This is a genomic window from Brevundimonas huaxiensis (assembly GCF_014218725.1).
Classification (GTDB): Bacteria; Pseudomonadota; Alphaproteobacteria; order Caulobacterales; family Caulobacteraceae; genus Brevundimonas; species Brevundimonas huaxiensis.
The window spans coordinates 1-56,774 of record NZ_JABBJE010000007.1; the positions used below are offsets into that span (position 1 = coordinate 1).

53 protein-coding genes and 1 pseudogene (1 of these 54 running past the window's edge) are annotated in these 56,774 nt (G+C 65.8%); 30 read left to right on the forward strand and 24 right to left on the reverse strand.

Going from position 1 to position 56,774, the window contains the following annotated elements; genetic code table 11:
• Positions 1-105: 105 nt before the first annotated feature.
• Entirely contained in the window at positions 106-708 is a 603-nt protein-coding gene (locus tag HF680_RS12635; RefSeq protein ID WP_205196269.1) for a hypothetical protein, read from the reverse strand.
• 64 nt (positions 709-772) lie between these two features.
• On the opposite strand from HF680_RS12635, the gene HF680_RS12640 reads away from it, so the two are divergent.
• Positions 773-1,099, forward strand: a complete 327-nt coding sequence (locus tag HF680_RS12640; RefSeq protein WP_185225305.1) for a helix-turn-helix domain-containing protein — start codon at positions 773-775, stop codon at positions 1,097-1,099.
• 602 nt (positions 1,100-1,701) lie between these two features.
• On the opposite strand, the gene HF680_RS12645 is transcribed toward HF680_RS12640, so the two are convergent.
• Positions 1,702-3,360, reverse strand: a complete 1,659-nt coding sequence (locus HF680_RS12645) for a type I restriction endonuclease subunit R (RefSeq protein ID WP_205196270.1) — start codon at positions 3,358-3,360, stop codon at positions 1,702-1,704.
• 623 nt (positions 3,361-3,983) lie between these two features.
• The gene (locus tag HF680_RS12650) at positions 3,984-4,607 is read right to left on the reverse strand and encodes a TetR/AcrR family transcriptional regulator (protein ID WP_185225306.1); all 624 of its coding nucleotides are present in this window, start codon (positions 4,605-4,607) and stop codon (positions 3,984-3,986) included.
• A gap of 155 nt (positions 4,608-4,762) precedes the next feature.
• On the opposite strand from HF680_RS12650, the gene HF680_RS12655 reads away from it, so the two are divergent.
• From HF680_RS12655 to HF680_RS12665, 3 genes are read left to right on the forward strand one after another with little or no spacing between them, the layout of a single operon-like run.
• Positions 4,763-5,851 carry a catalase family protein gene (locus tag HF680_RS12655; protein ID WP_205196271.1) on the forward strand — a complete coding sequence of 363 codons (1,089 nt, stop codon included), beginning with the start codon at positions 4,763-4,765 and terminating at the stop codon, positions 5,849-5,851.
• A gap of 40 nt (positions 5,852-5,891) precedes the next feature.
• On the forward strand, positions 5,892-6,503 hold the full coding sequence (locus HF680_RS12660; RefSeq protein ID WP_185225307.1) for a hypothetical protein: 612 nt from the start codon (positions 5,892-5,894) through the stop codon (positions 6,501-6,503).
• Between the two features lie 3 nt (positions 6,504-6,506).
• Positions 6,507-7,880, forward strand: a complete 1,374-nt coding sequence (locus HF680_RS12665; protein WP_185225308.1) for a Dyp-type peroxidase — start codon at positions 6,507-6,509, stop codon at positions 7,878-7,880.
• A gap of 217 nt (positions 7,881-8,097) precedes the next feature.
• Here HF680_RS12665 and HF680_RS12670 read toward each other — a convergent pair whose 3' ends face one another.
• Positions 8,098-8,262: a type 2 periplasmic-binding domain-containing protein gene (locus HF680_RS12670; protein ID WP_205196272.1), complete on the reverse strand. Its 165-nt coding sequence runs from the start codon at positions 8,260-8,262 to the stop codon at positions 8,098-8,100.
• Between the two features lie 137 nt (positions 8,263-8,399).
• Here HF680_RS12670 and HF680_RS16060 point away from each other — a divergent pair.
• Positions 8,400-8,759: pseudogene (locus HF680_RS16060) on the forward strand (IS21 family transposase); the annotation flags it as partial.
• 1,416 nt (positions 8,760-10,175) lie between these two features.
• Here HF680_RS16060 and HF680_RS12675 read toward each other — a convergent pair.
• On the reverse strand, positions 10,176-10,457 hold the full coding sequence (locus HF680_RS12675) for an NrsF family protein (RefSeq protein WP_045809608.1): 282 nt from the start codon (positions 10,455-10,457) through the stop codon (positions 10,176-10,178).
• Between the two features lie 64 nt (positions 10,458-10,521).
• Here HF680_RS12675 and HF680_RS12680 point away from each other — a divergent pair, with 64 nt between their 5' ends.
• Positions 10,522-12,297 carry an SLC13 family permease gene (locus HF680_RS12680; RefSeq protein ID WP_045809607.1) on the forward strand — a complete coding sequence of 592 codons (1,776 nt, stop codon included), beginning with the start codon at positions 10,522-10,524 and terminating at the stop codon, positions 12,295-12,297.
• Positions 12,298-12,383: 86 nt separating this feature from the next.
• Here HF680_RS12680 and HF680_RS12685 read toward each other — a convergent pair whose 3' ends face one another.
• The gene (locus HF680_RS12685; protein WP_045809606.1) at positions 12,384-12,896 is read right to left on the reverse strand and encodes a MarR family winged helix-turn-helix transcriptional regulator; all 513 of its coding nucleotides are present in this window, start codon (positions 12,894-12,896) and stop codon (positions 12,384-12,386) included.
• Between the two features lie 65 nt (positions 12,897-12,961).
• Between HF680_RS12685 and HF680_RS12690 the strand changes: the two genes are divergently transcribed.
• From HF680_RS12690 to HF680_RS12705, 4 genes are all read left to right on the forward strand, one after another.
• Positions 12,962-14,737 (forward strand): N-acetylglutaminylglutamine amidotransferase, encoded by a 1,776-nt coding sequence (locus tag HF680_RS12690; protein WP_045809605.1) that lies wholly within the window; start codon positions 12,962-12,964, stop codon positions 14,735-14,737.
• Positions 14,727-16,496 (forward strand): N-acetylglutaminylglutamine synthetase, encoded by a 1,770-nt coding sequence (gene ngg, locus HF680_RS12695; RefSeq protein WP_185225309.1) that lies wholly within the window; start codon positions 14,727-14,729, stop codon positions 16,494-16,496. The genes HF680_RS12690 and ngg overlap by 11 nt, the downstream gene beginning before the upstream one ends.
• Positions 16,497-16,506: 10 nt before the next feature.
• Positions 16,507-17,631, forward strand: a complete 1,125-nt coding sequence (locus HF680_RS12700) for an osmoprotectant NAGGN system M42 family peptidase (protein WP_185225310.1) — start codon at positions 16,507-16,509, stop codon at positions 17,629-17,631.
• Between the two features lie 271 nt (positions 17,632-17,902).
• Positions 17,903-18,580, forward strand: coding sequence for a hypothetical protein (locus HF680_RS12705; RefSeq protein ID WP_185225311.1), 678 nt, complete (start codon positions 17,903-17,905; stop codon positions 18,578-18,580).
• A gap of 62 nt (positions 18,581-18,642) precedes the next feature.
• Here HF680_RS12705 and HF680_RS12710 read toward each other — a convergent pair whose 3' ends face one another.
• Positions 18,643-21,942 (reverse strand): S8 family serine peptidase, encoded by a 3,300-nt coding sequence (locus HF680_RS12710; protein ID WP_045809601.1) that lies wholly within the window; start codon positions 21,940-21,942, stop codon positions 18,643-18,645.
• A 207-nt stretch (positions 21,943-22,149) separates the two neighbouring features.
• On the reverse strand, positions 22,150-22,647 hold the full coding sequence (locus HF680_RS12715) for a hypothetical protein (RefSeq protein WP_185225312.1): 498 nt from the start codon (positions 22,645-22,647) through the stop codon (positions 22,150-22,152).
• A 143-nt stretch (positions 22,648-22,790) separates the two neighbouring features.
• Between HF680_RS12715 and HF680_RS12720 the strand changes: the two genes are divergently transcribed.
• The 5 genes from HF680_RS12720 (at position 22,791) to HF680_RS12740 (ending at position 28,198) form a co-directional block, all read left to right on the forward strand.
• Positions 22,791-23,288 carry a GAF domain-containing protein gene (locus tag HF680_RS12720; protein ID WP_055753342.1) on the forward strand — a complete coding sequence of 166 codons (498 nt, stop codon included), beginning with the start codon at positions 22,791-22,793 and terminating at the stop codon, positions 23,286-23,288.
• A gap of 60 nt (positions 23,289-23,348) precedes the next feature.
• A complete protein-coding gene (locus tag HF680_RS12725) occupies positions 23,349-24,026 on the forward strand; it encodes an SDR family NAD(P)-dependent oxidoreductase (RefSeq protein ID WP_185225313.1) in 678 nt (225 codons plus the stop codon).
• Complete coding sequence (locus HF680_RS12730; RefSeq protein ID WP_185225314.1) at positions 24,026-24,862, forward strand: HpcH/HpaI aldolase/citrate lyase family protein; 837 nt, start codon at positions 24,026-24,028, stop codon at positions 24,860-24,862. Before HF680_RS12725 ends, HF680_RS12730 begins: the two co-directional genes overlap by 1 nt.
• Before the next feature lie 52 nt (positions 24,863-24,914).
• Positions 24,915-26,969, forward strand: a complete 2,055-nt coding sequence (locus HF680_RS12735) for a capsular polysaccharide biosynthesis protein (RefSeq protein ID WP_205196273.1) — start codon at positions 24,915-24,917, stop codon at positions 26,967-26,969.
• Positions 26,970-27,043: 74 nt separating this feature from the next.
• A complete protein-coding gene (locus HF680_RS12740; protein ID WP_185225315.1) occupies positions 27,044-28,198 on the forward strand; it encodes a beta-ketoacyl-ACP synthase III in 1,155 nt (384 codons plus the stop codon).
• A gap of 4 nt (positions 28,199-28,202) precedes the next feature.
• Here HF680_RS12740 and HF680_RS12745 read toward each other — a convergent pair whose 3' ends face one another.
• Entirely contained in the window at positions 28,203-28,664 is a 462-nt protein-coding gene (locus HF680_RS12745) for a DoxX family protein (RefSeq protein WP_185225316.1), read from the reverse strand.
• A 41-nt stretch (positions 28,665-28,705) separates the two neighbouring features.
• Positions 28,706-29,911, reverse strand: coding sequence for a M48 family metallopeptidase (locus tag HF680_RS12750; RefSeq protein WP_185225317.1), 1,206 nt, complete (start codon positions 29,909-29,911; stop codon positions 28,706-28,708).
• A gap of 145 nt (positions 29,912-30,056) precedes the next feature.
• On the opposite strand from HF680_RS12750, the gene HF680_RS12755 reads away from it, so the two are divergent.
• Positions 30,057-30,317 carry a hypothetical protein gene (locus HF680_RS12755; RefSeq protein ID WP_105625219.1) on the forward strand — a complete coding sequence of 87 codons (261 nt, stop codon included), beginning with the start codon at positions 30,057-30,059 and terminating at the stop codon, positions 30,315-30,317.
• 72 nt (positions 30,318-30,389) lie between these two features.
• Here HF680_RS12755 and HF680_RS12760 read toward each other — a convergent pair whose 3' ends face one another.
• Both HF680_RS12760 and ppdK read right to left on the reverse strand, forming a co-directional pair.
• Positions 30,390-30,917: a porin family protein gene (locus HF680_RS12760; protein ID WP_039244441.1), complete on the reverse strand. Its 528-nt coding sequence runs from the start codon at positions 30,915-30,917 to the stop codon at positions 30,390-30,392.
• A 232-nt stretch (positions 30,918-31,149) separates the two neighbouring features.
• Positions 31,150-33,831 carry a pyruvate, phosphate dikinase gene (ppdK, locus tag HF680_RS12765; protein ID WP_185225318.1) on the reverse strand — a complete coding sequence of 894 codons (2,682 nt, stop codon included), beginning with the start codon at positions 33,829-33,831 and terminating at the stop codon, positions 31,150-31,152.
• A 196-nt stretch (positions 33,832-34,027) separates the two neighbouring features.
• On the opposite strand from ppdK, the gene HF680_RS12770 reads away from it, so the two are divergent.
• Positions 34,028-34,381, forward strand: coding sequence for an endonuclease domain-containing protein (locus HF680_RS12770; RefSeq protein WP_276568693.1), 354 nt, complete (start codon positions 34,028-34,030; stop codon positions 34,379-34,381).
• Between the two features lie 157 nt (positions 34,382-34,538).
• On the opposite strand, the gene glyS is transcribed toward HF680_RS12770, so the two are convergent.
• From glyS to HF680_RS12800, 6 genes are all read right to left on the reverse strand, one after another.
• Positions 34,539-36,608: a glycine--tRNA ligase subunit beta gene (gene glyS / locus HF680_RS12775; protein ID WP_185225319.1), complete on the reverse strand. Its 2,070-nt coding sequence runs from the start codon at positions 36,606-36,608 to the stop codon at positions 34,539-34,541.
• Entirely contained in the window at positions 36,608-37,501 is an 894-nt protein-coding gene (locus HF680_RS12780) for a glycine--tRNA ligase subunit alpha (protein WP_039244438.1), read from the reverse strand. Before HF680_RS12780 ends, glyS begins: the two co-directional genes overlap by 1 nt.
• 99 nt (positions 37,502-37,600) lie before the next feature.
• Positions 37,601-38,494, reverse strand: coding sequence for a fasciclin domain-containing protein (locus tag HF680_RS12785; RefSeq protein WP_185225321.1), 894 nt, complete (start codon positions 38,492-38,494; stop codon positions 37,601-37,603).
• 203 nt (positions 38,495-38,697) lie between these two features.
• On the reverse strand, positions 38,698-39,576 hold the full coding sequence (locus HF680_RS12790) for a 4-(cytidine 5'-diphospho)-2-C-methyl-D-erythritol kinase (RefSeq protein WP_185225322.1): 879 nt from the start codon (positions 39,574-39,576) through the stop codon (positions 38,698-38,700).
• A 3-nt stretch (positions 39,577-39,579) separates the two neighbouring features.
• Positions 39,580-41,457 carry a tetratricopeptide repeat protein gene (locus HF680_RS12795; protein ID WP_185225323.1) on the reverse strand — a complete coding sequence of 626 codons (1,878 nt, stop codon included), beginning with the start codon at positions 41,455-41,457 and terminating at the stop codon, positions 39,580-39,582.
• 64 nt (positions 41,458-41,521) lie between these two features.
• Positions 41,522-43,177: an electron transfer flavoprotein-ubiquinone oxidoreductase gene (locus tag HF680_RS12800; protein WP_185225413.1), complete on the reverse strand. Its 1,656-nt coding sequence runs from the start codon at positions 43,175-43,177 to the stop codon at positions 41,522-41,524.
• A 195-nt stretch (positions 43,178-43,372) separates the two neighbouring features.
• Here HF680_RS12800 and HF680_RS12805 point away from each other — a divergent pair, with 195 nt between their 5' ends.
• Complete coding sequence (locus tag HF680_RS12805) at positions 43,373-44,185, forward strand: uracil-DNA glycosylase (protein WP_185225324.1); 813 nt, start codon at positions 43,373-43,375, stop codon at positions 44,183-44,185.
• An 84-nt stretch (positions 44,186-44,269) separates the two neighbouring features.
• Positions 44,270-45,955, forward strand: coding sequence for a lytic transglycosylase domain-containing protein (locus HF680_RS12810; protein WP_185225325.1), 1,686 nt, complete (start codon positions 44,270-44,272; stop codon positions 45,953-45,955).
• A 4-nt stretch (positions 45,956-45,959) separates the two neighbouring features.
• Here the strand turns inward: HF680_RS12810 and HF680_RS15800 are convergent, their stop codons facing one another.
• Genes HF680_RS15800 through HF680_RS12820 form a run of 3 tightly spaced genes read right to left on the reverse strand, consistent with a single transcriptional unit; the run spans position 45,960 to position 47,138 of the window.
• Complete coding sequence (locus HF680_RS15800; protein ID WP_205196275.1) at positions 45,960-46,097, reverse strand: hypothetical protein; 138 nt, start codon at positions 46,095-46,097, stop codon at positions 45,960-45,962.
• Positions 46,098-46,126: 29 nt separating this feature from the next.
• Positions 46,127-46,795 carry a glutathione S-transferase family protein gene (locus tag HF680_RS12815; RefSeq protein WP_185225326.1) on the reverse strand — a complete coding sequence of 223 codons (669 nt, stop codon included), beginning with the start codon at positions 46,793-46,795 and terminating at the stop codon, positions 46,127-46,129.
• A 22-nt stretch (positions 46,796-46,817) separates the two neighbouring features.
• Positions 46,818-47,138 carry a DMT family transporter gene (locus tag HF680_RS12820; RefSeq protein ID WP_185225327.1) on the reverse strand — a complete coding sequence of 107 codons (321 nt, stop codon included), beginning with the start codon at positions 47,136-47,138 and terminating at the stop codon, positions 46,818-46,820.
• A 162-nt stretch (positions 47,139-47,300) separates the two neighbouring features.
• On the opposite strand from HF680_RS12820, the gene purB reads away from it, so the two are divergent.
• The 5 genes from purB to HF680_RS12845 all read left to right on the forward strand — a co-directional run bounded on the left by purB (position 47,301) and on the right by HF680_RS12845 (position 50,946).
• Complete coding sequence (gene purB / locus HF680_RS12825) at positions 47,301-48,602, forward strand: adenylosuccinate lyase (RefSeq protein ID WP_185225328.1); 1,302 nt, start codon at positions 47,301-47,303, stop codon at positions 48,600-48,602.
• The gene (locus HF680_RS12830; protein WP_185225329.1) at positions 48,599-48,934 is read left to right on the forward strand and encodes a hypothetical protein; all 336 of its coding nucleotides are present in this window, start codon (positions 48,599-48,601) and stop codon (positions 48,932-48,934) included. Before purB ends, HF680_RS12830 begins: the two co-directional genes overlap by 4 nt.
• Positions 48,931-49,659 (forward strand): 2OG-Fe(II) oxygenase, encoded by a 729-nt coding sequence (locus HF680_RS12835; protein ID WP_235968974.1) that lies wholly within the window; start codon positions 48,931-48,933, stop codon positions 49,657-49,659. Before HF680_RS12830 ends, HF680_RS12835 begins: the two co-directional genes overlap by 4 nt.
• Positions 49,656-50,165, forward strand: a complete 510-nt coding sequence (locus tag HF680_RS12840; RefSeq protein ID WP_185225330.1) for a DNA-deoxyinosine glycosylase — start codon at positions 49,656-49,658, stop codon at positions 50,163-50,165. Before HF680_RS12835 ends, HF680_RS12840 begins: the two co-directional genes overlap by 4 nt.
• 148 nt (positions 50,166-50,313) lie before the next feature.
• On the forward strand, positions 50,314-50,946 hold the full coding sequence (locus HF680_RS12845; RefSeq protein ID WP_185225331.1) for a fasciclin domain-containing protein: 633 nt from the start codon (positions 50,314-50,316) through the stop codon (positions 50,944-50,946).
• A gap of 184 nt (positions 50,947-51,130) precedes the next feature.
• Here the strand turns inward: HF680_RS12845 and HF680_RS12850 are convergent, their stop codons facing one another.
• Positions 51,131-51,454, reverse strand: a complete 324-nt coding sequence (locus HF680_RS12850; protein WP_039244540.1) for a DUF1476 domain-containing protein — start codon at positions 51,452-51,454, stop codon at positions 51,131-51,133.
• A 289-nt stretch (positions 51,455-51,743) separates the two neighbouring features.
• Here HF680_RS12850 and purC point away from each other — a divergent pair, with 289 nt between their 5' ends.
• The 5 genes from purC to purQ all read left to right on the forward strand — a co-directional run bounded on the left by purC (position 51,744) and on the right by purQ (position 55,287).
• Positions 51,744-52,502, forward strand: coding sequence for a phosphoribosylaminoimidazolesuccinocarboxamide synthase (purC, locus tag HF680_RS12855; RefSeq protein WP_039244425.1), 759 nt, complete (start codon positions 51,744-51,746; stop codon positions 52,500-52,502).
• On the forward strand, positions 52,502-52,753 hold the full coding sequence (gene purS / locus HF680_RS12860) for a phosphoribosylformylglycinamidine synthase subunit PurS (protein ID WP_185225332.1): 252 nt from the start codon (positions 52,502-52,504) through the stop codon (positions 52,751-52,753). Before purC ends, purS begins: the two co-directional genes overlap by 1 nt.
• A 95-nt stretch (positions 52,754-52,848) precedes the next feature.
• A complete protein-coding gene (locus HF680_RS12865) occupies positions 52,849-53,328 on the forward strand; it encodes a YbhB/YbcL family Raf kinase inhibitor-like protein (RefSeq protein WP_185225333.1) in 480 nt (159 codons plus the stop codon).
• A 60-nt stretch (positions 53,329-53,388) separates the two neighbouring features.
• Positions 53,389-54,591, forward strand: a complete 1,203-nt coding sequence (locus HF680_RS12870) for an MFS transporter (RefSeq protein WP_185225334.1) — start codon at positions 53,389-53,391, stop codon at positions 54,589-54,591.
• 33 nt (positions 54,592-54,624) lie between these two features.
• Positions 54,625-55,287: a phosphoribosylformylglycinamidine synthase subunit PurQ gene (gene purQ / locus HF680_RS12875; RefSeq protein WP_039244422.1), complete on the forward strand. Its 663-nt coding sequence runs from the start codon at positions 54,625-54,627 to the stop codon at positions 55,285-55,287.
• On the opposite strand, the gene HF680_RS12880 is transcribed toward purQ, so the two are convergent.
• Both HF680_RS12880 and HF680_RS12885 read right to left on the reverse strand, forming a co-directional pair.
• The gene (locus HF680_RS12880; protein WP_045809857.1) at positions 55,288-55,512 is read right to left on the reverse strand and encodes a hypothetical protein; all 225 of its coding nucleotides are present in this window, start codon (positions 55,510-55,512) and stop codon (positions 55,288-55,290) included.
• A 56-nt stretch (positions 55,513-55,568) separates the two neighbouring features.
• A complete protein-coding gene (locus HF680_RS12885) occupies positions 55,569-55,988 on the reverse strand; it encodes a hypothetical protein (RefSeq protein WP_205196276.1) in 420 nt (139 codons plus the stop codon).
• Between the two features lie 75 nt (positions 55,989-56,063).
• Here HF680_RS12885 and HF680_RS12890 point away from each other — a divergent pair, with 75 nt between their 5' ends.
• Positions 56,064-56,774 carry the 5' portion of a hypothetical protein gene (locus HF680_RS12890; protein WP_185225335.1) on the forward strand. The gene runs 87 nt beyond the window's last position, so the window shows 711 of its 798 coding nt (coding positions 1-711); its start codon is at positions 56,064-56,066; the stop codon falls past the right edge of the window.

Here is a 56,774-nt window from a genome sequence, read left to right on the forward strand (position 1 = left end):
CTGCTCTTCCGTGAATCTCGCTCGTTTCATTCCGTCCGTCCTTTCAAGGGCCGGACTCTAGCTCCGCGTGGAGGAAATTCTCAGGGGCACGTCAATCCGTCCCAACTAACTCTCGGTTCCCGCCAAAGGCCCCTGGCGAGGCCAATCCGCCTTTTGGAAGGCCTTATCCAAGAACCCCGCGACCTTGGACCATTCCTCCCCTGTACGTCCGGGCATTTCAGCCTTGGCCCGCACCTCGGCCAGCAGGAGTTCCCGATCGAGATATTCAGCCAGGCGAGCGTAGTCCTTGCGCCGTTCTGCGACAGAGGCGACGGCGCGTTGGATCAGACCTTCGACATCGAGCGCGCCCTTCAGGCGGTTCGCCTTATCGGAGATCACCCGCGTATTTCCACGAACATAGCCAAGGTTAGGACGGATGCGGTCCAGGGACGGCGAAAAGGGCGAGCGGCTCTCGCCGATGACGATCGGCACGCCCAATGCCGGGCAGACCGTGGGGACGATGACGTCGCTGACAGTCAAATTGAAGGGAAGACCACGACGGGCGGCGCGTTGACGTGCGCGGCTATGGAGCGCGACGGCCGGCCGCAAACGACGCTGGGCCTTCAAGTAGGTGCGCATATAGGCCGCGTTGCACGAAGTGCAGGTCGACCGCTGAAGCCGATCGCCATGGATGATGCAGATGGCGTTGGGAGGATCGTAAATGGACATGTAAGACTCCTTCATCAGAATGAGTCCACAAGCTCAAACTTGGTCTTAAGAGTCAAATTGAATCATGAGCACGCTCCGTATCAAGCCGGATAGCCACCCGACCGGAGCGCAACTCCGAGCCGCGCGCGGACTGGTGAACATGTCCGTCCTGGACCTGGCGGAGCGCACCGGACTGGCGCCGAACACGATCAAACGGGCCGAGAGCGACAATGGACCTGCGCCGGTCAACGCAGCGAACGCCAAGCTGATGGTGGCAACGCTTCAAGCCCTGGGCGTCATCTTCATCCCAGCCCAGGACGACATGGGCTCCGGCGTGCGGTTAGCGTCGCCCGAGCAGCCTGCCTTGGCGCGTAGGCGGGCGGGTCGGAAGGTCCGAACCGCGCCCCCCTAAAAGGAGTCACGATACCCATCCATGGCGCTCAAACCCGTTCGCAGCCTGGATTCTGGAGTCACGATAGGTGTGAACGATGACTCACCGCCTGTTTTGTCGAGTCATGATTGCCCGGCTGTCATGACAGGGCGGCGCGCTGTCCGCAATCCATGGACACAGGACAGGTGTGCCGGAATGATACGCATTGTGGCGAGATTTACAGCGTCAGCGCAAAATCGCTGGAGTCATGATTGCCGGACGGGCGGTTTCGGGCGGGTATTGAAATCGTTGAGGATTTTTCCAGATCAGGGCGATTTTGGAGTCATGATTGCCGTTGTGCGCTGCAACATAATACTGGATTTTGGGTCGGTCGTTGGGGCTGAAACGGAGTCACGATTGCCGAAGCCATTGTAGTTGCTGAGGATTTTTGGGCGTCGATCGGTGTGAGTCACGTTAGCCACCAACGATGACTCTAATCGCCTCATGAGGGGCCGGCTGGGGCTGGGAGGTTCACCCCCAGCCGGCCCCTCCGCGCGCGCATGGACCGCAGGTTCGCCGGCGGCGAGGCTGGAGGGATTACAATGCCCCTTGGTCGGGGGTTGCCGAGCAGTTTGGGGGGGCGTTCAAGCCGCTTCTCGCAGGAGGGTTTCCGCCTGCGCCAGCACCGTCTGAACCGCTAGGTCCGACAGGTCCGGCGGGTAGCCGAACTCGCGAAGGATGCGTTTCACCAACCGGCGCATATTGGCCCGCGCGCTCTCGCGGTGGTGCCAATCGACGGTGACGTTGCTGCGCAGATCGGTGACGAGGCGCGCCGCGATGATCCGGAGTTGCTCACTCCCCAGCACCTCGACCGCCCGCTCGTGTTCGGCAAGGGCGTCGTAGAAGGCCAGTTCCTCTGGCGACAGGCCACTGTCCTCGCCGCGTGCGTGAGCGGCTTTGAGGTCCTTGGCTAGGCCGATCAACTCCTGGATCATCTCCAGCGCCGAGATCGCTCCGGCGTGATAGCGGGCCACGGCGTCCTCAAGCCGCTGCGAGAAGGCTCGGCTCTCGACAACGTTGGTCCGTTCGTGGCCCTTAATTTCGCCGGCCAACAGCTTCTTGAGCGCCTCCAGAGCCAGGTTCTTCTTCTCCATCCCCGCCACTTCCAGCAGGAACTCGTCCGACAGGATGGAGATGTCGGGCGACTGCATTCCGGCCGCCTGGAGGATGTCGACGATCTCGGCGGACGCGACAGCGCGGTCGATCAACTGCTGGACCGCAAGCTGTTTGTCCGCCGCGCTCAGTTTGCCGGTCGTCGTGCTCTTGACCATGCAGGCGCGGATCGCCTGGAAGAAGCCGATCTCGTCCTTGATTTCGCGCGCGGGGTCGCTCGCCGCCGCCAGGGCGTAGGCCTTGCCCAACTCCAACACGAGATCCTGAAAGCGCCGATGGGCGCGCTTCTTGTCCTCCGGCGTCTTAGCCTTGGCGGCTTCCGCCTCACCCCACTTCAGGGCCCAGTCATAGGCGCCAGCGAGGCACTTCAGACGCTCTTGCGGGGACGCCGAAATGCCAGAATGGTAGTCGAAGCCATGGAAGATTTCGCGGATGATCTCATATCGCTCCAGAAGCGCGGCGACGGCCGCATCCTCGTCGATCCCGGTCTTGTCCCGATCCGATTGGGTGTATTGGCCCAGCGCCGCCTTCAGGTTCTGGGCGATGCCGATGTAGTCCACCACAAGGCCGCCGGGCTTGTCGCGGAACACCCGGTTCACCCGCGCGATGGCCTGCATCAGGCCGTGTCCACGCATCGGCTTGTCGATATACATCGTCGTCATGCAGGGGGCGTCGAAGCCGGTGAGCCACATGTCCCGGACGAGGACCAGCTTCAGGGGGTCGTTCGGATCGCGCGCACGCTTCGCGAGATCGTCGCGGCGCTTCTTGCTTCCGATGTGCTTCTGCCAGCCTATCGGATCGGAGGCCGCCCCGGTTATGACGATCTTGATCGCGCCTTCGGCATCGCTGTCCGAGTGCCAGGTCGGCCTCAGGGCGATGATCTCGTCATACAGATCGACACAGATGCGCCGGCTCATGCACACGGCCATCGCCTTGCCCGCCATCGCCTCGGTGCGCGCCTCCAGGTGTTGCACGAGGTCGGCGGCGATCTGCTTCAGGCGGACGCGTGAGCCGACCAACGCCTCGATGGTGGACCATTTGGCCTTGGCCTTTTCGGCCTCGGTCAGGGTTTCGTCCTCGACCAGCGCCTCGATCTCGGCATCGATCTTTGGCTTCTCGTCCTCGTCCAAATCGATGCGCGCCAGCCGGCTCGCTGACCCCCGTTTCGTGCGCGATCGCTGACCATTCGCTCGTCACCACCTGCTCCACCTCGTCCACCACGGCGGCGGCCTAATCAGGGGCAGCAGGAACCGCCCGCTTTCGCTGAGCAGGTTCGCGGCATTGGCGAAGCGGCCCTGGTCGCCGCAGGCCATGGCCAGGTCGCGTCGGTCTTCGCTGACTGACGGGGTGGGAGAGAGCTCACAGGCCGGTGACTGGAGCCAGTCCGGAGGTGCGATGGCGGCATGGTTGCGGAAGTGGCCTGCTCCATGCGCGCCATGTTCCAGCGGTCGTCGGATCGATCGAAAGTGGCTAACCACACGACGCCGTCGTGCTCGACCAGGCCGGGTCCGCCCATGGAGGTGCCCAGCAGCAGTTCCTCGACCGTCTCCGCGTCCTTGAGGCATGGTAGGCGATCAGGGCGTCGGGCAGCGCCTGAAGCTTCTCAAGGTCCCACGTCTTGTTGAAATCGGGGATGGGCGAGAGCGCGCGACGCCCAGACCGAAAGCGAGGGCTCCCGCGCGGTCCTCGGGCGAATGCAGCAGCTATCCGTGCTCATCGCAGCCGATGCGTCGACGATCTGACACGATCCCGCTCATGAATACGCCTGCTCCTCATGCGACGAACCCAGTCCTGCCATGGCGCGGAAGAAGCCGACGAGCATCTCGGCGCGCGGCATGGCGCCTTCGACATCGCCCTGCACCGCCAGTCCCATCCAGAGCGCGTAAAGACCGATACCGGTCTGCATCGGCGGCAAGGTCGGACGAAGTGCGAAGCGTTGCGTCAGATCGGCGACGAGCTCACCGAACATCCGATAGCAGGCCGCCTTGCCCTCCCGGTGCCGCTCGGCGAAAGCCGGATCGCGCCGGGCGTGGAGCTGCAATTCGATCGAGAGCAGTGACCATTGTGCCTCGTCGGCCAACTTCGCGAGCCGCGCGGCCAGCACCTGCAGCGTCGCCTCGATATCGTCGCCGGAGCAGTGCGCGACCAGGTCGCGAAGCAGCGTGACCTCGTCCTGGATATGGCTTTGCAGGATCTCGACCAGCAGATCATCCTTGCTGGCGAAGTTCGAGTAGAAGGCGCCCTGCGAATGCCCTGCGGCGCTGCAGATGTTGCGAATCGACATCGCAGCGACCCCCTCCTCGATAATCGAGGAATGCGCGGCCGCGATCAGCCGGTCCCGCGTCTGGCGCTGCGTGTCCTTGCGCGTAAGCGGCATGGGTTCATTCTCCAACCAACGGGTGAGACGTGCGAAACCTTTTCGGAGGTTCCGCATTTTCAGTGAAACCAGATATCAACTGATATCCGAAATCAACGGCGATTTCGTCCCGAAATCGTTCCTGGGCAACGAAATCTCACTGTGAAGGAGCGCTCTTGGCTCAAACTTACATTGACTATTCCCCGGACGTGGAGGTTCTCGGCGAGGACGAAGAGCGGCTGACCGCCGAGATCCTCGAAATCATGGCCACCACCAACCGGCGGGCCTTCGAGCGGCATCGCCACGCCGTGCGCGACGCCCATGCCAAAAGCCATGGGTTCCTGAAGGGCGAACTGATCGTTCACGAACTGCCCTCGCATCTGAGCCAGGGCTTGTTCGCCCGACCCGCCAACTATCCGGTGGTGATCCGCCTCTCTTCGGCGCCGGGCGACATCCACTCCGATACCATTCCCGCGCCGCGTGGCATGGCGATCAAGGTGATCGGTGTCGATGGCGAGCGGCTTCTCCCCGAAGACCAGGGCCACAACCAGGATTTCCTGCTCGTCAACATCCCGACCTTGAGCTTCGGCACGATCGGTAAATATCGCCAGCTCATCAGCCTTCTGGAGAAGAATGCCGATAACCCGGCCTTTCTCCAGCGAGCGATGGCTGGGGTCGCGCGCGGCGTGGAGGCGGCAGTCGAAGCGGTCGGCGTCGAACCCGGCGCCACGCTGCGCGGGCTCGCTCGCGACAATAACCATCTGCTGGGCGAAACCTATCATTCGATGGCGGCGATCCGCTTCGGCGACCATATCGCCAAGATCAGTGCCGCGCCGTTCTCCGACAACGTCCGTGCACTGACCGGCAAGGATGTCGGCGCGGTTGAGGATTCCACCATGCGCGATCTGGTGGTTGAACATTTCCGCGAGCAAGGCGCAGAGTATCAGCTCCGTGCTCAGCTCTGTGCCGATCTCGACAGGATGCCGGTCGAGGACGCCGCCGTGCTCTGGCCGGAAGACCTTTCGCCGCACCAGCCGATCGCGACCCTGCGCATCCCGCCACAGGAGGCCTATTCGCCGGCGCGGCGCGTCTACGGCGATGATGTGCTGTCGTTCAATCCCTGGCACGGTATCCGCGATCATCAGCCACTCGGCTCGATCATGCGCGTGCGCATCGCCGCCTATGAACGATCCACCCGCTACCGCCACGAAATGAACGCGCAACCGCGCGTCGAGCCGGCGAGCATCGACGTCATTCCGGACTGACGATCCGATCGTCACACGCAATCACGAAAGGAGGCCAGCCATGGCCGAGACCGAAGAAACCCCGCAGATCGATGATACCCGCTTGCAGGCCATCCGCCGCCGCATCGAGGAAGTGGTTGGCGATGCGCCACAGCTCGCCAAGCTCGCCCTCGAGCAGATGGTGACGAAGCATAATCCCGACCTCAAGGGCACAGCAGGCTCGGCCGGTCGCGTCGGCGCGCAGTCCGGCAATGTCTCCGAGCTCACCGCCATCGCCAACCTCAAGCCCGGCGGCGCGGATCGGCTGAAACGCATATTCGGGCTGGTGAACGGCAATTTCGACGGGGCGCAGAAGGTCGGCACGCTGCACAACATGCGGTTCGTGTTCTTCGACAACGACACCCGCATCCTGTTCGCCACCGCCTATGACGGCGACTGGGACACCTATATCAACGACTTCGCCACCAAGATCCCCGATCTGATGGACCTGATCTTCGCCTCAGTCGAGGGCTGGCCGGGCATCGCCAGCCCCGAGGTCAAGGACTTCATCGCCGAGCATCAGATCACCGCCGCCGGCTGGTTCGTCGCCAATCCGCAGGTCACCGTCGTCGATGTGCGCCGGCTCCAACGGCTCGAACATGCCGTCAACGAATTCCTGGACAAGGTGGGCTGAGCCATGGCGATCCTTCAGAAACTAAAAGAACACTTCTCGCGGGGTAGCGTCACGCTCGACCTGCAGGACATCCAGGCGCTGATCCTCAGAAGCCGGCCGGAACCCTATGTCGGCGTTCACGCCATGCTCCATTTCGACGAGGCCGCGGGAGCCCGCAATCTTCTCGGCCGGCTGGCACCGCATATCGCTTCGGCCGAAAATTGGAGCGAGGATCTCGATTTCTGGATCGGCGCTGCGCTCAGCTTCGAGGGTCTGAAGGCGCTCGGCGTTCCCGACGCCCAGCTCAAGACCTTTCCGCTCCCGTTCCAGCAGGGCATGGCCGCACGCGCGGAGCAGCTTCGCGACTTCGGACCCAACGCGCCGGAAAACTGGGAAGACGCGTTCAAGCCGGGCAACTGCCATCTCGCGCTGACCATCTACGCGGTCGACGATGATGCGCTCGACAAGGCGCTGGCGACGGCGCGCACCGAACTCGACCGGAGCAGCGGCGTCACCTTGCTCGGCGAGCATCGCTTCGGCGCGCCGGACGGCGCGAAAAACCCGTTCGGTTTCCGGGATTCGATCTCCCAGCCCGCAGTGGAGGGCAGCGGCGTTGATCCGCTGCCAGGCGAGGAGCGGCCGATCAAGGCCGGCGAATTCATCCTCGGCTATGAGAGCGAGAACGGCCAGCCGCTCGGCATGCCCGAGCCTGCGGTTCTCGGAAGGAACGGCACCTTCGTCGTAATGCGCAAGTATAACAGCCGGGTCGGTTGCTTCAACGCCTTCCTCAAGGCACATGGCGACACGCCGGAGGAACGCGAGCGCCTTGCCGCCAAGATGTTCGGGCGCTGGCGCTCCGGCGCACCCTTGACGCTGGCGCACGATCACGACGATCCCGACCTCGGCGCCGATCCGCAGCGCAACAACGACTTCACCTTCAAGGACGATCCCAAAGGCCGCGTCGTGCCGCTCGGCTGCCATATGCGACGGCTCAATCCCCGCGATTCCGAGTTGACGCTGCTCACCGACGTCAACATCCACCGCATCATTCGCCGTTCCTCGACCTTCGGGCCGGTTTATTCCGAGGATGTGGGGCCTGAGGACGATGCCAACGGCGATCGCGGCCTGTTCTTCATCTTCATCAGCGCGCGTGCCTACGACACGATCGAGTTCATTCAGCAGGAGTGGATCAACCGAGGCAATTTCGTCGACCTTGGCGAAGAGCGCGATCCGATCGTTGGCTTGCATGAGGATGATGGCCGGTTCACGATCCCGCAGGCGCCGGCGCGCAAGCGCATCGACGGTGTGCAGACTTTCAATGTCATGAAGGGCGGCGAATATCTGTTCATGCCAAGCCTGTCCGCGCTCAAATGGCTGGCGGCCGGGAGCTGGGGTTAGGAACCCGCCGGTCAGTCGTTGGCCTTTGTGAAGATGAACGTGCAATTCATCAGGATCGCTGCGCTCGGCCTCACCATGATCTTTACCAGTCGCGTCTGGCCCGATCGGTAATCCTGACGTCTGCAAAAACTGCCTCTAACGCATGATCGGCGAGGACGCTTCGGTCATCCGGACCGCTTGAGCGCAGGCGTTTCGGATCCCGGGTGGCTTTTGCTCTTCATAAGAGCTTGTCCTTCAGCAGCGTCTCAAGCCAATCGGCAAATACCTGCAGCCGGTGTGAAAGGTGCTGGCGGTGGGGATAGAGTAACGTCATAGGCATCAGCTCGGCTCGATGGCCGGGCATCACCTCGACCAATTCTCCCGCCTCAAGATGCTGTTTCACGTCATAGGCTGGGATCTGGATTGTGCAGCGGCGTGGAAGAAGGACCCCCTTAGCGGGGTGATAGGCGCCTAAAGGGGACCCCTCATTCCGATGGTTTAGGCACGGCGGCTTGGTACAACCGGGCGGTCGAGATCGGGATGTTGGTGGTGGAGACAGTGGTGCGGCTTCGCCGTGAGTATGCGGCGGGCAAGCCGATCAAGGCGATCTGTCGGGATTCGAGACTGTCGCGGAAGGTCGTGCGCAAGGCGATCCGGGCGGAGGAAGGCGCGTTCAGCTATCAGCGGACGACGCAGCCGTTTCCGAAGATCGGGCCGGTGCGTGATCGGCTTGTGCAACTTCTGACGGAGAACGAGGCGCGGCCCCGGCGGGACCGTTTGCGACTGACGCGGGTCTGGGACCTGTTGGTCCAGGAAGGCTACGACGGCTCCTATGACTCGGTCCGTCGTTACGCGGCCCGCTGGCGCGAGGAGACCAAGACGGCGCCCGGCGATGGCGGGACTGACCGCATCCGGCTTGAACTTCAGGACGAGCGGCGCGCCTTCGTTGTTGACGCCCCGAAATCCCTCGATTTCGAGCTGTTCGAGAAACCAGCCCTATCTGCGCGGGAACAGGCTTCAGCGGCGCTGCGGGTGGTTCGTCTTGGACCGCTGACGTGGAGGGCGGTGCGTCTTCCGCAAGTGGGTTCGAAGCTTTCGACGCCGCCTTGGTTTCGGCTGCAAGCAGCGCTGCCATCAGGTTGTCTAGGACCTCCTCGCGCTTCATCGCAGTCTCCGACGGGCCGGAGAGCAAAGGGGTCGCCGCTTCGGCAAGATCGGCGTCGAGTCCAGCGAGATAGGCGGCGAAGATCGCCAGGTTCGCGTCGAAGGGAGCAGTGTCCTGGAACGCGAGAGTCGGTTTTGTCTTGGCCATGGTGCAGCTTCTCCCCAAGGCCTTCTATCGTGACTATCTGAAAGGGCCACCGTTGATTGTGGGCGGCGCTGGCTACAAGCGAACAAGGACCTTTCGTTGCCGTAAAACTCAGTTCGGTCGAGTCCAAGGGACGCCCGATTGAAAGATGGCGTCGGTCAGACTCGCCCGATCAATTGCCCAGACAATTCCGCATGGGCTATATTGTTTGGCTTCAGATGCTGCCAATGACCGCTCATGGCGCATTGTCATTGTGGGTCGAATAATGGCCGTCAATGCGCTCGATAGCTCACTCCAATCCGAGGCCCATGAAACGCCCGCGAAACGTGGGCAGGCTGCCTGAGTTCCTTGGGTTTTCGCCAAGCTAAAAAACTCTATCTATCTGGTTTAATTGAGAATCGTGGCGTTGACATCGTAGGAGTCACAGCATCAATCCCTGTCGCGTCCACCACCTCTTTCATCAACTCGTCTAACGAGCAGCCTTTCCTGCTGTGTGATCGGCCCAGGGGACGCAGATTTGGGCGACGTCTGCACACACACATCACCACATTGGTTGTGGAGGGTGAGCGGCTTGATCGGAACATCGGCAGAAGGCGCTGATCTGCGAGTCCTTTCGCCTCACGGCGAAGCGTAAGAGGTTGAAGGGTGTCGATCGAATGCCCCCCCAACTGTTATGTGATTTCGGAGTCACCCGCTGGCGCGGGCTTCGGCCAAGCCGCCCTCCGTTCGCTTCGTTCAGCAAGGTTCTCGCCATCCACCGGGGATGCCGGCGGTAGCCATAGTTTCACCGTCAGCTACGGCAGACATTAGGGCCGAAATGACCCCCGAACGGTTTGACATTGTCTTGCATCCCCCAATGGTGACGGGACCGACCGTGAGCCGGTTTGACCGCCTAACCGATTGATCTAGCCCGGAAGGTCAATCCCTCCGGGCCTACCAAATCTGTCTGTCGAGACCGCTCAAAAACGGCTCAAGACCGCTTCACGGCAGTATCGCGCAAAACACACTCACCAGCGGAAGGTGAAACGACCCAAAGCAGCGCCAAGGGCTGCGACAAGGCTTATGCCCAAGGTGTACCAGACCGCCACAAAGGCGGCCGTATGCTCGGGGCAATGCAGGCCATAGACGGTGGCGGCCAGCCCTGCGGCCAGAAGACCGGCGGCGGCGCCGGCGGAAGCGGGCTTCACAGGAGCGAATCGTCTCGCGGCGAAGAAGATGAACGGCGCCGCCACAGCGCCGAGCGACAGGTTGTTCGTCGGACAGACCCTGGCGCAGCACCCATGATCCAGAGGGCTGGCTGCCTTCTAGCATTGAGCCTACGCTGCACGCTGATCATGCAAGGGCGCTAGGCGAGTGACGTTTCAACAGGGACTGGCCGTTGGCCTTGTCGGGCTGACAATCGGCGCCTTCATCTGGGGTCGGTTTCGTTACGACCTGGTCGCGGTCGTCGCATTGGTTGCAGGATTGGCGATCGGCATCATCCCCGCCGAGGCTGCATTTGACGGTTTCAAAAACGACGTCACCGTCATCATCGCCTGCGCGCTGATCGTTTCGTCCGCCTTCGCCCGATCGGGGGTAATTGAGCTCGCGATGCGGCGGGTGATGCCGCTGCTAAAGACTGAGCGCTCCCAGGTCCCGGTTCTGACCGGTGCCGTGACGTTGCTTTCCATGGCGACGAAGAATGTCGGAGCCTTGGCGATCATGATGCCGGTGGCGCTTCAGGTGGCGCGCCAGACGAAGTCGTCTCCCTCCCGGCTCCTGATGCCGATGGCTTTCGGCGCCATGGCGGGCGGCATGGTCACCCTTGTCGGGACCGCCCCGAACATCATCGTCGCCGAAGTGCGCCAGGGCATCGTCGGCGAACCCTTCGCCATGTTTGACTACGCACCCGTGGGCCTGGCGCTCACGCTGATCGCCTTGGCGTTTTTGGCGTTCGGCTATCGCCTGTTGCCCCGCGATCGACAGGGCGCAACGTCCATGAGCGCGGCCTTGGCCGCCAACGCCTATGCCACGGAAGTCAGGGCGCCTGAAGGCTGGGCTCCGGGGTCTATGACCGTGTCCGCTCTTGCCGCCCTCGGCGACGACGAGGTCAAGATCATGGCGCTGATCCGTTCAGGGAAACGGCGGCTGAGTCCCAGAGGCAATGTCGTCGTCAAGGCGGGTGACGCGTTGCTGATCGAAGGCGAGCAGCAGGCGCTGGAGGGCTTCGTCAGTCGGGCTCAGATGAATCTCATCCGCGATGATCGCCCGGTTCCCATAGCGACCGCATCCGAGGAGATTGCGATCGTGGAGGCGGTCATCGGCCGAAACTCGCCGCTGCAAGGGCAGTCTGTTCGAAGCTCGGATCTGTACGGCAAGCACGGGATCAATCTGTTGGGCGTGTCGCGAAGCGGCTTTCAACTCACCCAGCATCTGCGGACGGCGAAACTGGCCCCCGGCGATATCATCCTGCTTCAAGGCGCCGAACAGGCGCTGCCGGTCGCGCTGAGGGCGCTGGATTTACTCCCCCTGGCGGAGCGTCAGGTTCAACTCGGAAGCGTGCGCAGGCGCTTCATGCCAGCCGTTGTTCTTGCGTGCGCCATGACGCTCGTCGGCCTTGGCCTGCTTCCAGTCGCCGTCGCCTTCTTCGGCGCCGCCGTCGTCATCGTCGCATTGGGCGGCTTGAAGATGCGTGAGGCCTACGCCGCCCTCGATGGACCCCTGCTCGTTCTGATCGCAGCCCTCATTCCCGTCTCGGACGCGATACAATCCACGGGAGGGTCCGACCTGATCGCGGGACTGCTTCGCCACGTGTTCACAGGTTTGCCGGGCGTTGTCGCGATTACAGGCGTCATGCTCGCCTCAATGGCGGTTACGCCCTTCCTGAACAATGCGGCGACCGTTCTGATCGTCGCCCCGATCGGAGCGACGCTGGCCAAGCAGCTTGGCTACAATCCAGACCCGTTCCTGATGGCGGTCGCGGTCGGCGCCGCGTGCGACTTCCTGACGCCCATCGGTCACCAGTGCAACACGCTGGTTATGGGACCTGGCGGCTATGAGTTTTCTGATTACCCCAGGTTGGGCGCGCCTTTGAGCGCGCTCGTTCTGGTCACGGGGCCCTCGCTCATCTTGCTGTTTTGGCCTCTGTGATTGGCTCGAGGTCAGAAGATAGCGTTGGAACAGACAGGTCAGGATCACCGTTTCCGGCTGTTCGCCGGCTCGACATCCCGAGCCGCTTATGAGGGCCTGACAGCCTCATGGTGCGGCTTCGAAGAGGCCGAAGTGTCGCGCGGCTGCATCAAAACGGCCAAGCGTTCGATAGCTTGAGCCATTGCCAGTCGCTCGCCGTGTGGAAGTTCCGCCAAGGCGGCAAGGAAGCCGTCGCCGAGCAGGCCCGGGGACGTATTCAACGCCTGCCGCCCCGCGTCAGTCAAACGCACATGGACGACGCGGCGATCGACGGTCGAGCGATAGCGGGCGGCCATGCCCTTGGCTTCGAGCTTGTCCAGTACGGCGACGACGGTCGGCGCCGACATGGAAACGTCCCGCGATATGGCGCTGGTGCTGACTTCACCCAATGCGCGGACGGATTGCAGCACGAGGAGTTGCGGCAGCGTCAGCCCGGTCAGTCGTGAAATTTCTCGAGACCGAACATCAATCGCCTGGGCGATGCGTCGGACCGACCGGACGAGGGATGCGGTGGCGTCAACCGCCACGTCAGGGCCTGGCTCATGGGAAATATCGGCCATTCGGGTTGAACTCTTTCGTGTCCTAACCATTTGTACCCGCTGCTTCCACAATTCAAGGAGGATCCATGTGCGGTCTTAGCGGCGAGATCAATTTCGACGGACGACCGGCCGATGCCGACGCCGTTCAACGCATGACCGATGCGCTCTCGCCCCGTGGACCGGATGGCTTGGGCATTGTTGTGCGCGGCCCGGTGGGGCTGGGTCACCGACGCCTGAAGATCATCGACCTGTCGGAGAAGGCGCAGCAGCCGATGGTGGACGCCGACCTGGGCGTGACCCTGGCGTTCAACGGCTGCATCTACAACTATCCCGAACTGCGCGAAGAACTGCAGGGGATGGGTTTCCGCTTCTTCTCGCACGGCGACACCGAGGTCATCATCAAGGCCTGGAAGGCGTGGGGCGAAGCCTGCGTCGAGCGGTTCAAGGGCATGTTCGCCTTCGTGCTGCATGAGCGCGACACCGGCCGCACCGTGATCGCCCGCGACCGCTTCGGCATCAAGCCGCTGTATCTGGCCGAACACGGCAAGCGTCTGCGGTTTGCCTCAACCCTGCCGGCCCTGCTGGCGGCGGGCGATATCGACAAGACCATCGATCCCGTCGGCCTTCACCACTACATGACCTTCCACGCGGTCGTGCCGCCGCCGCACACCATCCTGAAGGGTGTCAAGAAGTTCCCGCCGGCGACCATACGCGTGATCGAGGCGGATGGACGGGCCAAGGACCGCCTCTACTGGCAGCCCGACATGACCCGCCATCCCGAGGATGCGGCCCTGACGGCCGAGGATTGGCGCGACCGGGTCCTCGACGGTGTGCGCGAAGCGGTGAAGCGCCGCATGGTCGCCGACGTGCCGGTGGGCGTGCTGTTGTCAGGCGGGGTGGATTCCAGCCTGATTGTCGGTCTGCTGGCCGAACTGGGTCAGAAGGGCCTGATGACCTTCTCGGTCGGTTTCGAAGAGGCCAATGGCGAGAAGGGCGACGAGTTCGTCTATTCCGATCTGATCGCCAAACATCACGGGACCAAGCATCACCAGATCTTCGTGCCGCACCAGCGGCTGATGGAGGCCCTGCCGGGCGCCATCGGCGCCATGTCGGAACCGATGGTCTCCTACGACAATGTCGGCTTCTACCTGCTGAGCCAGGAAGTTTCCAAACACATCAAGGTGGTGCAGTCGGGACAGGGCGCGGACGAGGTGTTCGCCGGTTATCACTGGTATCCGCCGATGCTGGGCGCGACCGATCCGGTCGGAACCTACGCCAAGGCCTTCTTCGACCGCAGTCACGACACGCTGAAGACCCAGTTGAACGGCGCCTATATGGCCGACACCGACGTCAGCCGCGCTTTGGTCGAGGCCCATTTTGCGCGAGGCCGCGCAGCGACGCCGGTCGACCAGGCCCTGCGTCTGGACAGCCAGGTGATGCTGGTCGACGACCCGGTGAAGCGGGTCGACAACATGACCATGGCCTGGGGCCTGGAGGCGCGCGTGCCCTTCCTCGACCACGAACTGGTCGAACTGGCGGGCCGCATCCCGCCCGAGCACAAGCTGGCGCAAGGCGGCAAGGGCGTGCTGAAAGAGGCGGCGCGTCTGGTGATCCCCTCCGAGGTCATTGACCGCAAGAAGGGCTATTTCCCCGTGCCCGCGCTGAAATACATCCTGGGTCCATATCTGGAGATGGTGCGCGAGGCCCTGACCAATCAGGCGGCGCGCGACCGCGGCCTGTTCGACTGGGGCTATCTGGACACCCTGTTCGCCAATCCCACCGAGCACATCACACCCCTTCGCGGCTCCGAACTCTGGCAGGTCGCCGTCCTGGAAATGTGGATGCAGCAGCATGGCGTCTGATATCCGCCCCAAGCGATCAAAGGCGCATCGGCTGAAACGTCTGCGGCACGAGGGCCTGAAGCCCCCGGTGCAGTCGGGCGACGGACCGACCCCGGATGCCGTGCTGGACTGCGGCTGGGGCCGACTGTTGTTCGCCCAGACCTTCGAGACGGCCGAGCCATTGGTCGAGGCCCTGCGCGCCGAAGGGCCGGACCGGCGCGACATCGCCTTCTACGTTCGCAATCCGCACGTCCTGCTAGCCTCGGCGCCGCAGGAGTTGTTCCTGGATCCGTCGCACACCTATCGGCTAGAGTTGGCGACCTATCGCAACAGCCGACGCCAGCCCCGAGGCTTCACCGTGCGTCGTCTGACGTCGGAAACGGATGCGCAGGCGGTCAACGACATCTACGCCAAGCGCAAGATGGTGCCGGTTCCGCCAGACTTCTTCTGGTCGCATCGGGACGACCGGACCCTGACCTATTTCGTCGCCGAGGACACTGTGACGGGGGCTGTGATCGGCACCGTGACGGGCGTCAACCACGCCCGCGCCTTTCAGGATCCGGAATGCGGGGCTTCGCTATGGTGCCTGGCGGTCGATCCCCAGGCGACCCAACCGGGCGTCGGCGAAGCCCTGGTTCGGCGTCTGGCCGAGCACTTCAAAACCCAAGGTCTGGCGCACATGGACCTGTCGGTCATGCACGACAACGAACAGGCCATCGCCCTGTACGAAAAGCTGGGTTTCCGTCGCGTCTCCTTCTTCGGGGTCAAACGCAAGAACCCGATCAACGAGGCCCTATTCGTCGGCCCGACCGACGACCACGACCTGAACCCCTATGCCCGGATCATCGTCGACGAGGCGCGTCGGCGCGGCATCCATACCGAGATCATCGACGGTGAGGGCGGGCTGTTTCGCCTGAACTGGGGCGGCCGCTCGGTCCGATGTCGCGAAAGTCTGTCGGAGTTGACCTCTGCCGTCGCGCTCAGCATCTGCGACGACAAGCGGATGACGCGACGCATCGTCGAGGCGGCCGGCGTGCGCGTTCCCGAGAGGATCGATCCCGAAAGCCCGTCGGCCATCGATGCAGCGCTGAGCAAGTTCGGCGCCCTGGTCGTCAAACCGGCGCGCGGCGAACAGGGGCAAGGCGTCGCGGTCGGCCTGACGACGATGAGCGAGGTCCAGACGGCTCTGGTTCGGGCGCGCCGCATCTGTTCCGAGGTTCTGGTCGAGGAACAGGTTCAGGGCGAGGACCTTCGGCTGGTGGTGATCGACTACAAGGTCGTCGCCTGCGCCCTGCGTCGTCCGCCGCGCGTCTTCGGCGACGGCCGCTCGACCTTGCGCGCCCTCGTCGAACACCAAAGTCGTCGTCGCGCCGCCGCCACCGGTGGGGAATCCACCATCCCGATCGACGCCGAGACCGAACGCACCCTGGCCGAGGCCGGCTATCGTCTCGACGACGTGGCGGCGGAAGGGGCCGAGATCTTGGTGCGCAAGGCGGCCAACCTGCACCTGGGCGGCACCATCCATGATGTGACGGATGAGGTGCATCCCGCCCTGATCCGCGCCGCCGTCGCCGCCGCGCGCGCCATCGACATTCCGGTCACCGGCATCGATCTGATGGTGAAGTCGCCGCGCGAACCCGACTACGCCTTCATCGAAGCCAATGAGCGCCCCGGCCTGGCCAACCACGAACCCCAACCGACTGCCGAGCGTTTCGTGGATCTGCTCTTTCCACTGTCCGCACCGGCCGCTGCGCGGACATTTTCGCGACCCGAAGCCTGAAGGAGGCCCCTTGGCCCGCCCCGCGATAGACCTCGACTACCTGAAGGCCCGCTTGGCCGACCTGCTGAACACCCCCAGCCCGACCGGCTATACGGACGAGGCCGTCTGGCACTTGTGCCGAGAACTCGAGCGGCTGGGCCTCGACTATGAGATGACCCGCCGCGGCGCCCTTCGCGCACGCCTGCCGGGCCGGACGCCAAAACCGGCGCGCGCCATCGTCGCCCACGTCGACACCCTGGGCGCGCAGGTCAAACAGGTGAAGGCGAACGGCCGACTGGAACTGGTCGCGATCGGTCACTGGTCGTCGCGTTTCGCCGAGGGCGCGCGGGCGACGATCTTCTCCGAGGGCGGCGCCTATCGCGGCACCATCCTGCCGTTGAAGGCGTCGGGCCATACTTTCAACGAAGAGGTCGACACCCAGCCGGTGAACTGGGCCCAGGTCGAACTGCGCATCGACGCCGTGACCCACGGCCGCGAAGACACCCTGGCCCTGGGCGTGGATGTCGGCGACATCGTCGCCATCGATCCGCAGCCCGAGTTCATCGATACCGGCTTCGTCGTCTCGCGCCATCTGGACGACAAGGCGGGCGTCGCCACCCTTTTGGCCGCGCTGGAATGCATGATCCGCGAAGATCGCACGCCGACGGTCGATACCTGGTGGCTGTTCACGATCGCCGAGGAGGTCGGGCTGGGCGCCTCGTCCGTGCTGATCCCGGATGTCGCCGCCATGGTGACGGTCGACAACGGCACGACCGCACCTGGCCAGAACTCGTCGGAGTTCGGCGTCACCATCGCCATGGCCGACCAGACCGGCCCCTTCGACTGGCACCTGTCACGCAAATTGGTTCAACTGGCCCGCGACCACGACATCCCGCACCAGAAGGACGTCTTCCGATACTATCGCTCGGACTCGGCTTCGGCTCTGGAAGCCGGCGCCGACATCCGGACCGCCCTGGTCACCTTCGGCATCGACGCCAGCCACGGCTATGAACGCATTCACGAAAGCGCGCTGGAAGACCTGTCGCGCCTGCTGATCGCCTATGCCGAAAGCGACGTCGAAATCAGCCGTGACGCCAAGTCCTTGAGCGGGACAAAGGGCTTCACCCACCAGCCTGTCGGCGACGAGGTGGGTTAGCGCGTAGGGGATCGCATTCGCCTAGCCGCCTAAACTCAGCCAATGCATGTCAGACTGAGGCAGCCTTCGAGTCGTTCCCTCTCTTGGCGCCGCGCCGCACTACAGCCGACCCAGATCCAAAACCGGTTGAGGCATTGTCCGGTGATCAGCGGAGTTTTGGTCGCAGAAAGTCTGTGCAAATTCGTTCAGCGCTCGATCCGGTTTCAAGTGGTCCCGAAACCCATATCGAGGCACGCCTTGACAGATCAGTCGGTCGTGAACGTGATGGCCTATGGCGATCTCTCGACGGTCTGCGGCGCTTGTGGCGCTGATTGCGCTGGGTCAGGCGTCCTGCGCTGCGGCTCAGTCCGTGCGGACGGATCGGCAAAGCATAGATCAAGCCTATGCGATCGTGGATTTCCAGACGTCGCGCAGCGGTCGTGAAATCGCGCAAGCCCTGCAGCGCCATCTCGATCGTCTGCCGATGCAAGCGACCTATCGTCAGCTAAACATGGCCGATGCGCCGCGGTCGGCTGGCCGCTTCACCCTGGTCGATCCGACAGCGCAGAGCGCCTTTGGCTTGCAAGGGCCGGCGACACGCGCCCCCGCCGGTTGGTTGAGCGCGCCGCGAACGGTGATGTGCACGAGCGCGAGCTGGCGCGCGGAGGCGGTTCAGCGTGTGCAGGCGCGGATCGAGCAGCACTACACCCTGTGCCTGTTTCCGTATCGCGATGGACGGCGCCGGGGGCATCAGTTGAACGTCTATGCCTCGACCCTGCTGGAGGGCGATCCGGCGATACCCGTTCGACGCTCCAATGAAGCGGAAAGCCCGGCCGTCTTTATTCGCAGCGCGGTGGAGGCGGTCGAGCGGGTGACGGGGCACCGGGGTGTCTGGATCGAAAACCGCACGGCCGAGCGGGATCGACCGTTCACCCAGGACAACGACGCCCTGTCCGCCCAGACCAACTAGGCGCAAACAACAACGGCCCCGATCGAAGATCGGGGCCGCCGCCGTCTTATCCTGACTTCAGATCAGAACTTGACGCTGAACCGACCATAGATGCGGTTGTCGCGATACTCGTCCTTATACAGGCCGGTATAGCCCAGCTCGATCGCGGTGCGTTCGGTCGCCTGGATGTTGAAGCCCAGACCGCCCGAGATGACGTCGTCGCCAGGATTGGCTCCGTCGATCAGGAAGCGCGGGCCGTCGGCGAAGGCGGCGTCGAAGACCGGCCCGTCGCCGTTCAGGTCATGGGTGTAGGCCAGGTGGGTCACGGCCGACAGACGCGCACGCCCCTCGCCGCCCGCCAGCACGGTGCGGGTGCGGAAGCCGGCGGTCAACAGATCGGCCTTTTGCTTCACATTGCCCGACAGCGCGGCGTCGCCGCCCGTCTCAACAACGTCGGCGTCGTATTCGACGTGGCTGTAGCCGGCGTAGGGCTCGAACATCGTGCCGCCGACAGCGCGGCTCCACGCCACCTCGCCATAGGCCTGCCAGACGTCGCCGTCGTAGTCGCCGACCAGGGCGTTGGTGAAGGCGTTCAGTTGGGCCGTGCGATCCGTGCGGACATCGGCGCTGGCCCACGATCCGCCGACGCGGATCTGGAAGTCGCCGACGCCGGCGCCGCCATACACGCCGATCTGCTCGCTGGTGACCCGGCCGGTCGAGCTGAGACGCGGCGAGCGCAGTTCCGAGCGGGTTTCACCCAGCGCCACGCCGACATGGACGTCGTTCGCCAGCGCCTTTTCGGCCCCGACCAGATAGCCGGAGGCTTCGTTGCGGAAGCCCGCGAGGCCGTCACGCGCCGAGCCCTGGCCGTTGCCGAAGACGCCGCTGCCCCAGACCGACACGCCGTTGCCGACGTAGGTGGCCGCGCCCTGGCTGCGTCCGCGCTCGGACATGGCGTCGCGGATGACGCGGGTGTCCGAAACGGCCAGGCCGCCCAGGGTGGCGTGGACCTCGCCCGTCAGGCCGCTGAGCGCGCCCTGAACCGCAGGCACGCTGGCGTCCAGCAGGGCGTTTTCAAGCGACAGATCGTGGTTGGTCCCGGTCGCGGTGTTGTTGATCATGACGTCAAGCGCGCCGCCGACCGACTGCTGGTTGTCCGTCCGACCCAGCGAAGCCACGGTCACATCGTTGCGCCGGACCGTCAGGACCACGCCGTTGGTCGAATAGGTCAGCACCGGGGCCAGGAAGGCCAGATCGCTCTGGGCGCCGCTGAACGTGCCCGTCACCGCGCCTGTCGAGTTGATGATGTTCATCCGCGTGCGCAGATTCCATTCACCATTGTCGGCCTTCAGGATGACCTGGCCGCCGTCGATCTTGGTCGTGCCGCCCACGTTCAGGCGAGAATAGGCCGCGCCGTTCACGCTGGAGCGGATCCACAGGAAGGAGCCCGGCTTGAAATTCAGGTTGCCGGCGACCGTCAGGGTTCCGAACGGATTGACGCCGTCGCCGGGCGACACCACGCCGCCGCTTTCCGCTGTCAGGTTCGCCAGACGACCGGTGCCGCCGATCATGCCGACGCCGCCGACGGTGGCGCTGGATCGCAGCAGGCTGCCGTTGACCGTCAGAAGGCCGCCCTCGACCCGGGTCGGGCCGCTGTAGTCGTTGGCGCCCGTCATGATCAGCTGACCGCCGCCCTTCTTGACCAGACCGCCGATGTCATTGCCGAAGTTGGCCTTGACCTCGGCCGAATAGCGGTCGCGCGCATCGCCGATGTTGTTGCTCCAGATATCGACTGTGCCCACGGCGACGGTGACGTCGCGGGTGTCGCGCAACGCCGTCGGTCCGCGAAGGGCCACGTCCATCTGCGGCGCGCCCCACCCCGAGCGCAGATCGACACCCGGCGCGTCCAGATCCTTGGAGCTGGACACCAGAATGTCCGAGATCAGCGCCGTCGAATATTCGGGGAAGTTTTCCATCAGCAGGGCCGCGAAGCCCGAGATGTTTGGCGCCGCCATCGACGTGCCGGTGTAGGCCGCATAACCGCCGCCCGTATATTTGATGTACTGGTTCAGCACGCGCTGAAGCTCGTCATTGGCGTACTGCAAAACCGCGCCCGAGAAGGCCGGGGTCAGCAGCGCCATGTTGTTGGTCGAGGTCAGTAGCCCTGCCAGAACGGAGGTGAAGCCGTCCGGATCACCCAGCCGCGCCCCCGAAACCAAGGTGATGGCAGCCGCCTGACGTCCGACTTCGCGGCGCCATGCGTCTTCATTGTAGGTCGGGCCACCAGCGGCGCGAGCGGCCAAATAGGCGTTTAGAACGCCGATGAACTGGTTCACCGACGCGGTTTGAAGGGCGGTAACCGTAGTTGCGGAATACAGGCTGGCGTAGTTGGCGCGCGGATAGAGGGCCAGGATGCCCGCCCGGTCCATCGTATAAGCGGGCACCGACGAGACGACGGCCGAACCCGGTCCAGCGACGCACCAGGTCGCCGTCTGACCGCAGAAGCTGGTCGAGGGGTCGGCGGCGGTGAAGCTGGAATAGTTGGCGACCGACAGCCAGTTGGAGCGCAGGCGCGGATCATTCAGCGGTGCGGCCGCATCGATCCCGGCGTGGACGCCATAGCCGTTGCCGGCCGAGAAGACGACCAGAACGTCCTTGTCCAAAACCGGTTTGTAGAAGTCGCCGTAGTTGCGATTGAACGACGCCAGCACGGTCGGCAGCGAGGCGTTGAACGGCAGGGAGTTGCCGCTGCCCCAGCTGTTGTTGATGATGCGCACCTGGCCGGTATTGGCCAGGTCGACGATGTTCTGGTTCTGGGTGGCGACGATCTTTCCGTCGATTATCGCGTCCTTGTACCAAAGGAAGTCGCCGGCCGAGAAGTTGGCGGTGGCGGCGTAAAGCTTGGCGTTGAAGGCGTTGCCGAACATCGGCTGGCCCGCCACGCGATCGCCGGCGATGGTGCCGGACACGTGGGTGCCGTGACCTTCCCACTGGCGACGCGGATTGATCATGCCGTCGTTGCCATAGCCGGCGACCGCCTGGCTGCGCAGGCCTGTCACTTTGCCGGCCGATCCGAACAGGGGGTGGGCCATGTAAACGCCGGCGTCATTGACCCCCACGGTCTGTCCGCGCCCGCTCAGGCCCATGGCGTAGGCGTGTTCCAGCCCCAGGAAGCCCTTGGAATAATCGACCGCGAACTGGCTGTCCGCGCGCCAGGACGCGATGGCCGTCTGATAGTTCGTCGTGCGCGTGCCGTTGGCCATGTAGAAGCCGCCGGCCGGGGCCGTGGGCGCCGGAGCGGTCTGCGCCGCCGCCGTCGTGCCCACCATGATCGCGACGCCCGCCGCTGCGGCCAGCAGACCGCCCTTAAAACTGAAACTCAAAACCTACCCCTGCGGCCTGCGGCCGACGACTCTACTGCGCCCCCGCGACGCAACTCCGACGCACAAATCGAAGGTGTTTCGCGTTGTCGTCAACCACATTTTAGCCTTGGGACGTTTCGTCCCAGCCGGATTGTTTGGGATAAACCAATCTCTTGCGCTCAAGCTTGAGGCGCCGTGCGCGCCTTTGGCAGGTGGCGTGGCGCGTGATTACCGCACGCAGATGCGCGCGCGGTCGTTGATCCAGCAGTCGCCGTCTAGGCGCACGGTCCCCAAGCGATCGCCGGCCTTGTCGTCGTCGGGGTCGGCGTTCCAGGTGGCGTCGGCCGTGCCGTCGGCCATCAGGACGACGACGGCGAAATGGGAGTTCTTGGGCTTGCCCTCGGACCAGGCGTTCATCGTATAGCCGCCGTCGCCGAACGGATAGACGAGGCACGGCTCGTCGAGCAGAACCTTGCCATCGACCGAAAGATAACAGGACTTGCGCGAGGCCGTGGGGGTCGTGGGTTCTGATGACGAAGCGGCGGGGCTTGCGCCGGCCTTCGCCGGTTCCGGAGGCGGCGCCATCGGCTCTGGCGCGGACGGCGCGAGGGTCTGCGTCGCGTCAGCGGGCCCAGGCGCGCCGGCGTCCTGACCGCAGGCGGCCGCGGCGGCCGACAGCATCAGGGCGGCGATCAGGCTGAGCGATCGTGAAGGGGCGGATGTCACGCGAGCCTCCGTCGTTGTCTCCCAGCGCCAACACGGGGGCGCATGCAAGCGTTCCCGGCCAAGCGGCGGCGAATGACGGCGCCCCTCCCCTTCGGCCGGCCGCTCGCCTATATCGCCAGCCTGTCCCGCTCCGGAGGTTTTCCATGGCCTATGTCGCCCGCAACGATCGTCCCGCCGACAAGGCGGCGCGCTATCTGGAGGTCGAGGCGGAAGTCCTGGCCGTGCTGGACGGCGAGCCGAATGTGACGGCGCGAATGGCGACGGTGGCGTCAATGCTGGCCGATGCGTTCGAGCACTATTTCTGGACCGGCTTCTATGTCGTCGCGCCGGACAAGGCGGACGAACTGGTGGTCGGGCCCTACCAGGGCACGCTGGGGTGCCTGCGTATCGCGTTCGGGCGCGGAGTGTGCGGGGCGGCGGCGGCGACGGGCCAGACGCAGCTGGTCGAGGACGTGCACGCCTTCCCCGGCCACATCGCCTGCGACAGCCGTTCGGCCAGCGAGATCGTGGTGCCCGTGCGCGACGCCTCGGGCGCGCTGATCGCGGTGTTCGACGTGGATGCGACGACGCCGGCCGCCTTCGATACGGACGATCAGGAGGCGCTGGAGCGGTTGATGGCGAAGGTGTTCGCCGACGCTTGATCGGGGCCGGTTGATCCGGCCGCAGCCGGCTCTATGGTCCCCGGCGACATGGAGGATCGGATGACGCAGCGAACAATCGCAATCACGGGCGGACACGGCGTCCTAGGCCGGGCGGTGCTGGAGGCGGCGCTGAAAGCCGGTTGGCAGGTCGCGGTGATCGACCACGCCTCGGGCCATGCCGTCCCTGAAGGCGTACTGGAGGTCGGCGGGGTCGACCTGACGGACGCCGGCCAGGCGCAGAAGGCCGTCGACGCCGTGATCGCGCGGTTCGGACGGCTGGACGCCCTGCTGAACATCGCCGGCGGCTTCGTCTGGCAGACGACCGACGATGCGGAACCGGCGTGGGACCGGATGCACGCGCTGAACGTCGCGACCGCCGTCAACGCCAGCCGCGCGGCGCTGGATGCGCTGAAGGCCTCGCCCGAGGGTCGGATCGTCAACGTCGGCTCGGCCGCCGCGTTGAAGGCCGGGGCCGGCATGGGGGCCTATGGGGCGGCCAAGGCCGGGGTCCACGCCCTGACCCAGGCGTTGGCGGAGGAGTTGAAGACGACAAAGGTGACGGTCAACGCCGTCCTGCCGTCGATCATCGACACGCCGACGAACCGCAAGGACATGCCCGACGCCGACCCGGCGGCCTGGGTCGCGCCGGCCGATCTGGCCGCGGTGATCCTGTTCCTGGCCTCGCCCGAAAGCCGGGCCATGACCGGCGCCCTGGTGCCCGTGACGGGCCGCGTTTGATGCGCAACGACCGGGTCCGCAGCGTCCTTTATCTGCCCGCCTCCAATGCGCGGGCGATCGAGAAGGCGCGGACGCTGGATTGCGATGTCGCCGTGCTGGATCTGGAAGACGCTGTGGCGCCCGAGGCCAAGGCCGACGCGCGTGACGCCGCCGTCGCGGCGGTTCGGGGTGGCGGGTTCGGGCCGCGCCTGGGCGTGCGGATCAATGGGCTGGACACCGACTGGGGGCTGGACGACCTGACGGCGATGAAGGCGGCGGGGGCCACGCTGGTCGTCGCGCCCAAGGTGGAGACACCCGAGGCCGTGCACGCCCTGTCCGCCGGCCTGGCCAAGGGTTGCGCCCTGTGGGCCATGATCGAAACGCCGCGCGCCTTGATGGCCCTAGCCGATATCGCGACGGCGGACGGGGCGCTGGACGGGCTGATGCTGGGGGTCAACGACCTGGCCAAGGCGCTGGGGACAAGGGCGTCGCCGGATCGCGAGCCGTTCAAGCCGTGGCTGGCCATGCTGGTCGCCGCCGCGCGCGCCAATGGCTTGCTGGCCATCGACGGGGTGTTCAACCGGATCGAGGATGCCGAAGGCCTGGCGGCCGAGGCATTGCAGGGGCGACTGTATGGGTTCGACGGCAAGAGCCTGATCCACCCGTCGCAGATCGCGACCGCCAACGCCGCCTTCTCGCCGTCCGAAGCCGAAATCGCTGATGCGCAAGCGATCATCGCCGCCTTCGACGCCCCAGACGCCGAGCGGCGAGGCGCGATCCGCGTGAACGGGGCGATGGTCGAACGGCTGCATCTGGAGCAGGCCAAGGCCTTGCTGGCGCGGGCGGATCGGGCCTAGTCGCGTCGATGCAACCGCCGTAAAGCTCGCGGCGAACCACAGCGGACCCGCCTTGCCCCTACCCTCCGACACGCCTTCGAAAATTCCGGCCTGGGTCTGTGCGCCCGGCGTGCTGAAGGTGCCTTTCCTCGACGTGTTTCTGGCCGACTACGACCTGCGTCGCCTGCCGGGGGACGAAGTTCAGGCCGTGCTGGGCTGGGGGATGAAGCCGACGGCGGCGGCGGGGCGACAGTGGGCCGAGAAGACCGGGCGGCCCTATGTGGCGCTGGAGGACGGCTTCCTACGCTCGGTCGGGATCGGCGAGGCGGGGGCGACGAGCCTGAGCCTGATCGTCGACGATCTGGGCGTCTATTACGATGCGACGCGGCCGAGCCGGCTGGAGCATCTGATCCAGACGGCCGGCGACTGGTGCGACGCGGCCCTGACGGCGCGGGCGCGAGGACTGATCGACCGGATCGTGGCGTCGGGCGTGTCCAAGACCAATATGGGCGGGCCGCTGGATCCGGGCCTGCTGAAGCCCGGTCGGCGCGTGCTGATTGTGGACCAGACGTTCGGCGACGCCTCCATCGCCTGTGGGCTCGCCACGGCTCAGAGCTTTGACGACATGATCGCCGCCGCCCGGCGCGACGAACCGGACGCCCAGTTGATCGTCAAACGCCATCCGGCCGTGGCGGCGGGTCGGAAGCGCGGCTGCGTGACGGACCTGAGGGGCGTCACCCTGGTCGATACGGATGTGAGGCCGGCCGAACTGCTGGCGGCGGTGGATGCGGTCTATTGCGTCACCTCGGCCCTGGGGTTCGAGGCGCTGTTGCGCGGCCTGCCGGTGCGGTGTTTCGGGGCGCCCTTCTATTCCGGCTGGGGTCTGACGACCGATGCGGTCCAGACGGGACGGCGCGGCGTCTCGCGGTCGATCGAACAGGTCGCGGCGACCGCCCTGATCGCCTACAGCCGCTATGTCGATCCGGTGACGGGCGAACGGTGCGAGGCCGAACAGGCGCTGGAGCGGTTGATCGCCCTGCGCGACCGGGCCGACCGACTGGCGGGTTCGTGGTCGGCGGTGGGGTTCGCGCCGGCCAAACGCCCGCCGGTGCGCCGCCTTCTGAATTCGCCCAAGGCGTCGATGCGCTATTTCATGTCGCCGTCGCGCGCCGCCGCCCATGCGACCGCGACCAACGGCCGGCTGATCTGGTGGGCGGGCAAGGAGAGCGAGGCGACGCGTCAGGCGGCGGCCGATTTCGACGGTCCGACCGTGCGGATGGAGGACGGCTTCATCCGTTCGCGGGGCCTGGGGTCCGATTTCGTCGGCGCCCTGTCGGTCGCCCTGGACGATCAGGGCGTCTATTACGATCCGTCGCGGTCCTCGCGGCTGGAGACGCTGATCGAGACCTCGGACCTGTCGCCGATGCAGTTGGCGCGGGCCGCCGCCCTGCGGACGCGCGTGGTCGATGCCGGCCTGTCGAAATACAATCTGAGGGGTCAGGCGCCGACGGACTGGCCCGTTGATCGCGACATCCTGCTGGTCGTCGGCCAGGTCGAGAACGACAAGTCGATCCTGCTGGGCTGTGCGCCGGATCTGAACACCAACTCGGCCCTGGTAGAGGCGGCGCGGCGCGATCATCCCGACGCTTTTCTGGTCTATCGCAATCACCCCGACGTGCTGGCGGGCAACCGGCCGGGGCGGCTGGACGCCGGGGCCATGGCCTCGGTCGACGCCGTGGGCGACGGGCTGGATATCGTCGACTGTCTGAACGCCTGTCGCCGGGTGGCGACCCTGACCTCCCTGACGGGCTTCGAGGCCCTGATGCGGGGCAAGGCGGTGTCGGTCTATGGCCGGCCCTTCTATGCCGGATGGGGACTGACCGATGACCGGCTGACGTTTGAGCGCCGCAGCCGCCGCGCCGGCGTCGATCACCTGGTCCACGCCGCATTGATCGCCTATCCCCTGTATGTCACGCCCGAGGGCTGGCCCTGCGAGGCCGAGGATCTGGTGGACCGGCTGATCGCCGCGCGCGACCAGCCCACGCCCAAGGCGCCGCGCGGCCAGGTGCAGCGCTGGGCCGCCGGGATCATCGCCAGTCTCGACCGCAGGCCGCCGCCGTCCTATTGACGCGTTCTGATAGGAAACGGACTGTCCTCAAGCAGCGAGGCTTCAAGGGCCGAGCGATAGGAACAAAAACCAAAGTGACCCACGCCGTCATCGCCTCAACCGGCCTCTTCACCCCCGAACAATCGGTCTCCAACGCCGAACTGGTCGACAGCTACAACACCTGGGCCGACGGCTGGAACGCGCGCCACGCCGCCCAGATCGAGGCCGGCGAACTGGAGGCCAAGTCGCACTCCTCGCCCGAGTTCATCGAGAAGGCGTCGGGCATCAAGAGCCGGTTCGTGCTGGACAAGGCCGGGATCATCGACCCCGAGCGGATGGCCCCGAACCTGGCCGAACGCTCCAACGACGAAATCTCGATCCTGGCCGAGATGGCGGTCAAGGCGGCGCGTCAGGCGATCGAGGCGTGGGGCAAGCCGGCCTCGGAAATCGGCGCCGTCCTGTGCGCCGCATCAAACATGCAGCGCGCCTATCCGGCCATGGCCATCGAGGTTCAGCAGGCCCTGGGCATCGAGGGCTTCGCCTTCGACATGAATGTGGCGTGCAGCTCGGCGACCTTCGGCATCAAGACGGCGGCGGACTTCATCGCCGGCGGCTCGGTCAAGGCGGTGCTGATGGTCAATCCGGAGGTCTGCTCGGCCCACCTGAACTTCACCGATCGCGACAGCCATTTCATCTTCGGCGACGTGGCCACCGCGGTGATCGTGGAGTCGTCGGATACGGCGGGACCCGGCGGCTGGGACGTGCTGGGCACGCGGCTGAAGACGACCTTCTCGAACAACATCCGCAACAACTTCGGCTTCTTGAACCGAAACGCGCGCGACACCGCGCATCTGGACAGCCCCGAGGCCGACGACAGCGTCCAGAACGACAAGCTGTTCATCCAGCAGGGCCGCAAGGTTTTCCGCGACGTGGTGCCGATGGTGTCGGACATGATCGTGGATCACGCCGGCGAACTGGGCCTGGATCCGCATGAGCTAAAGCGGCTGTGGCTGCACCAGGCCAACATCAACATGAACACGATGATCGGCAAGAAGGTGCTGGGTCGCGAACCCTCGGCGGATGAGAACGTCATCATCCTGGACGAATACGCCAACACCTCCTCGGCCGGGTCAATCATCGCCTTCCACCTGCACAACGACGGGTTCGAGGCGGGCGATACGGGGTTGATCTGCAGCTTCGGCGCCGGCTATTCGGCCGGGACGGTGTTCGTCAGGAAGCGCGCCGCCTGAAGCCCTAAAGCCGGGGCAGGAACAGGACGAAGTCCAGGCTCCACAGCCCCGGTCCATTGGCGATCAGCCAGATCAGAATGACCATCAGCAGGGTCTCGGGCAGATCGAAATAGCTGGAGAGGCGATAGCCGAGGCTGGTCCCCTCCACCGACTTTGACGCCACGGTCACCAGGGCGACCAGGCTGATAATCAGCAGCACCAGGGCCGCGAAGCTGGTGAACAGACCCATGATCAGCAGGGCGCCGAAGGCGAACTCGCACACGGACACGAACTTGGCGGTCTGGCGAGGGGCGGCGATGCCGGCTTTGACCATCGTCTTCTGCATCTTCTCGGCCTGGGCCGGGGTGAAGAGCTTGTAGAAGCCGGACAGGAAGAACATTCCCCCGACCACGACCCGCGCGATCAGGGGCGCGATGTCCATCAGGGCCGGAACGCCCAGGCCGAGGCCGCGATAAAGGTCGTTCATGGGGCGAAGGCTCCGCTTGGAATGGCGAAGCCTTCAATGCCCTAGCGACGCGTCGGTTGCCCTGCTGCGGCTTGGGCGGGATGCGTCGCCTTCCATTCCATGGCGCGGCGGATGCGGTTCTCCACGCTGGGGTGATCGTAGAACAGGAACTCTTCGATCGCCGACGGCGACGGGGCGCGGTATTCGGCGGTCTTGATCAGGGCCTTGGACAGACCGTCCGGTTCATTGGCGTGAACCAGCGAGAAGTGGTCGGCGTCCTCCTCCATCGTGCGGGTCATGGTGGCGAAGACCGGCGTGCCCAGCACGCCCAGGAAGGCCAATACCAAGGCCAGGACCGGCAAGCCCGCAGGGTCGGAGATGTCGCCCACGCGATCCGCCCTCAAAAGACGATGCGCCACGGGATACAGCCGGTCGGTCAGCCAGAAGGCCAGCACCGACAACAGGACCAGAATGCCGACGGTCCAGAGAATGTGCGCCCGGACATAGTGGCCCATCTCGTGGCCGACCACGCCGCGCACCTCGGCCAGATCCGCGCCCTGTTTGAACATGGTGTCGCTCATCGCCACCCGCGCCGTGCCGAAAAGGCCCGAGACATTGGCGGTGTAGCGGTCGGACTGTTTGGAGCCGTCGTAGATGAAGATCTTGTCCGACGGCGTGCCGGTCTGTTTGGCCAGGGTCACCACGGCGTCGCGCACCGGCCCGTTCGGCGCGGGCGTATAGGTGTTGAAGATCGGCTCGATCACCAGGGGCGCGAGCACCAGGCCGATGACGATGAAGGCCGCCGTCACGCCGGCCGCCCAGGCCCACCAGAACCGACGCGCCCGCCGGATCAGGGCATAGATCGCCACCAGCAGCAGCGAGGTCGCCACGACCGAGATGGCTGCGCCGATCACGGCCTCGCCCAGCCAGCCGCCCAGGGCCTGTCTGGTCAGCCCATACTGTTTTTCTCGCCACCAGCCCTGATAGATCGACCACGGCAGCGTCAGCGCCCAACTCATGGCTGAATAGACCGCGGCGACGACGAAACTGGCCAGGATCGGCCGACGACGGCGACGCTCGATCCGGCTGCGGATCGCGACCAGCAGACCAGTGCGCACGATGATCCAGGCGACCAGGGCCGAGACCAGGAAACTCCACAGGATCAGCCAGTGCGAACCTTGGGTATAGGCGATGGCCCAGGCCGTTTCCTGGGGCGACAAGGTCGCCAGCCACTGGGCCGTCGCGGCCGCCGGCTCGAAATTCGTCATGGTTTTCTCCCTTGCGAGAACCAAACCGCGCGACCCGCGTTATGTCAGGTTAATTCGCATCCATGATGATTCTCGCCCGGCCACGCTTGAATCTTTCACGACTTTTTGTCACCCATTCTCCTGTCGAGAACAGGGGATGTCCCAGATGGCTCACAAGACGCCCAAGCAGGTCCTGGAAAGCTTGGCTCATGATATCGCCACCGTGTTGAAGAGCATGGGTGGCTCGGCGCATCAGAACATGGTGGTCGATTGCGTGGCGGCGATGAAGCGCCAGCGCGGCGAGGCGGTCAATCCGCCCGATCTTCGCCAGAAGATCATCGAGACCTTCGAATACTATCGCGACTGGTTCGTCCGCCCGTTCGGCGAAGGCTCGCAGCGCTGGGCCCTGGCCGGCGACTTCGGCTGATTTCCCTATCCTGAACGAAAAAGGCGCGCTCCTCGCGGAGCGCGCCTTCGTTGTTAGGACTGATCGATCCGATCAGAAGCGACGGATGTAGCTGACCGAATAGGCGTCGGCTTCACCACCGTTGTCGCGGTAGTCGCGACGGGTCCAGTCGGCGCGCACGCCGTTGACGCCGTCCAGGTAGTAGTTGGCGCCGGCGCCGTAGTTCCAGCTGTCACCGCCCACGTCGGTGTTGGCGCCGGGGAACTTCTGCTTCAGCTCGGTGTGGCCGTAGCCGCCGCGTGCGAACAGTTCCAGCTTGTCAGAGACCGGCACCTTGCCGACCACGTAACCGGCGGCGTCCCACTCGTGTTTGATCTCGCCATCGACGCCCGCGACGGTGAAGTCGTCATGCTTCACGCCGACCGAGGCTTCGGTTTCCACAGCGATGTAACGGTTGAGGTTGACGCCGAGACGACCGGTGACGGCGCCCGTCGTTGCATTGTCGCCTTCAAGATGAGTGTAGCCCAACGAGCCGTAACCACGCGGCTCAGGATTGGTTTGAGCAAAGGCCGGAGCGGCGATTGCGGAAACGGCGACAGCAGCGAGAAGAATGTTACGCATTGTTTCTTATTAACTCCTAGATGTGATGACCGAGCCGATCATCAGCCCCATCCAGCGAGTGCTTAAATAGGTCAGCGCCTCATCTGTTCCAGAGGCGCGAAAACACGACGAATGCCTGTGGACGCCGGGACACATACAGCGTTCCGTCAAGATCGGCGACTTTGTGGCGCCGCAGCATAAAGGGCGGCCTCGACCGAGACCGCCCTTCTTGGGTTCGTCCTGCAGAGAAGGCCTAGCGGTCCTTCTCGCGCTCCACGTTCAGCGCGGCTTGGGCCGCCGCCAGACGGGCGATCGGCACGCGATAGGGCGAGCAGGAGACGTAATCCAGACCGGCCTGTTCGCAGAAGGCGATCGAGGACGGGTCGCCGCCATGCTCGCCGCAGATGCCCAGCTTGACCTCGGGCCGGACCTTGCGCCCGCGCTCAGCGGCGATCTCGATCAGGCCGCCCACGCCGTCCTGGTCCAACCGCACGAAGGGGTCGGTCTCGAAGATGCCCTTGTCCAGATAGGCCTGCAGGAACCGGCCGGAATCGTCGCGCGAAATGCCGAACGTCGTCTGGGTCAGATCGTTGGTGCCGAAGCTGAAGAACTGGGCGTATTCGGCCAGGTCGCCTGCACGGATGGCGGCGCGGGGCAGTTCGATCATCGTGCCGACTAGATAGTCGAGGCTCTGGCCCGTCTCCTCGAACACCGCCTTGGCCGTGCGGTCGGTCAGCTCGCGCAGATATTTCATCTCCAGGCCCAGGGCGACCAGCGGGTGCATGATCTCCGGCAGGGGCGCGGCGCCCGACTTCTGCTTGACCTCCAGCGCCGCCTCGATGATGGCGCGGACCTGCATCTCGTAGATTTCGGGATAGGCGACGCCCAGGCGGCAGCCGCGGTGGCCCAGCATCGGGTTGGTCTCGTGCAGTTCCTTGGCGCGGCGCTTCAGCTTTTCGGCGTCAATGCCCGACGAGGCGGCCAGGGCGTCGATATCTTCCTCGGTGTGGGGAATGAACTCGTGCAGCGGCGGGTCCAGCAAGCGCACTGTCACCGGCAGTCCGGCCATGATCTCGAACAGTTCGACGAAGTCCGACTTCTGGAACGGCGCGATCTTGGCCAGCGCTGCACGACGGCCCTTCTCGTCGTCGGCCAGGATCATCTCGCGCACGGCGGCGATCCGGGTGTCGTCGAAGAACATATGCTCGGTGCGGCACAGGCCGATGCCCTCTGCGCCGAAGCCGCGCGCGGTCTTGGCGTCCAGCGGGGTCTCGGCGTTGGCGCGGACCTTCAGGCGGCGCACCTTGTCGGCCCAGCCCATCAGGGTCTGGAAGTCGCCGGTCAGTTCGGGCTCGATCATCGGCACGGCCCCGTCCAGCACCTCGCCCTTGGAGCCGTCGATGGTGATGACCTCGCCGGCCTTGAAGGTGCGGCCGCGCGCGGTGAACACGCCCTTGGCCTCGTCGATGTGGATCTCGCCGGCGCCGGAGACGCAGGCCCGGCCCATGCCGCGCGCCACGACGGCGGCGTGGCTGGTCATGCCGCCGCGGGCGGTGACGATGCCGCGCGCCGCATGCATGCCGTGGATGTCTTCGGGGCTGGTCTCTTCGCGCACCAGGATGACCGCTTCGCCCAGACCCGACATGCGCTCGGCCTCGTCGGCGTCGAAGACGATCTTGCCGGTCGCAGCGCCGGGCGAGGCCGGCAGGCCGGCGGCGACGACGGTGCGCGCCGCATCGGGGTCCAGCGTCGGGTGCAGCAGCTGGTCCAGCGCCGACGGCTCGACCCGGCTGATGGCCTCTTCCTCAGAGATCACGCCCTCGGCGGCGAGGTCCACGGCGACCTTCAACGCCGACTTGGCCGTGCGTTTGCCGTTGCGCGTCTGCAGCATCCATAGGCGGCCCTGTTCGACCGTGAACTCGATGTCCTGCATGTCGCGGTAGTGGCTTTCCAGCTTGCCGACGACGTCGACGAACTGGGCGAACACCTCAGGCATGGCCTCTTCCATCGAGGGGGCGGTCTCGCCCATCTCCTCGCGGCCGATCTTGGTCAGGGACTGCGGCGTGCGGATGCCGGCGACCACGTCCTCGCCCTGGGCGTTGATTAGGAACTCGCCGTACAGGCGCGCCTCGCCGGTCGAGGGGTTGCGGGTGAAGGCCACGCCGGTCGCCGACGTCTCGCCCATATTGCCGAACACCATCGACTGGACGTTGACGGCCGTGCCCCAGCTTTCGGGAATGTCGTGCATCCGGCGATAGAATTTCGCCCGGTCGTTCATCCAGCTTTCGAACACGGCGCCCACGGCGCCCCACAGCTGGTCCTTGGGATCCTGCGGGAAGGCGTGACCCAGTTCACGCTCGACCACGGCCTTGTAGTCGGCGACCACCTTCTCCCAGTCGGCGGCGGTTAGGTCGGTGTCGACCGTGACGCCCAGGCGATCCTTGTGCTGGTCCAGCACCTCTTCGAAATCGTCGTGGCTGAGGCCCAGCACGACGTTGGAATACATGGTGATGAAGCGGCGATAGCTATCGAAGGCGAAGCGACGGTCGCCCGACAGCTTGGCCAGACCCTCGACCGTCTGGTCGTTCAGGCCCAGGTTCAGCACCGTGTCCATCATGCCCGGCATGGACGCCCGCGCGCCCGACCGCACCGACACCAGCAGCGGGTTATCGACATCGCCGAAGGTCTTGCCGACCACGCCCTCGACCTTGGCCAAGGCGGCCTGGACCTGGGCGTCCAGATCGGCCGGATAGGTCTCGTTGTTGGCGTAATAGTGGGTGCAGACCTCGGTGGTGACGGTGAAGCCCGGAGGAACCGGCAGACCCAGCGACGACATTTCCGCCAGATTGGCGCCCTTGCCGCCAAGAAGGTTCTTCATCGACGCGTCGCCGTCGGCGGAGCCTCCGCCGAAGCCGTACACCCACTGAGTCATCATGCAATCCCTGAGCTTTTCGGATCGTCCGGCGGGTTGGCCCCGCTCGCACATGCAGCATGATCTAGCGCGTGAGAGCGGCCTTGACCATTGCGGATGTAACAATGCGTGAGCGGATGCGCGGTTTCCTTGACGCCTGCGTCTCCTCCCCATTTCATGGGGAGGGGGCTCGTAGCGCAGCGGAGAGACCGAGGGGCTCTTGACGCACGAAGGCTCCGTCTCGCGCGCCCGCATCCTGCGCCGCGCAATGACTCCGCCCGAGGCCCGACTGTGGGTCCACCTGCGCCGCCGCGCGCTGGGTGGGCTGAAATTTCGCCGTCAGCATCCGGCGGGTGTCTATGTGCTCGACTTCTATTGCGCCGAGGCGATGCTCGCCGTCGAGGTGGATGGCGAAAGCCATGAAGGCCGAGGCGAACACGACGCCCGGCGCACGCGCTGGCTTGCGACCCAGGGCATTGCGGTCATCCGCGTCTCAGCCGAACAGGTGCGAACGGACCTGGGTGACGTGGTCGCTTTCATCGCCGACAGGCGGAGAGACCGAATCCAAGGCTGAAACACCCTGTCTCCTCCCCATGAAATGGGGAGGTGGCGCGGCGCGCTTGCGCCGTGACGGAGGGGTTCTTCACCGTGTCGCAGCCGTGTGACGTCAGGAGCCCCTCCACCGCTACGCGGTCCCCCTCCCCACAAGTGGGGAGGAGACGATGCGGCCCCTACCCCGCGATCTGCCCGAAGTCGGCGACCTGGCCCATGACGTCGCGGACCTGGCCCAGCAGCTTCAGGCGGTTTTCGCGTTCGGCGGGGATGTCGGAGTTGACCAGAACGTCTTCGAAGAAGCGGTCCACGGGCGCACGCAGGCGCGCCAGGGCCGTCATGGCGGCGGCGAAGTCCTCGGCCTCCAGCGCGGCCTCGACGGCGGTGCGGGCGGCGCCAACGGCGAAGGCCAGGGTGGTCTCGGCCTCGGGCTGGTTCGGCAGGCCGGTCTGGACCATGCCGGTCGGCAGCGGGCCCTTCTTCTCCTCGGCGCGCAGGATGTTGGAGGCGCGCTTAAAGCCGGCCAGCAAATTGGCCCCGTCATCCGTGGCGAGGAAGGCGGCCAGCGCCTCAACCCGACGCACGATGCGGACGAGGTCGTCGTCTACTAAGCCTTCGCTGCCTTTGCGTGTCTCGATAACAGCGTCGACCAAATCGTGTCTGGCTCCGCTGTCTCGCAAGATCACCTTCAAGCGATCAACAAGGAAGCGGATCAGCTCAAACCCTGGCCAAACGAAACCCCACGGATCAGCGCCAGGTTTCGAAAGATCAAAGAGACGGTCGAGCGACACCCGCACCCCATTCTCCAGCACCAACCGGATCACACCCAGCGCTGCTCTGCGCAGGGCGAACGGGTCCTTCGACCCCGTAGGCTTTTCGTCGATGGCGAAGAAGCCGACCAGGGTGTCCAGCTTGTCGGCCAGGGCGACGGCGACCGTGACGGGCGCGGTCGGGACCGTGTCGGCGGGGCCCTGCGGTTTGTAGTGGTCGCGCACGGCGTCGGCGATCGCGTCGGAATGGCCGGCGAGACGGGCGTAATAGCCGCCCATGATCCCCTGCAGTTCCGGGAATTCGCTGACCATGCCTGACACGAGGTCGGCCTTGGACAGGCGGGCGGCGGTTTCGGCCTCGTCGGCGTCGGCGCCGACCAGCGGCGCGATTTCGCGCGCCAGGGCGGCGATGCGCTCGACGCGCTCGGCCAGGGTGCCCAATTTGGCGTGGAAGGTGACGCCAGACAGTTTGGCGTTCCAGGCGTCGAAGCCGACCTTCTGGTCCTCGTCCCAGAAGAAGCGGGCGTCGTTCAGGCGGGCGGACAGGACGCGGCTGTTGCCGGCGGCCAGGGCCTTGCCGCCGTCGGTCGCCTCGACATTGGCGACGACCAGGAAGTTGGGAGCCAGGCCATCCTTGGACGGATCGCGGACGGCGAAATACTTCTGGTGCACCTTCATCGACAGGCGCACGACCTCGGGCGGCAGGGCCAGGAACTGCGGGTCCATGTCGCCCAGGATCGGGGTCGGCCATTCGGCCAGACCCGCCACCTCGTCCAGCAGGCCGTCGTCGTCGACCAGGGCCAGGCCGCGTGCGGCGCAGGCGGCCTTGGCCTGTTCCAGAATCCGCAGCTTGCGATCGGCGACGTCCAGCAGGACGAAGTTCTTTTCCAGTTGGGTGCGATAGTCGACGAAGTCGCTGACGCGCAGCAGCTCGCCCGAGCCGAGGAAGCGGTGCCCCTCGGTGATCGCGTCGCTCTGAATCCCGTCGATCTCGAACGGGACTACGTTGCCGTCGAACAGGCAGAGGATGCGCTTGATCGGACGCACCCAGCGCAGGGTTCCGGAACCCCAGCGCATCGATTTGGGCCAGGGGAAGGTGCGGACGACCTGATCGACCGCCTCGGCGACCAGATCGGTCGTGGCGCGGCCCTTGGACGACAGGACGGCGAACAGGACGCCGTCGCGCTCGGTCAGTTGATCGCGTGTCAGGCCGGTCTTGCGCAGAAAGCCTTCCAGCGCCTGTTCCGGGGCGGAGGCGCGCGGCCCCTTGACCTCTTCCTCGCGGTCCGGCGTGGCCGTGGGCAAGCCGTCGATGACCAGGGTCAGACGGCGCGGACCGGCATAGGTCGTCAGCGCCTCCCACGTCAGGCCGGCGGCCTTCAACCGGTCGGAGATCATCCGCTCCAGGTCGCGCGCGGCGCCCTGCTGCATCCGGGCGGGGATTTCTTCGGAGAAGATTTCGAGAAGAAGTTGGGGCATCAGGCGGTTTTCCGCTCTTGTTCGACATAGGCGAGGGCGCAGGCTTTGCAGAGTTCGCGGATGCGGCCGATGTAGCTCTGGCGTTCGGCGACGGCGATGGCGCCGCGGGCGTCCATGAGGTTGAACAGGTGGCTGGCTTTCAGCACCTGATCGTAGGCGGGCAGGACCAGCGGCTGATCCTGCGGCCCGCGCATGTCCAGCAGGCGCTGGACCTCGCCCACCATGTCCTCGAACCGCCGCTTCAAACCGTCGACGTCATAGCCGTGGAAGTTGGCTTCCGACTGTTGCCGCTCGTTCTCCAGGAAGACCTCGCCATAGGTCAGCCCCTCCTTGGTGAACTTCAGATCATAGACGTTGTCCACGCCCTGCACATACATGGCCAGACGCTCCAGCCCGTAGGTCAGCTCGCCCGACACCACATCGACCTCGATGCCGCCGACGCCCTGGAAATAGGTGAACTGCGTCACCTCCATCCCGTCGCACCAGACCTCCCAGCCCAGGCCCCAGGCGCCGACGGTGGGGTTTTCCCAGTCGTCCTCGACGAAGCGGATGTCGTGCAGTTTCGGGTCGATGCCAATCGCCGCCAGCGAGCCGAGATACAGCTCCTGAAGGTCAGCCGGGTTCGGTTTGAGCAGAACCTGGTATTGGTAATAGTGTTGGAGGCGGTTGGGGTTTTCGCCATAGCGGCCGTCGCCGGGGCGGCGGCTGGGCTGGACATAGGCGGCCTTCCACGGCTTGGAGCCGAGCGCGCGCAGGACGGTGGCGGGGTGCAGCGTGCCGGCCCCGACCTCGATGTCATAGGGCTGCAGGATGGCGCAGCCCTGCTCGCCCCAATAGCGGTGGAGCGTCAGGATCAGGTCCTGAAACGCGAGCGGCTCGGTCGAGGTGGTCAAATCGGGCTCGTGGGGAGGGCTGCAAAAAAGACGGCGGACCATAGGGCCCGCCGCCTTCCGCTTCAACACGCTACCGAGCGAGCGCGTGGATGACCCTGATCAGTTCGGGGTCGGCTTGGCTTCGGCCGCGCCGTCGGCGGCGGGATCAGCCGCATCGACCGGCGGGGTGGCAGGAGTATCGACCTGACCATCGGTACCATCGGTCGGGTTGACGACCGGCGACGAGGACGTGGTCGTCGTCATCGCGGCGGGCTGACCGTTCGGCGCCGTCGGAGCCGGGGTCGCTTCAGCAGCCGGGGTCGCCTCGGCGGCCGGAGCGGCCTCGGCGGGCGCGGCGGCCTCTTCATCGCCCATGGCGGCCATGGAATTCGCCGGGTTCAGGACCTTGTCGATCGGGAAGATGGCGCCGTTCGAGGCATCCAGTTCCGCGCTGACGACGGTCGCGCCGTCAGCCTTGATGGCCGAACCCGTGCCGTCCAGCAGGACCTGGCTCTCGGCGGCCGTCTCTACGCCGCCCTTCTTGCCCATGATCTGGTCGGGCGTCACGTCGGCCACGATCACGTGATACAGCAGCAGTTGGCGCAGTTCGGCGGCGTTGGCCGGGTCCATCAGACGGGTACGCTCGGCCTCCGGCACGGCGGCGAAGGCGGCGTCGGTCGGGGCGAAGATCGAGATGGCCGGGCGGCTGGCCAGGGTGTCGGTCAGCTGGGCGGCGTCCAGCGCGGCCAGCAGGGTGGTGAACTGACCGCTGGCCTTCAGCTTGTCGACAACGGTTTCGCCAGCCACCGGCGTGGTGGCCTCGGCAGTCGTGGTCGTGGCGGCGGCGGCCTCAGCCGTCGGGGCCGGCGTCTGCGGCATGGCCGGATCGGTTTGCGGCATGGTCGCCGGGGCGGGCGTCGTCGTGGTGGCCGGGGCGGTCATGTCCTGAGCGAATGCGGGGGCGGCCATCAGGCTGACGACGGCGGTGGCGGCAAGCAGTTTTGCACGAAGCATGGCGATTTCCTTTTTCCTGTTTGAGGATCGCCACGGGGGAGACAGCGACCCGTTCCAGACATCGGAACTGCCGACTCAAATCAGAACGCCGTGATCTGGTTCCGAGATTTCGAAACAATGCGTAACGTTTGTGATGATCTGGGCGAGACCAGGGCGAAATCGCCGGTTTCGCAACCTGATCGCCGGTATTCGGCCACAAAGCTTCAGCGTTGCTGTACGGACAGCCTTGTTGCTTTGACCCAGGCCTCGGGATGTGCAGTAGACAAGGCGTGCGCAGCGGATCGGGCCGCGTCGTCGCTGGGATACAAACCGAACAAAGTCGCGCCTGAGCCGGACATTCGCGTCAGGGCGATCTGGTCGGTCGCGGCCACCACCGACAGGGCCGCGCCGATCGCCGGCGTCAGGGCCAGCGCAGGCGCTTCAAGATCGTTGCGCTGGGCCGACAGCCAGTCGATGACGGCGCCGATCGACCAGTCCCGGGGCGGCGCGGGTCTGTCGGCCGCTCGCACCAGCCCTGCGTCGTAGGCCCGGTAGACGGCTCCGGTCGGCGAGGGGACGCCAGGGTTGAACAGCACGGCCGGCAGCGGCGGCAGGCGGGGTTCGTCGGTCAGCACGTCTCCCCTTCCCTCGGCCCAGGCCGTGCGCGTGCGCAGACACATCGGCCCGTCCGCGCCGACGACGCCCGCGACCGTCTCCAGCGCGGCGTCGTCGAGATCGAGCGCCAGGACGTCGCGCGCCAGCTTCAGCGCCGCGCCCGCATCGGACGATCCGCCGCCCAGCCCGGCCGCAATGGGCAGGCGCTTGTCCAGCGTGACCTTGAGCTTCGGCTCCGCGACGCCGCAGGCCTCGCCCAATCGACGCAGCGCGCGCAGGATCAGGTTGTCGCCCGTCGCGCCCAGCCTGGCGCCGAAAGGCCCGGCGACCGTCAGCGACAGACGATCCGCCGGCTCGACCGACACGCGATCTCCGACATCGGCGAACGCGACCAGGCTGGACAGCGGATGATAGCCGTCAGCGTCCACCGCCCCGACGTGCAGGAACAGATTGATCTTGGCCGGCGCCAGGGCGGTCAGGGCGGGCATGACCTATTGCGCGACGCCCTGAGCGCTCGGCGCGTTGTCCAGCCCATTGGCGATCTTGCGTTCGACCTCGGCCCGGCGTTCGGGTTCGGGCTCCAGCACCAGGACGCGGTTCCACAGCCAGACGGCTTCGCGTTGACGGCCGACCTTCCAGTAGGCGTCGCCGAGGTGATCGTTGATCTCGGCGTTGGACGGCTCCTTGTCGACAGCCTCTTCCAGCGTGTTGACGGCGGTTTCGTACTGGCCCTGTTTGAACTGCGCCCAGCCCAGCGAATCCTGGATGTTGCCGTTGTCGGGCTCCAGCGCATGGGCGCGGGCGATCATTTCGGCGCCTTCCTGCACCCGCAGTCCCTTATCGACCCAGAGATAGCCGAGGTAATTCAGCATATCGGCGTCGTTCGGCGCGGTCTGAAGCGCGGCCCACAGTTCGGCCTCGGCCTCGGGAACACGACCCAACGCCTCATAGGCGGCGCCGCGCAGGAAGTGAACGCTGGCGCCCTGATCGGCGGTGTTCAGAAGCGGCCCGTCCAGCAGCGCAAGCGCCTCGTCATGCTGTTTCAGCTGCATCAGTTGACCGGCCAAGACCAAGGCGATCTGCCGATCATCGGGGCTGGCGGCGGCGGCGCGGCGCAGTTCGGTGAGCGCCTCTTGCGACTGGCCGTCCTCTTCCAGCGCCACGGCCAGCTGAGCGCGAGCGGCGGCGTAGAGTTTTGGATCGGTGGTCCCGACCCGCGACAGGGCGTTGCGGGCGGCGGATTTCAGACCGGCGCGAGAGAGCACCTGGGCCAGCTGATATTCCGTCTCGTCATCGTCGTGCAGGTTCTGGGCGAGGCGCAGATAGACGGCGGCGAACTCGTTGCCGCGCTCGGCCGAGGCCTGGGCGGCGGCGGTGATCAGGCCTTGGGCGGCGCCTTCGCGGAAGTCGGGCAAGGCAGGCGGGCGGCCGCCGTCCTTCAGCCGCTGCAACGCGCGGGCCACGCCCGGATCAACGGGCTGCACCGCCATGGCGGCTTCATACAAGACGACAGCGTCGTCGCGGCGACCGCGCCGTTCCAGAAACTCGCCATAGGGGCGTTTGAACAGGGCGCCGACGCCGGCGGCTTCGGAAGCGGTCTTCAGCTCGACCTCGGCCTCGGCATAGTCGCGACGTTTTTCCAGCAGGGCGGCGCGATTGATGCGGGCGAAGGCCAAGGTCAGGGGATCGCCGGCGGTCGGGACCGACTGAAGCGCCCGGGTCCAGTCGCCGGCTGCGGCAGCGATCCACGGCGCGACCAGCAGACCGGCGCGGGTGTGCGGGGCGCCGATGGGCTGACGGGCCAGTTCGGCGTTCGGCGTCCTGGCGTCGCCGCGCACGAAGTCCTGCACCAGACGCACCAGCCGTCCGCCCTCGACGAACGCCGGAGACGCTGTTGCATCCGTGGGGGCCAGGGCGGCGGCCACATCCAGATCGCCGGTCAGCAGGGCGGAGGTGAAGGCCTGTTCGCGCACGCGCGGCTGTTCCGGCGTCAGTCGTTCCGCCTGGGCCAGATAGTCCGAGCCGGTCGCCCCCTCGCCCTGCATCAGGGCCAGCTTGCCGGCCAGATACAGACCATAGGCGCTGCGGCCTTCGGCGTTCGTCGGGATCGGCGCCCAGACGGACGGGATCGCCGGCGTCGCGGACGTGTCGGTGATGATGATGCGAGGATCGGGCGCGGCCTCGGTCGGCGCCTGAGCCGTTGCAGTCTGGCCCGGCGCCGTCTGGCCCGGCTCCAGGATGACGGCCGGCGGATGGGTCTCCGGCGTCGGGGCGGGCGGGGTCGTTTCCTGAGCCGAGGCGTGGCCGGCAAGCGCCACGGCGAGGACGGTCAGGGAGGCGGCGAACAGACGAGAACGGGAGGCGATCATGCCCGGACCCTTCACGCTTTTGCAGCGGCGGGCAAGGGCGGAACACCGCCCCTGCCCCGTTCCGTCACATGTTCGGATAGTTGGGACCGCCGCCACCCTCGGGCGTGGTCCAGACGATGTTCTGCGACGGATCCTTGATGTCGCAGGTTTTGCAGTGGACGCAGTTCTGGGCGTTGATGACGAAGCGCGGATCGGCCTTGGCCGCCTCGTCGCCATAGACGACCTCGTACACGCCCGCCGGGCAGTACAGCCTCGCCGGCTCGCCGTATTTGGGCAGGTTGACCCGGATCGGGATCGACGGATCCAGCAGCTTCAGGTGGGCCGGTTGGTCCTCGGCATGGTTGGTGTTGGAGATGAACACCGACGACAGCTTGTCGAACGACAGCTTGCCGTCCGGCTTCGGATAGGCGATCGCCTTGTGGTCGGCGGCCAGGCCGGTCGAGGCGGCGTCGGTCTTTTCGTGCTTCAGCGTCGGGATCGGCGACAGGCCGCCCAAGAGGGTGCGGCACCACATGTCGAACATGCCCAGCGCCCCGCCCAGCGTCGTGCCGAACTTGGACAGCAGGGGCTTGGCGTTGCGGACGACCGACAGCTCCTTATAGACCCAGCTCTTTTCGAAGGCGGTCTGGTATTCGACCAGTTCGTCGCCCGCGCGTCCGGCCTGAACGGCCTCGTAAGCGGCGTCGGCGGCCAGCATGCCGGTTTTCATGGCGTTGTGGCTGCCCTTGATGCGGGGCACGTTCACGAAGCCGGCCGAACAGCCGATCAGCACGCCGCCGGGGAAGCTCAGCTTCGGGATCGACTGCAGGCCGCCTTCGGTGATGGCGCGCGCACCGTAGGAGATGCGTGTTCCGCCCTCCAGGTGCTGGGCGATCTCGGGGTGGTGCTTGAAGCGCTGGAATTCGTCGAACGGCGACAGGAACGGGTTCTTGTAGTTCAGGTGAACCACATAGCCGACGGCCACATAGCGATCGCCGAAGTGATACAGGAAGCTGCCGCCGCCCGTCTTGTCGTCCAGCGGCCAGCCGGTCGTGTGCTGGACCAGGCCGGGCTGGTGCTTGTCGGCCGGAACCTGCCACAACTCTTTCAGACCGATGCCGTATTTCTGGGGCGACTTGCCGTCCTGAAGCTTGTGCTTGGCGATGATGGTCTTGGCCAGGGAGCCGCGCACGCCCTCGGCGATGAAGACATATTTGCCGTGCAGTTCGATGCCGGGCTGGAAGTCGCCGGTCGGCTTGCCCTCGCGGTCGATGCCGAAGACGCCGGCGACGACGCCCTTCACCTGACCCGTCTCTTCTTCCCAGACGACGTGGCTGGCGGCCATGCCGGGATAGACCTCGACACCCAGGGCCTCCGCCTGCTCGCCCAGCCAGCGCGTGACGTTGCCCAGCGAAGCGATGTAGCAGCCGTGATTGTGCATGAAGGGCGGCATCAGCGGCATCGGCAACGACGCCGACCCTTGCGGGCCCAACAGCAGGAACTTGTCCTTCGTGACCGGCGTCTCCAGCGGCGCGCCGCGTTCCTTCCAGTCGGGGAACAGTTCGTTCAGCGCCTTGGGATCGATGACCGCGCCCGACAGGATGTGACCGCCGACCTCGGCCGCCTTCTCCAAAACGGCGACGGTGATTTCCTTGCCGTCCTTTTCCGCGCGCTGCTTCAGGCGGATGGCCGCCGACAGGCCGGCCGGGCCGCCGCCGACGATCACGACATCATATTCCATGATCTCGCGTTCGACGCCGTTCAGCGCCTCCAGCGGCGGCAGATTGTCGATGATGGCTTCCTGACGGGCGTTCTCCGCGCCGCCTTCGATGGCGTCTTCGGCCATGGTTTCCCCTGAATCCCGGTTATCTGTGTGGTTATGCCGCTTATCGGAAGGTGACGCGAGGGCGGTCAAGGCTTATCGGTGGTTCGAGACATGAACGCGCAACCCCATGACATCGCTGCAGTCGAAAGCCTGCTCGCCTTCTGGCGGGATGCGGGGGTCGACGCCTGCTATGGCGATGCGCCCGTCGATCACACCCACATCGCCCCGCCGCCGGCCGTCAAGGCGGTGCAGAGGGCGACGGCCTCGGTCGTCATGCCCCTGGCCGGCGTCAACGCCGATGACGCCCTGGCCGAGGCGCGGCGGCTGGCCGCCGGCGCCGCGACGCTTCAGGATCTGGCGGCGGCGGTCGCGGCGTTCGAGGGTTGCCCGCTGCGCGGCATGGGCGCGACGCAATCGGTGTTCGGACGCGGCAACCCCAACGCCTCGGTCCTGATTATCGGCGAAGGGCCCGGCGGGGACGAGGATCGGGCGGGGCAACCCTTCGTCGGCAAGGGCGGGCAATTGCTGGACCGGATGCTGGCGGCGGCGGGCCTGACCGACAAGGTCTTCATCACCAACACCGTCTTCTGGCGCCCGCCCGGCAACCGCACCCCCAGCCCGCAGGAACAGGCGGTGTGCGCGCCCTTCGTCGAGCGCGCCTTCGCCCTGCTGAAGCCGAGGGCCGTGCTGCTGCTGGGCGCAGCCTCGGCCAAGTCGGTGCTCGGCGCCGAGGAAGGCATCATGAAGCTGCGCGGCGCCTGGAAGGAATGGCGCCTGCTGGAGGGGGCGGTGTCGGCACCCGTCATGCCGACCCTGCATCCCGCCTTTTTGCTACGTCAGCCGCAAGCCAAGCGGCAGGTGTGGAGCGATCTGCTTTCGCTGGCCGTTCGCCTTGAAACGGACTCGGTTGAAGAACAAGGCTAATCGCGGCATGTTCGCATGCTGACGACCGATCGCCATACGCGCGCCCGTAGCTTACGCGCGTCGCCAACGAGGGGGCCGCCGCTTATGTTTCTGTTCCGCCGCGCGATCCTCGCGTCGACGCTTGTCCTTGCGTTCTGCGCCGCCACGACGGCTGCAACCGCCGAGACGCCCTACGGATCAACCGCCGAGGCCGGAGCCGGTTCCGGGCGCCCCACCGCGCTGAGTTCGGCCGACAGAATCTCCTACACCACCGCCTTCGACGCCCTGCGACGCGGCGACATCGAGACGGCCCGCACGGCGGCCCGTCAGGCGCAAGACCGCGTGCTGCTGGGTCAGGTCGAGTTCGAAAGCCTGTTCCATCCCGATCATGTCGCCACCTACGAAGAGCTGACGGCCTGGCTTGAGACCTATTCGGATCTGCCGTGCGCGGACCGGGTCTATACGCTGGCGCTGCGTCGTCGCCCCGACGGCGCGCCCGAGCCGGTGCGTCCTGGCGGCGTGCTGGGCCGCACCTGGAACAGCCTGGTCAGCGCCGTGTCCGGCGACGGCGGCGTCACCGATCCGGCCAAGGCGGCGCGCGTCGCCTACAACAACGACGACCTGACCGGCGCATCGGCCCTGGGGCGCCAGATCGGCGACTGGTGGACGGTCGGCCTGGCGGAATGGCGTCTGGGCCAGTTCCACGAATCCTTCGCCGCCTTCGAACGCGTCGCCAACGATCCGACCGAGGATGCCTGGGTGCGCGCCGGCGCCGCCTTCTGGACCGCACGCGCCGCCGCCCAGTCGGGGCGTCAGGATCGCGTCACCGACTATCTGCGCCTGTCGGCCCAGTGGCCCGCCACCTTCTATGGCCAGATCGCCCTGCGTCAGCTCGGAGAAGAGCCGACGATCGAGAATATGGGCCCTCGCCCCTATGAGGCCGAGCCCCGCCTACGCCGGGCCGCCTATGTGCCCCAGAGCGCCGCCGTCGAACCGACCGCCCTGGAAGCCTTCGTTCAGGCCGACGCCCGCGCCAAACGCACCGTCGCCTTCTATGAGGTCGGGCGCAACGCCGATGCCGAGACGGAACTGCGGTCCGGCCTGCGCACCGCCGTCGGCGATGCGGCCAAGATGTGGACGGCCCTGGCGCGCGCCATCCTGCCGGTCAACAACGGCGACGCCACCCGCATCGACGCGACGCGCTATCCCATCCCGGACCTGGCCCCCGAAGGCGGCTTCGTCATCGAGCGGGCGCTGGTCTACGCCCTGGCGCGCAAGGAAACCGATTTCAATCCCAATGCCCGCTCCAGCGTCGGCGCCTATGGGCTGATGCAGGTCATGCCGACGACGGCGGCCGAGATGACCGGCGATCGCACATTCGTTTCGGACCCGACCAAGCTGCTGGTCCCTGCGGTCAACATGCGTCTGGGCCAGGCCTACATCAACAAGATGCTGGCCCTGCCGGCCTTCCAAGGCGATCTGCTGCGGGCCGTGGCCTCCTACAACGCCGGTCCCGGGCCGATGCTGGCGGCCGTCAGGAAACTGGGCGCGGACGCCGATCCCCTGCTGCTGATCGAGACGATCGACGTGCCCCAGGCGCGCGACTACGTCGAAAAGGTCATGGCCAGCTACTGGATCTATCAGCGGCTGTTCGGCGGCCCGCTGAAGACCCTGGACGCCGTCGCGTCGGGCGCGCGCGCCCTGCCGATGGCGCTGGATTACGTCGCCCCGCCGCCGCAGGCCGAGCCGGTCCTGATCGCTGAGACGACACCCATCGCTGGCGCGCGCTGACTCCTTAGAAGACCGCGAACAGCAGACTGGCCCAAAAGGCCGCCCCGACCAGGGCCGCCAGCCCATAGGCCATGACCGGATTGAGGCCGCGCACAGCGGCTTGGGTCTGAGGGCTGGGCAGGACCGGGCTCGTCATCCCCATAGAGATAACAGCGTCCGTTTAACGCGGCGTCAGCCGGGATGGTTGTCGTGCGTTAAGCCCAGCGCGTCCGCTTCCCACTCAAGAAAATGCGGATGAGCCAGCAAGGTCTCGGCATAGGCGCGGGCCGTGCCGTCGTCTCCGTGCGCTGAGAGGTCCAGCTGGAAATGGCGGATGCGGGCGGCGACCGGCGTGAAGAAGGCGTCCGGCACGGACCAGTCGCCGAACAGATAGGGGCCGCCCGCGCCGAACCGCTCACGCAGGCTCCGCCACAGTTCGACGATCCGGCGCAAATCCTTGGCCAAGCCCGGATGATCCGGCGCGGGCGCGCGACTGGGGCCGACCATCCAGTGATCCGGGCCGGTCGAACAGGCCGTGCGCAAGGCGGTGAAGCCGCCATGCATCTCGCACGCCGCGGAACGCGCCAGCCAGCGCGCATGGGCGTCTGACGGCCAGAGGCGCGCTTCGGGATAGCGTTCGACCGCCCAGACGGCGATGGCCATCGAATCCCAGATCACCTCGCCCTCGACCTTCAGCACCGGGACGAGGCCGGACGGCGAATGCTCACGGATGCGCTGATCGGTGTCGGGCTGGTTCAGCGGCACGAGGATTTCGTCGAAGGCCGCGCCGCAATGTTTCAGCACCAGCCACGGCCGCAGCGACCACGTCGAATAGGCCTTGTCGCCGATCACCAGTTCCATCACGCGTCTCCTGTCGCCGCCATCAATGGCTTGCCGCCAGCTTCAGCACAACCAGGCCCGATGCGACCAGGGCGACGCCCGCGATCCTGAGCGTCGTCAGCGGCTCGCCCAGAAAGACCGCGCCGACCACAAAGGCGCCGACTGCGCCGATGCCGGTCCAGATGGCGTAGGCGGTGCCCAGCGGCAGGGTCTTCATCGCCAGCGACAGCAGACCGAACGAACCGATCATGAAGACGATCATCCCCACCGCCGGCCACGGTCGCGTAAAACCAGCCGACGCCTTCATCAGAAACGCCCAGACGACTTCGAGCAGGCCGGCGAAAAGAAGGAATACCCAGGCCATGACATTCTCCCTGCATGGCGTCGGGTCGTCCCGGCGTTTGTCCCATGTGGGGGAGGTCGTCCTCCTGAAAGCGCGCTGAATCTGGGACAACGGCTGGCAAAGTCAACCGCGCCGTCCCGCAAACCTTGACTCCGCGCCGCCCACGACCGACACGACCCGCCCATGATCACGCGCTACTCCCGCCCCGTCGCCGCCGCCATCTGGTCCCAGGAAACCAAGTACAAGATCTGGTTCGAGATCGAGGCCCACGCCGCCACGAAGATGGCCGAGCTGGGCGTGATCCCCAAGGAATCGGCTGAGGCCATCTGGGCCAAGGGCAAGGATGCGACCTTCGACGCCGACCGCATCGACGAGATCGAGCGCACCACAAAACACGACGTCATCGCCTTCCTGACGCACGTCGCCGAGATCGTCGGCGAGGAAGCGCGCTTCCTGCACCAGGGCATGACCTCTTCGGACGTGCTGGACACCTGTTTCGCGGTTCAGCTGGCGCGGTCTTCGGACCTGCTGATCGAGGGCGTCGACCGGGTTCTGGCCGCGCTGGAGACCCGCGCCAAGGAGCATAAATACACCCCGACCGTGGGCCGTTCGCACGGCATCCACGCCGAACCCGTCACCTTCGGCCTGAAGCTGGCCGGCTATCACGCCGAATTCCAGCGCGCCAAACGCCGCCTGATCACCGCCAAGGAAGAGATCGCCACCTGCGCCATTTCGGGCGCCGTCGGCACCTTCGCCAATGTCGACCCGGCCGTCGAACAGTACGTGGCCGACCAGATGGGCCTGACCGTCGAGCCGGTCTCGACCCAGGTCATCCCGCGCGACCGTCATGCCGCCTTCTTCGCCGCCCTGGGCGTCGTCGCCAGCTCGGTCGAGCGCCTCGCCGTCGAGATCCGCCACCTGCAACGCACCGAAGTCCTCGAGGCCGAGGAATTCTTCGACAAGGGTCAGAAGGGCTCGTCGGCCATGCCGCACAAGCGCAATCCGATCCTGACCGAAAACCTGACCGGCCTGGCCCGTCTGGTCCGCTCGGCCGTCACCCCAGCGATGGAAAACGTCGCCCTGTGGCATGAGCGGGACATCAGCCATTCCTCGGTCGAGCGCGGCATCGGCCCGGACGCCACCATCCATCTGGACTTCGCCCTGCACCGTCTGGCCAATGTGGTCGAGCGGCTGAACGTCTACCCGGAGAACATGCAGAAGAACATCGACCGCCTGGGCGGTTTGGTGCACTCGCAGCGGGTGATGCTGGCCCTGACCCAGGCCGGCGTGTCGCGCGAAGACGCCTATGCCGCCGTTCAGGAAAACGCCATGAAGGTCTGGCGCGGCGAAGGCGCCTTCCTGGATTTCCTGAAGGCCGACGACCGCGTCACCCTGCCCGCCGACCAGCTCGAGGCCCTGTTTGACCTGGGCTACCACACCAAGAACGTGGACGTGGTGTTCAAGCGGGTGTTCAATGAGGCATGATCGCCGCGCTGCTCGCTCTGTTCATTCAGGCCAACACGCCTGAGATCAGCTACATCGGCTGGTCGGTGTATGCACCTAACGCTCTGCTGTCTGATGACGCCCGGGCTGAAGTCTGCCTGCGGCGTCACAAGGGTTCGCGCTCGATCAAGACAGACATGCGGTGCGTGGTGAGTGAGGGCAGGCAGTTGGGCGGCTGCGACTTGACTGACGACCGTCATATGAGCGTGCGCGATCTGGAAACTCTGCGCTGTATCGCCCAAACACAATCGGCTCCATCCGCATCTTCAGTCGGCAGGACGATGGTCGTGACAATCACGGTCAACGCGCGTTGAACAAGACAATCCGGCTCAATCCCCGGCTCGATCCCCGCGACTATGCGGCGGCCTATGCGCGCGATGGGATGGTGCAGGTGCCCGATCTGTTGGACGCCGCGAGCGCCGAATGGCTGGAGCTTGCGCTCGAACACGACACGGCTTGGCATCTGTCCTTGAAGACGCCGGAGGGCGGCAAGCTGCTGTCGCCGCAAGACATGCAGGCCATGGGCCGCGATGCGATCGGGGCCCAGATACAGCGCGCGCTGGCGGAGGGTCGCGACGGCTTCTCCTTCATCTATCTGGCCTATCCGATCATCACGACCTTGCTGACCGGCAAGGACGAAGGCCATGCGACGCACGCCCTGGTGCAGTTTTTCAACGACACGCCCTTCACCACATTCGCCAAGGCCGTGACCGGCGAAGCGAGCGTGACCAAGATCGACGCGCAAGCCACCTGGTTCCGACCCGGCGACTTCCTGACCCAGCACGACGACACGGGCGTTGGCGAACGACGGGCGGCCTATACTTTGGGCCTGTCTCGCGATTGGCGGCCGGACTGGGGCGGCCAGTTGCTGTTTCACGACGCCAACGGCGATATCGAGCGCGGCTTCAAGCCGGGTTTCAACGTCTGGACGGTGTTCAAGACGCCCCGCCAGCATTCTGTCGCACCAGTCGCCGCCTACGCCGACGGCAAGCGCCGCTCGATCACCGGCTGGCTGCGCGACGACCCGCCGGTCAAGTGACGGACCATACCGGCGATCGCAGGCTGGGGTTCGCACCCGTTGTCGATACGGAAACCCGGCTGCTGATCCTGGGCAGCTTGCCCGGCGACGCCTCGCTGAGGGCGGCGCAGTACTACGCCCATCCGCGCAACGCCTTTTGGCCCCTGATCGGCGGCGTGTTGGGCGAGGACCTTCTAGCCCTCCGCTATGAGCAGCGGCTGGATCGATTGACGGCGCGCGGCGTGGGGCTGTGGGATGTGATTGCGTCGGCGGAGCGGTCGGGCAGTCTGGATGCGGCGATCCGCTCGCCGGAGGCGGCTGATCTGCGCGGCCTGATCGGCAGCTTGCCGCGGTTGAGAGCGGTCGCCTTCAACGGCAAGCTGGCGGCCAAGCTGGGACGGCGCATTATCGGCGACGTCGCATGGGTTCGCCTTATCGACCTGCCTTCATCCAGCCCGGCTCATGCGATTCCACTGGCAGGCAAGGCGAACATCTGGAGTTCGTTGACTGATCTGATCGAACGATAGGTTTCTTGCTGCAAAGCAGCATAGAACTGCGACTGAAAACTCAATGGTGAAGCTGCGATGTCTTGTCGCGCGGCATGCATCCATTGTGCGGTGTCGCGCGTAACGTTCCCGTTACCGCCTTGAGAGCGGCCCAAAGGGAACGAAACACATGACCAAACTTCGCAATCTTATGCTCGTCGCTGTCTCCGGCGGCGCGCTGATGGCGCTCGGCGCCTGCGGCAACAACGAGCCGGCCGCCACGACGCCAGCGGAATCGACCGCCATGGCCCCGGCCAACGGCGCCGCCATGGCCCCCGCGACCGACCTGATGGTGGGCGGCGCGGCCATGAGCCCAAACGAAACGATCGTCGCCAACGCTTCCAAGGCTTCCAACCTGACGACCTTGGTCGCCGCCGTGAAGGCCGCCGGCCTGGTCGACACCCTGCAAGGCGCGGGTCCGTTCACGGTCTTCGCCCCTGACAACGCCGCCTTCGAGAAGATCCCCGAGGCGACGCGCACCAGCCTGATGCAGCCGGCGATGAAGGCTGATCTGACCAAGATCCTGACCTACCACGTGGTCGCCGGTCGTCTGACGGCCGCCGATATCGCCGCCCAGGCCGAGGCCAACGGCGGCACCGCCACGCTGAAGACGGTTCAAGGTGAAGAACTGAAGGTTTCGGCCGGCCCGAACAACACCTGGGTCATCACCGACGCCAAAGGCGGCAAGTCCACGATCACGCAAGCCGACGTGGGCCAATCGAACGGCGTCGTCCACGTCGTCGACACGGTTCTGATGCCGTAAAAAATATTTGGTTTCGGGCGGCGACGCCTGAAACCAAATCTCGGCCCTGGTGTTCTTCAGGGGCGCGAGACGCACAGTACGCCGGGTGAGACATCCCCCAACGTCCCCGGCAAGAAGAAAGGGCCGCACTTTCCCCCGGGTGCGGCCCTTTCGAATTTTCAGATCAGTCGAAAGACCGAGGCGATTACTCGCCGGCGCGGATCTGCTCGCGGGCGATCGAGGCCAGCTCGTCGATCTTGGAGCGAATCTCGCCCTCCGACACCGACAGGCCCGAGGCCTTGAAGTCGCCGGCGACCTTGCGGAACACGTCCTCGTCTCCCGGCTGCTCGAAATCGGCGCGCACCACGGCGGCGGCGTACTGGTCCGCGCTTTCGCTCGACAGGCCCATCTTTTCCGCAGCCCAAAGGCCCAGCATCCGGTTGCGCCGGGCGATGGCCTTGAACTCCTGCTCCTGATCGAGGGCGTATTTGGCTTCGAAGGCCTTTTCCCGATCGTCGAAGGTCGTCATTTCGCTCAGCAAAGCTCCGTCCACCCCGGTAACGTCGGGGCAAGCGCCGTCTATAGACCGACCGCCCGCGAACGCAACCTGACTTCCGTCGCATGGACATCCTGTCCCCAATGAATGCGCCGCCGGCCATCCTCATTTGTATCGAGGGCCGCCTTCGGCTAAGGAGACCCCGAACGAGATTGACTGCCCGAACGATTCCGAAACGCGCCGCCAGGACCGGGTCTTCCCCTTCCACATATGGCCGCGCGATTTTTGTTTCTGGAGGGCGCCCGTAAGCCGGGACCGGACCATGAACAGCAAGCGCAAGAAGATCTACGAAGGCAAGGCCAAGATCCTGTACGAAGGACCCGAGCCCGGCACCCTGATCCAGTATTTCAAGGACGACGCCACCGCCTTCAACGCGCAGAAGAAGGCCGTCCTCGAAGGCAAGGGCGTGGTGAACAACCAGATCAGCGAGTTCATCATGTCGCGCCTGAACGGCATCGGCGTGACCAACCACTTCATCAAGCGTCTGAATCTGCGCGAACAGCTGATCCGTGAAGTCGAGATCATTCCGCTAGAAGTCGTGTGCCGCAACATCGTCGCCGGTTCGATGAGCCAGCGCCTGGGCATCGAGGAAGGCACGCCCCTGCCCCGCTCGATCATCGAATTCTACTACAAGAAGGACGAGCTCAACGACCCGATGGTCACCGAGGAGCACATCACCGCCTTCAACTGGGCCTCGACCCAGGAGCTGGACGACATGCTGGCGATGACGGTGCGGGTGAACGACTATCTGTCGGGCCTGTTCAGCGCCGTCGGCATCACCCTGGTGGACTTCAAGATCGAGTTCGGCCGGGTGTGGGAAAACGACTTCAGCCGGGTCCTGCTGGCCGACGAGATCAGCCCCGACAGCTGCCGCCTGTGGGACGCCTCGACCGGCGAAAAGCTGGATAAGGACCGCTTCCGCCGCGACCTGGGCAATGTCATTGAAAGCTATACCGAAGTCGCGCGTCGCCTGGGCATCATGAAGGGCATGCCGACGGTGATCCAGGGAGGACTGCACTGATGGCCCCAACCGCTTCAAGCAAGGTCAAGGTTCACGTCTTCCTCAAGCCGGGCGTTCTGGACGTTCAGGGCAAGGCCGTCGAAGGCGCATTGCAGGGTCTGGGTTGGTCGGGCGTCTCCAGTGCCCGCGTCGGCAAGCTGATCGAGTTCGACCTCGCCGGCGCCGAAGACCCGCAAGGCGAAGCCAAGAAGATGTGCGAGCAGCTGCTCGCCAATACGGTGATCGAAAGCTACCGCATCGAGACGGCGTAAAGTCTGCCGTCTCCTCTCCCATGTCGCGGGAGGAGACGGTTGCATCCTTCGGCATCGACGCCAGTTTAGCAGACGGCTTTATTGACGGAGCGCCCATGACCTTCACCCTCACCTCCACCGACATCCAAGACGGCGGCGTGCTTCCGGACGCCCAGGTGCACGCCAAGGGCAACCAATCGCCCCAACTGTCATGGTCCGGTGCGCCGGAGGGGACCAAGAGCTATGCGATCACCTGCTTTGATCCCGATGCGCCGACCGGCTCGGGCTTCTGGCACTGGACGGTGGCCAATATTCCGGCGGATGTGACAGAGCTGCCGGCCGGCGCCGGCTCGCCCGGCGGGCATTTGCCCCACAGCGCCATCCAGGGCCGCACCGACTATGGTCAGCCCGGTTTCGGCGGCGCCGCCCCGCCGCCTGGCCACGGCCCGCACCGCTACATCTTCACCGTCTTCGCCGTGGATGTTGAGAGCCTGGACGTGACGGCCGACAACTCCGGCGCCGTGTTCGGCTTCAATCTGCATTTCCACACCCTGGCCAAGGCGTCGATCACGGCGACCTACGAAAACAAAGCGTGATCGGTGCGGGGCGGCGTCGCCCTTGTGGCGTCATGAACGCTGATTAGTTTGCAGCGCAACATGACCGACGCCACCCTAGACACCCCCCTTCCCGTCCGCTCGCGCGGGGCGGTCGCCCTCGTGCTGATCACCCTGGCCATGGGCGGGTTCGCCATCGGCGTGACCGAGTTCGCGGCCATGAGCATCCTGCCGGACTTCGCCGCCGGGCTTGGCGTCGATGCGCCGACCGCCGGTCATGTCATCAGCGCCTATGCCGCCGGGGTCGTGGTCGGCGCGCCGATCCTGGCCGTGCTAGGCGCGCGCTACCCACGCTGGCTGCTGCTGATCGCCTTCATGGCCCTGTTCGCCATCGGCAATGTGGCCAGCGCCCTGGCCCCGACCTATCACTGGATGCTGGTCTTCCGCTTCCTCAGCGGCCTGCCGCACGGGGCCTATTTCGGCGTGGCGGCCCTGGTCGCGGCGTCGATCGTGCCGCTGCATTTCCGAACCCGCGCAGTTTCGACCATCCTGATGGGGCTGACGGTGGGGACCGTTCTGGGCGTGCCCGTCGTCAACATCATCAGCCATGCCCACGGCTGGCGCTGGACCTTCGCCATCGTCGGCGTGCTGGCGGTTCTCACCATGGCCCTGGTCGCTCTGTTCGCACCGCGCGATCCGGCCCACCCCGACGCCAGTCCCTGGCGCGAGTTGGGCGCCTTGAAGCGCAGCCAGGTCTGGCTGACGCTGGGCGTGGGCGCCATCGGCTTTGGCGGCATGTTCGCGGTCTACGCCTATCTGGCCTCGACGCTTGAGGCGGTGACGGGCGCCAGCCCCGTCGTGCTGCCCTGGGTCTTCGCCGTGTTCGGGATCGGCATGTTCCTGGGCAATATCCTGGGCGCCTGGGCGGCGGATCATCTCGGGTTCAAGGCGGCGGGCGGCCTGTTGCTATGGAGCGCGGCGGCGCTGGCGCTGTATCCGCTGGCGGCGCCCCACCTGTGGGCCGTGATGGTCGTGGTCTTCCTGATCGGCGGCGGAGGCGGCCTGGGGTCGATCCTGCAGACGCGGCTGATGGACGTCGCCGGCGACGCCCAGACCCTGGCGGCGGCGCTCAACCATTCGGCGTTCAACACGGCCAACGCCATCGGCCCGCTCTTGGGCGGAATGGCGATCGCGGCCGGCTACGGCTGGGCCTCGACCGGCTGGGTCGGCATGGGCCTGTCGCTGGGCGGCTTCGTGATCTTCATGATCGCCTGGCTGACCGGTCGGGCGCGCGCGACGGCCTGACAAGGCGAAAGAACCCTGCTAAAGGCCCGCGCCATGAGCGCAGCCGTCATCGTCTTCCCCGGTTCCAACTGTGATCGCGACTGCAAGGTCGCCGTCGAACGCTCCACCGGCGAGCCGGTCTCGATGGTGTGGCACGCCGAGACCGAACTGCCCCAGGGCCTGGACCTGATCGTCATTCCCGGCGGCTTCTCCTACGGCGACTATCTGCGCTGCGGCGCCATGGCGGCCCAGTCCCCGGTGATGCAGGCCGTCAAGAAGGCTGCGGACGACGGCGTCGCCGTGGTCGGCATCTGCAACGGCTTCCAGATCCTGTGCGAGGCCGGAATGCTGCCCGGCGCCCTGCTGCGCAACAAGGGACTGAAATACGTCTGCAAGCCCATCGCCCTGACCGTAGCCAATGGCCAGACGCGCTTCACCGCCGGCTATCAGGGCCAGCGCGAAGTAACGATGACACAGGGCAACGGCGACGGAAACTTCTTCGCCGACGCCGAAACCCTGGCCCGGATCGAGGGCGAGGGTCAGGTCGTCTTCCGCTACGTCGACAACCCCAACGGCTCGGTCAACGATATCGCCGGCATCCAGAACGCGCGCGGCAATATCCTCGGCATGATGCCCCACCCGGACCGCGCCTTCGAAGCCGAGCTCGGCTCGGCCGACGGCGCGACCCTGTTCCAGAGCATCTACGCCGCCGCCTGATCAGTCGGCGTCGTCGACGCCCTGAACGGCCAGGCTTTCGTCCAGTTCGTCAGCGTCAGTCGATACGCCGTCTTCAGAACCTTCGTCCTCGTCCGGCGTGATCACGCCGCCCGGCTCGCGCTGGGCGGCCAGTTCGCGGGCGCCGACGCCGAGGCCTTGTTCGATAGCGCGGTTGGCGGCGACTTCGTCTTCGAGCGAGGGCTGGGTGTTTTCGGTATCGGCCATGATGGGCTCCTGCGTGTGGATTGCCCCTGACAACCACGCGGTGGGGCCGATTGTTCCTAACGGCCGAAAAACGGCTCCAGACTGGAGCGCGACAGCGGGCGGAAGATCAGGAACTGACCGTCCACCGTCACCGTGACCTCATGCGCCTGAGGGCGCTGCAGCAGGGCCGGATCGTCCAGCGACACGGCGCGGCCCGAGGCGATATCGCGCGCATCCAGCGCCGGCGTTGTCGGCCGTCGGTTTTCGTTGGCGAGCGCCGAAAGGAAACCCCGCACCTCATGGGCCTGCTGCTGGGGCGTCAGGGCCGCGCGAACGCGGGACCAGGCGGTCTGGACCGAGGCCGGCAGAGGCGCTCCGCTTGTCTGGGCGGACGCCTGGCCCGCTGCCACGATTATCGCGATCAACAGAGCCGGCAGGGAGGCTTTGAGCGTCATGCCGGGCAGGATGAAGCCGCCGGCGGCCAATGCAAGCTTCACTTTTCTGCCGCTCGCGGTGAACCTTCTGGCGTAGCGAGGCGTAAAGGCGGGAACACGCGTCGCACTGGAAATCGAATGTCCTCCATAATCCGTCCCACGCCCCGCCAACGCACCCGTCGTCTGGTCGTCCTGGCCGCCGCGCTCTTCGCCATCATCGTGCCCCTGGTTCAGAACCTGGCGGGCCTGGGTCTGAACCAGGCCGAGTTCGCCGCCGACGGCAACAGCACCCTGCGCGTTGCGGGCTATGCCTTCTCGATATGGGGCCTGATCTATATCGGCATTCTGGCCTATGCGATCCGTCAGGCCCTGCCGCAGACGGGTGAAAGTCCGCTGCTGGGCCGAATGGGCCTGCCGTCCGCCGTCGCCTTCTTCGGCATCGGGTTCTGGATCATCGTCGCGGCCCTGAACCTGAAGGCCGCCAGCGTGGGCGTGATCTTCGCCTCGCTGATCGCGCTGCTGCTGCCGATGCTGGCCGTATCCGGCCATATCCGAGCGCTGCGGATGTTCGATCGCGAGCGCATCCTGCTGGTCTGGCCTCTGGCGGCCCTGGCGGGCTGGCTGACGGTGGCTGCGCCGTTGAACCTGATCACGACGGCGACTGCGTTCAACGCCCTGCCCGCCGCCCTGTCGCCTGATCTGTGGGCCATCGTCGCCGTGGTCGCCGTCACGGTCGTAGCCCTGGCGGTGACCGCTGTGCTGCGCACCCTCGCCTATCCGCTGCCGACCGCCTGGGGTCTTCTGGGCGCCTTCGTCGCCGAACAGGCGGACAAGCCGGCCGTCGCCTTC

Coding starts and splice junctions, on each gene's coding strand:
- HF680_RS12815 (WP_185225326.1), bottom strand. CDS start 46,795: ATGGAACTGGTGATCGGCGACAAGGCCTATTCGACGTGGTCGCTGCGG.
- HF680_RS12755 (WP_105625219.1), top strand. CDS start 30,057: ATGGCTCACAAGACGCCCAAGCAGGTCCTGGAAAGCTTGGCTCATGAT.
- HF680_RS12810 (WP_185225325.1), top strand. CDS start 44,270: ATGTTTCTGTTCCGCCGCGCGATCCTCGCGTCGACGCTTGTCCTTGCG.
- ngg (WP_185225309.1), top strand. CDS start 14,727: ATGGCGTCTGATATCCGCCCCAAGCGATCAAAGGCGCATCGGCTGAAA.
- HF680_RS12665 (WP_185225308.1), top strand. CDS start 6,507: ATGGCGATCCTTCAGAAACTAAAAGAACACTTCTCGCGGGGTAGCGTC.
- HF680_RS12880 (WP_045809857.1), bottom strand. CDS start 55,512: ATGGCCGATACCGAAAACACCCAGCCCTCGCTCGAAGACGAAGTCGCC.
- HF680_RS12865 (WP_185225333.1), top strand. CDS start 52,849: ATGACCTTCACCCTCACCTCCACCGACATCCAAGACGGCGGCGTGCTT.
- purS (WP_185225332.1), top strand. CDS start 52,502: ATGGCCCCAACCGCTTCAAGCAAGGTCAAGGTTCACGTCTTCCTCAAG.
- purC (WP_039244425.1), top strand. CDS start 51,744: ATGAACAGCAAGCGCAAGAAGATCTACGAAGGCAAGGCCAAGATCCTG.
- HF680_RS12720 (WP_055753342.1), top strand. CDS start 22,791: ATGGCCTATGTCGCCCGCAACGATCGTCCCGCCGACAAGGCGGCGCGC.
- HF680_RS12800 (WP_185225413.1), bottom strand. CDS start 43,177: ATGGAATATGATGTCGTGATCGTCGGCGGCGGCCCGGCCGGCCTGTCG.
- HF680_RS12870 (WP_185225334.1), top strand. CDS start 53,389: ATGACCGACGCCACCCTAGACACCCCCCTTCCCGTCCGCTCGCGCGGG.
- HF680_RS12820 (WP_185225327.1), bottom strand. CDS start 47,138: ATGGCCTGGGTATTCCTTCTTTTCGCCGGCCTGCTCGAAGTCGTCTGG.
- ppdK (WP_185225318.1), bottom strand. CDS start 33,831: ATGATGACTCAGTGGGTGTACGGCTTCGGCGGAGGCTCCGCCGACGGC.
- glyS (WP_185225319.1), bottom strand. CDS start 36,608: ATGCCCCAACTTCTTCTCGAAATCTTCTCCGAAGAAATCCCCGCCCGG.
- HF680_RS12805 (WP_185225324.1), top strand. CDS start 43,373: ATGAACGCGCAACCCCATGACATCGCTGCAGTCGAAAGCCTGCTCGCC.
- HF680_RS12650 (WP_185225306.1), bottom strand. CDS start 4,607: ATGCCGCTTACGCGCAAGGACACGCAGCGCCAGACGCGGGACCGGCTG.
- purB (WP_185225328.1), top strand. CDS start 47,301: ATGATCACGCGCTACTCCCGCCCCGTCGCCGCCGCCATCTGGTCCCAG.
- HF680_RS12705 (WP_185225311.1), top strand. CDS start 17,903: ATGGCGATCTCTCGACGGTCTGCGGCGCTTGTGGCGCTGATTGCGCTG.
- HF680_RS12635 (WP_205196269.1), bottom strand. CDS start 708: ATGTCCATTTACGATCCTCCCAACGCCATCTGCATCATCCATGGCGAT.
- HF680_RS12850 (WP_039244540.1), bottom strand. CDS start 51,454: ATGACGACCTTCGACGATCGGGAAAAGGCCTTCGAAGCCAAATACGCC.
- HF680_RS15800 (WP_205196275.1), bottom strand. CDS start 46,097: ATGGGGATGACGAGCCCGGTCCTGCCCAGCCCTCAGACCCAAGCCGCT.
- HF680_RS12795 (WP_185225323.1), bottom strand. CDS start 41,457: ATGATCGCCTCCCGTTCTCGTCTGTTCGCCGCCTCCCTGACCGTCCTC.
- HF680_RS12785 (WP_185225321.1), bottom strand. CDS start 38,494: ATGCTTCGTGCAAAACTGCTTGCCGCCACCGCCGTCGTCAGCCTGATG.
- HF680_RS12725 (WP_185225313.1), top strand. CDS start 23,349: ATGACGCAGCGAACAATCGCAATCACGGGCGGACACGGCGTCCTAGGC.
- HF680_RS12845 (WP_185225331.1), top strand. CDS start 50,314: ATGACCAAACTTCGCAATCTTATGCTCGTCGCTGTCTCCGGCGGCGCG.
- HF680_RS12760 (WP_039244441.1), bottom strand. CDS start 30,917: ATGCGTAACATTCTTCTCGCTGCTGTCGCCGTTTCCGCAATCGCCGCT.
- HF680_RS12660 (WP_185225307.1), top strand. CDS start 5,892: ATGGCCGAGACCGAAGAAACCCCGCAGATCGATGATACCCGCTTGCAG.
- HF680_RS12750 (WP_185225317.1), bottom strand. CDS start 29,911: ATGACGAATTTCGAGCCGGCGGCCGCGACGGCCCAGTGGCTGGCGACC.
- purQ (WP_039244422.1), top strand. CDS start 54,625: ATGAGCGCAGCCGTCATCGTCTTCCCCGGTTCCAACTGTGATCGCGAC.
- HF680_RS12685 (WP_045809606.1), bottom strand. CDS start 12,896: ATGGCCGATATTTCCCATGAGCCAGGCCCTGACGTGGCGGTTGACGCC.
- HF680_RS12790 (WP_185225322.1), bottom strand. CDS start 39,576: ATGCCCGCCCTGACCGCCCTGGCGCCGGCCAAGATCAATCTGTTCCTG.
- HF680_RS12745 (WP_185225316.1), bottom strand. CDS start 28,664: ATGAACGACCTTTATCGCGGCCTCGGCCTGGGCGTTCCGGCCCTGATG.
- HF680_RS12830 (WP_185225329.1), top strand. CDS start 48,599: ATGATCGCCGCGCTGCTCGCTCTGTTCATTCAGGCCAACACGCCTGAG.
- HF680_RS12640 (WP_185225305.1), top strand. CDS start 773: ATGAGCACGCTCCGTATCAAGCCGGATAGCCACCCGACCGGAGCGCAA.
- HF680_RS12690 (WP_045809605.1), top strand. CDS start 12,962: ATGTGCGGTCTTAGCGGCGAGATCAATTTCGACGGACGACCGGCCGAT.
- HF680_RS12730 (WP_185225314.1), top strand. CDS start 24,026: ATGCGCAACGACCGGGTCCGCAGCGTCCTTTATCTGCCCGCCTCCAAT.